Raw genomic sequence first — 53,862 nt, 5'->3', positions numbered from 1 at the left:
TCGGCGCCCAGGCCGGGTTCATCGACCATCTCGTCGCCACCGTGCGCGAGCGCGGTGTGGACGCCGTTGTCGTGTCGGGAGACGTGTACGACCGGGCGGTGCCCCCGCTGGCCGCGGTCGAGCTGTTCGACGACGCCCTGCACCGCCTCGCCGCCCTGGGGGCGCCGACGGTGATGATCTCCGGGAACCATGACTCGGCGCGCCGCCTCGGTGTCGGCGCCGGGCTCATCGGCCGTGCCGGCATCCATCTGCGCACGGAGCCCGCGGCCTGCGGCACACCGGTCGTGCTGTCCGACGCCCACGGGGACGTGGCCCTGTACGGTCTGCCGTATCTCGAACCGGCCCTGGTGAAGGACGAGTTCGTCGTCGAGAAGGCGGGCCACGAGGCGGTGCTCGCGGCCGCCATGGAACGGGTCCGCGCCGATCTCGCCACGCGCGCGCCGGACACCCGTTCTGTCGTCCTGGCCCATGCCTTCGTCACGGGTGGCGAGCCCAGCGACAGCGAGCGGGACATCACCGTCGGCGGGGTCGCCGCGGTACCCGCCGGTGTCTTCGACGGGGTGGACTACGTCGCCCTGGGGCATCTGCACGGCAGCCAGACCATCACCGAGCGCGTGCGCTACTCCGGCTCCCCGTTGCCGTACTCCTTCTCGGAGGCCGCCCACCGCAAGAGCATGTGGCTCGTCGACCTGGGCGCGGACGGCTCCGTCGCGGCGGAGCGCGTCGACTGCCCGGTGCCCCGGCCCCTGGCCCGGATCCGGGGACGGCTGGAGGAACTGCTCGTGGATCCCACGCTGGAGCGCCACGGGGAGGCCTGGGTGGAGGCCACACTCACCGACCCGGTCCGGCCGGCCGAGCCCATGGCCCGGCTGACCGAGCGCTTTCCGCACACGCTCAGCCTTGTCTTCGACCCCGAGCGCGCCCCGGAGGAACCCGGCGTCTCGTATGCGCGGCGGCTGGCGGGCCGCTCCGACCAGCAGATCGCCGAGGACTTCGTGGCCCATGTACGCGGAGCCGGCCCCGACGAGCAGGAACGGTCCGTCCTCCAGGACGCGTTCGACGCGGTGCGCGCCGACCTGGCGCTGCGGGAGGTCGCCGGGTGACCTCCCGCTCGCCGGACCCGGAGGGAGCCCGATGAGGCTGCACCGCCTGGACATCACCGCCTTCGGGCCCTTCGGCGGCACCCAGAAGGTCGACTTCGACGAACTCTCGGCCGCCGGGCTGTTCCTGCTGCACGGACCGACGGGCGCCGGCAAGACGTCCGTCCTGGACGCCGTCTGCTACGCGCTGTACGGGGCCGTTCCCGGCGCCCGGCAGAGCGGCCAGGGCCTGACCCTGCGCAGTGATCACGCCGCGCCGGGCACCCGCACCGAGGTCCGGCTCGAACTCACTGTCGCCGGACGCCGGTTGGAAGTCACCCGGCAGCCGCCCTGGGAGCGCCCGAAGAAGCGCGGCACCGGTACGACGACCGACAAGGCACAGAGCCTGCTGCGTGAGTACGACGCCACGGCAGGCGTCTGGAAGGACCTCAGCCGCTCCCACCAGGAGATAGGAGAGGAGGTCACCCAGCTCCTCGGCATGAGCCGTGAGCAGTTCTGCCAGGTGGTGCTGCTGCCCCAGGGCGACTTCGCCCGGTTCCTGCGCTCCGACGCCGAGGCGCGCGGCAAGCTGCTGGGCCGCCTCTTCGACACCCACCGCTTCGCCGAGGTCGAGAAGCGCCTCGCCGAGCGGCGCCGGGCCACCGAGGCCGAGGTGCGGGAGGGGGACGCGGCGCTGCTCGCCGACGCCCACCGGATGCAGCAGGCGGCGGGTGACTCCCTGCCCGTGCCGGACCTGGCCCCGGGCGACCCCGGGCTCGCCGACGCCGTCATGAGCTGGGCCGCCGTCGCCCGCAGCACGGCCCGTGAGCGGCTCACCATCGCCCACTGCGCCCGTACGGCCGCCGAGTCGGCGCGCGCCGCCGCGGAGCGCCTCCTCGATGGGGTACGTGAACGTGCGCGCCTCCAGCGCAGGTTCGCCGAGGCACGGGAGCGGGCGGCGCGGCTCGAAGAGCGTGCCGACGCCCACCGGGAGGCGCAGGCGCGTATGGAGCGCGGGCGCAAGGCCGAGGCAGTGGGGCCCGCCCTGGATCTGCGGGAGGCCGCCGAGACGGAGCACCGGCGAGCCACCGCCGAGGAGAGGCGCGCGCGTGCCGGGCTCCCCGAGACCTACGCGGATGCGGGTGCTGCCGGGCTCGCCGTCGCCGCGCGACGGGTCGCCGAGGAGCTCGGCGGCCTGGAGTCGGCCCGCCGTGCCGAAGGGCGACTGGCCGAACTCGCCCAGGAACGTGCCGAATCGGACCGTGAGGAGCGGGACGACGAGGCAGTCCTCCAGGATGCCGAGGAGTGGCTCGCCGCATGGGAGCAGACCCGCGCGGACCTGCAGGCCCGGATCGACTCCGCGCAGCAGGACGCCAACCGGGCCGAACAGCTCGCGGTGCAGCGCGAGCCCGCCCGGAACAGGCTGCAGGCGGCCCGTGAGCGCGACCGGCTCGCCCGGGACACCGACGTCGCACAGGCCGACGCCCTCGCCTGGCGCGAACGCGCGGTCAAGGCCCATGAACACTGGCTCGACCTCAAGGAACAGCGCCTCAAGGGCATCGCCGCGGAACTCGCCGCCGGACTCGTCGACGGCGAGCCCTGCGCCGTCTGCGGCGCCCGCGAACACCCCGCCCCCGCCCGGAAGGTCGCCGGACACGTCGACCGGGAGGCGGAGGAACGGGCGCTGGCCGACTACCGGCACGCGGAGAAGAAGCGCGCCCAGGCCGAACGAGGGCTCGGGGCCGTACGCGAGACGCTGGCCGCCGCCACGGCCGAGGCCGGAGACGCATCGGCCGAGCAACTGGCCGAGGCCGTAGAGGAGTTGGAGCGGCTGTACAGCGGCGCACGGACAGGCGCCGCAGGGCTGCACGCCGCCAGGGAGGAGTTGAGGCAGGCCGAGCAGGAGCGGGAACGGCGTGCCGCGGCTCAGCGGGAAGCCGCTCTGAGGGGAGCGGCCCGCCTCTCCCGCCGCGAGGCACTGGACCGTGAACGGGCCACCCTGGAGGAGGAGTTGCGGCGCGCCCGGGGCGACGCCGTGAGTGTCTCGGCGCGCTCGGCGCAGCTGGAGCGCCGGGCCGCCCTGCTCACCGAGGCCGCCGACGCCGTGCGTGCCGCCGAGGATGCGGCGCAGCGCCTCAAGGACGCCGACGCACGCCTCGCCGACGCCGCCTTCCGCGCCGGGTTCGACACTCCGCAGGCGGCGGCCGACGCCGTGCTCGACGACGTGGCCCACCGCGAGCTGCAACGACGGCTGGACGCCTGGCAGCAGGAGGAGGCCGCCGTGCGGGCGGTGCTCGCCGAGACCGACACGACAGCCGCCGCACAGGAGCCGCCCGCCGACCTCCAGGGCGCCGAACAGACCGCCGAGGCCGCGACCCGCCGACTCCAGGAGGCGGTCTCCGCCCAGGACGCGGCGGCCCGGTGCTGCGCCGAGCTGGACCGGCTGTCCGCGCGTGCCACCGCGTCCGTACGACGCCTCGCGCCCCTGCGTGAGGAGTACGACCGGGTGGCCCGCATGGCGTCCCTCGCGGCCGGCACCTCCGCCGACAACGAACGCAAGATGCGCCTGGAGTCGTACGTACTCGCCGCCCGGCTGGAACAGGTGGCGGCCGCCGCGACCGTACGACTGCAGCGCATGTCCTCGGGCCGCTACACCCTCGTGCACTCCGACGACCGCTCGGGGCGCGGTCGCAGTGGCCTCGGACTGCACGTCGTCGACGCGTGGACCGGGCGGGAGCGCGACACGGCGACCCTCTCCGGCGGGGAGACGTTCTTCGCTTCCCTGGCGCTCGCCCTCGGCCTCGCGGACGCGGTCACCGAGGAGGCCGGCGGGGTGCGCCTCGACACCCTCTTCATCGACGAGGGGTTCGGCAGCCTCGACGACCAGACCCTCGACGAGGTCCTCGACGTCCTCGACTCCCTGCGGGAACGGGACCGCAGCGTGGGCATCGTCAGCCATGTCGCGGACCTGCGCAGGCGTATCCACGCGCAGTTGGAGGTCGTGAAGGGCAGAACCGGCTCGGTCGTCCGGCAGCGGGGAGTCGGCTGAGAACGGCCGGACACCGTCAGAAGGGCCCTAGCGGCCGAAGGGGCGGCGGGGCAGGGGCGACGAGTACACGACGCTCGTCGTCACCGAGCCCAGCGCGCCTATCTTGCCGGACACCTCTTCCAGGTGGCGCATCGAGCGCGCCGCGACCTTGATGACGAAGCAGTCGTCGCCGGTGACGTGGTGCGCCTCCAGGATCTCGGGCGTGGCGGCGACGAGGTCGCGGAACGGCTTGTAGTTGCCGTTCGGGTAGCGCAGCCGGACGAACGCCAGGATCGGCAGGCCCAGGCGCTCCGGGTCGACCACCGCCGCGTACCCCTGGATGACACCGGCCTCCTCCAGCCGCCGCACCCGTTCGGTGACCGCACTGGCGGACATGGAGACGGCGCGGGCCAGTTCGGCGTAGCTGGCGCGGCCCTCGTGCTGGAGGACGTCGAGGATGCGCCAGTCGGTGGCGTCCGGGGAATACGCGGTCATCACCGAGGAATAGCAGGGGAATCCCCTGCGCATCAAGGGGTGTGCCGGGGATCGCTCCTTCTGGAAGGTGATCGACGGCCGTAGATTTCCCTCATCGAGATCCGCCACGGATCAAGGGAGAGGCCAGACCATGACCACCAGCCAGACCGCAGTCAACCCCGTCCTGCGCGTGGCCCCCGCGGAGCCGGCCACCGCCGCCGCCCACTTCCGGGCGAGCCTGGCCTTCCACGCCGATGTGTCCGACGTCGCCGCCGCGCTCGCGGCCGGCGAGGACCCCGGCTTCGTCGTCCTCGACTCGCGCTCCACCGAGGCCTGGGACCAGGGCCATGTCCCGGGTGCGGTCCACCTGCCCACCGCCCTCATCGCCGAGCAGGCCGGGCAACTCCTCGATGATTCCGTGCCGGTGGTCACGTACTGCTGGGGCCCCGGCTGCAACGGCGCCGCCCGGGCCGCCCTGGCCCTCGCCGAACTCGGCTTCCAGGTCAAGGAGATGCTCGGCGGCTTCGAGTACTGGGTGCGTGAGGGCTTCGAGTACGAGACGTGGGAGGGGCGTGAACGCCGCGCCGCCGACCCGCTGACAGCGCCCGTGGCGGCGGCGGACTGCGGCTGCTGACCGACCGGAACCAATGCCTCCGTCCGCGGCGCGTACGTGTAGCTTCTGGGGCATGGTCAGATACGCGGACCCAGGTGTGGTCGAGTGGGTGGAGTCGGGCGGCGGGCCGCTCATCGCGGTACCGGAGGTGGTGTTGCCGTTCTGGGCGGGAGCCGACGGCGACGACCTGTCCTCCGACTACGACCGGGCGTGCGAGGTCGACGGGCACATAGGTCTCCTGCCGGTGGGCGACACCCGCGCCCTGGTCCTGGGTGACGAGCCCGCCTCCACCGCCTTCCTGCCGGAGTACGGCACGTTCGTACGGTGGTGTGCCGCGGACTCCGAGGACGCGCTCCTGGCCCGGATCCCCGAGGCGCTCCGGGCGGCGGAGTGGGAGCCGGAGGTGCAGTGGGACGTACCGGGCGCCGTGGTGCTGTTCGACGCCGCCTGGCCCGGAACCGACTCGGCCCGCACCGACCAGCTGCGCGTGGCGCTGGAACCGGGCCGGTACACGGTGCGGGCGGCGTACGTGGAGCCCGGTCCTGAGGTGTGGGTGGGGCTCGTACAGGTGCGCAGGACCGGGGACTGACGGTCGGGCCCACGGCGACGACGTGGGCCCGCCGCTCGTATCCGTCAGAGCCCGGACAGCTCGTCCACCAGGTCGTCCAGGCCCAGCGAGCCCTGCGAGAGCGCGGCCATGTGCCAGGCCCTCGCGTCGAAGGCGTCGCCGTGCCGCTTCCTGGCGTTCTCGCGGCCCAGCAGCCAGGCGCGCTCGCCGAGCTTGTAGCCGATCGCCTGGCCGGGCATCGAGAGGTAACGAACCAGCTCGCTCTCCACGAAGTCCGCCGGACGGCTGCTGTGCGCGCCGAAGAACTCCTGCGCGAGCTCCGGCGTCCAGCGCTCGCCCGGGTGGAACGGCGAGTCCGCCGGGATCTCCAGTTCCAGGTGCATGCCGATGTCGATGATGACCCGGACCGCCCGCATCATCTGGGCGTCCAGATAGCCGAGCCGCCGCTCCGGGTCGGAGAGGAAGCCCAGTTCGTCCATGAGGCGTTCCGCGTACAGCGCCCATCCCTCGACGTTGGCGCTGACACCCCCCACCGTGGCCTGGTACCGCGAGAGGTTCTCCGCCACGTGCACCCACTGGGCGAGCTGGAGGTGGTGGCCGGGCACGCCCTCGTGGTACCAGGTCGAGACCAGGTCGTACACCGGGAAGCGGGTCTGGCCCATGGTCGGCAGCCAGGTGCGGCCCGGGCGGGAGAAGTCGGCGGACGGCGCCGTGTAGTACGGTGCCGCCGCGCTGCCGGGCGGCGCGATGCACGACTCCACCTTCCGCACGTTGTCGGCCAGTTCGAAGTGCGTGCCGTCGAGCGCCTCGATCGCCTCGTCCATCAGGCTCTGGAGCCAGACCCGTACCTCGTCGACCCCTTCGACATGGGTGCCGTGCCGGTCCAGGTGCGCGAGGGCGACCCAAGGGGTCTCGGCGCCGGGTAGGACTTTCTCGGCCTCCGCCTTCATCTCGCCGAGGATGCGGTGGTACTCGGACCAGCCGTACGCGTACGCCTCGTCGAGGTCCAGGTCCGTACCGTTGAAGTAGCGCGCCCAGCGGGCGTAGCGCTCTCGGCCGACCGTGTTCGGCGCGTCCTCGACCGTCGGGGCGTACACGTCGCGCATCCAGTCCCGCAGCTCGACGACGGCCGCGGTGGCCGCCCGGGCCGCCTCGTCCAGCTCCGTACGCAGCGCCTCGGGGCCCTGGGAGGCGAAGTCCTCGAACCAGCCGAGACCCTGGCCGTCCGTGTCCGACCACTCGGTCAGCTGCTGGATGAAGGTCGCGGTCGGGCGCGGGCCCGCGTACAGCTTGCGCTCCAGGCCGAGGGCGATGGACTCGCGGTAGCCGCGCAGGGCCGCCGGTACGGCACGCAGCCGCTCGACGACCGCCGCCCAGTCCTCCTCGGTCGCGGTGGGGGTCAGTGTGAAGACCTCCCGCACCGAGTGCACCGAGGTGTGCATGTTGCCCACTGTCCTGAGGCCCTCGTCGGCGTCGTGCACGGCGAGTTCGGCGGTGAGCCGCTCGCGCAGCAGGCGCGCGCACCGGCGCTCGATGTCACTGTCCGCGCCCGGCCGGCGCTCCGCCTCGTCGAGCCTCGCGAGGGTCTCCCGCGCCAGCTCGGCGAGCGCCTCCTGGCCCGCGGGGGAGGTGTCGGGCAGCTTGCTGGAACTCTCCTTCACACCGAGGTACGTGCCGGTGACCGGGTCGAGGGCGACGAGGGCGTCGACATAGGCGTCGGCGACCTCCCGGGGCAGGGGGCTCCTGGTGGTGTCTGACATGCGGACCATCCTCATACGGCGACGTGGTCCGCGTCACGGGGATTCCGCGCTGGGCTTACGCCTGTTCAGCGGGTTTGGGAAGGGCCTGCCCGGGGGGCAGCAGCGGGCCGCAGTCCCACTGTTGGAAGATCAACCGGGTCTCCACCCGCGCCACCTCGCGCCGCGCCGTGAACTCGTCGAGCACCAGCCGCTGCAGGTCAGCCATGTCCGCGACCGCGACATGCACGAGGTAGTCGTCCGGCCCGGTGAGATGGAAGACGGTACGGGACTCGGGCAGGGCGCGGATCCGCTCCACGAAGGGCCCCACCAGCTCCCGCCGGTGCGGCCTGACCTGCACCGACAGCAGCGCCTCCAGGCCGCGCCCCAGCTTCGCCGGGTCGAGCCGCAGCTGATGGCCGAGAATGACTCCCGAGCGGCGCAGCCTGGTCACCCGGTCGAGACAGGTCGAGGGCGCGACCCCGACCTGTGCCGCGAGATCGCGGTACGTGGTCCGGGCGTCGTTCTGCAACAGCCGCAGAAGGTGGAGATCCACCGGGTCCAGTACGACGGATTCGGCCATGCGCCGAACGTAACACGGGTCTCGCCGCCATGACCCCGGCCGGTGTTCACTCTGCCCTCCATGGCTTCCCGCACTCATGACGCGTACGACGCGCAGGACGGATTCCTCGGTCATCATGTCGGGGATCACGTCAGTGGTCATGTCAGTGGCCACGTCGGGGATCACTCCGCCCGCCGGGCCCTGGCCACCGAGGCCGTGCACGCCGGCCGCGAGGACCTCGCCGCGCTGGGGCTGCACGCCCCGCCCCTCGACCTCTCCACCACCTACCCCTCCCACGACAGCCGTGGTGAGGCGGCTCGTCTCGACGCCTTCGCGGCCGACGGCTCGGAGCTGACGGGCCCACCGGTCTACGGGCGCCTCGGCAACCCGACGGTCACCCGCTTCGAGACCGCGCTCGCCCGGCTGGAGGGCACCGAGAGCGCCGTCGCGTTCGCCACCGGCATGGCCGCGCTGAGCGCCGTCCTGCTCGTACGGAACGCGCTGGGCCTGCGCCACGTGGTCGCCGTACGACCGCTGTACGGCTGCAGTGACCATCTGCTGACCGCCGGGCTGCTGGGCTCCGAGGTGACCTGGACCGACCCGGCGGGCATCGCGGAGGCGCTGCGCCCCGACACCGGTCTGGTCATGGTGGAGTCCCCGGCCAACCCGACCCTCGCGGAGGTGGACCTGAACGCGGTCGCCCATGACTGCGGTTCGGTGCCGCTGCTGGCGGACAACACCTTCGCGACGCCCGTGCTGCAGCGTCCCGCCGAGCAGGGGGCGCGACTGGTGCTGCACAGCGCCACGAAGTACCTCGGCGGCCACGGAGATGTGATGGGCGGGGTGGTGGCCTGCGACGAGGAGCTGGCGCGGCGCCTGCGCCAGGTGCGCTTCGCGACGGGCGCGGTGCTGCATCCGCTCGCCGGCTATCTGTTGCTGCGCGGTCTGTCGACGCTGCCGGTACGGGTCCGGGCCGCGTCCGCCACCGCCGCCGAACTCGCCCGCCGTCTCGCCGCCGACCCCCGGGTCGTCCGCGTCCACTATCCGCGGATCGGTGGCGCGATGATCGCCTTCGAGGTGCAGGGCGATCCGCACTCGGTGATCGCCGGGGTCCGTCTGATCACTCCCGCGGTGAGCCTGGGCAGTGTCGACACCCTGATCCAGCATCCGGCGTCCATCAGCCACCGCATCGTCGACGCGACGGACCGCCGGGGCGCCGGGGTGAGCGACCGGCTGCTGCGGCTGTCGGTGGGCCTGGAGGACGTCGAGGACCTGTGGGCCGACCTGGAGGGGGCCCTGGGGGCGGAGGGGTCGGGGTGCGATCGGAGATGGGAGGAGGCCGCGGGGCGGTAGGGGCGGACGGCGTGCGTCGGCGGCAGGATGCCGTCGGGCGGACGGCGTGCGTCGGCGGCAGGACGGGCGGTCGGGCGGTCGGGCGGTCGGGCGGGCGGTCGGGCCGACGCCATGGCGTGGACCCACCACGCCACCCCCGACCGCCTCCGGCCTCGTACGCCGCGCGGCCCCGGTGGGACACGCCGAACGGCCCGGCGGAGTGCGCCGGGCCGTTCCGTACGTCGTGCGCGCGCCGTGTGCGCGTCGTCAGTCAGTCCCGTGTGCCCCGGGTACCGGCCTGGCCGTACGGCAGGCGCGAGGTCACCGGAGTCGCGTCCAGGCGGGCCGTGATGACCAGGGTGCCCTCCTCGATCTGGTAGTCGAGCGGCAGTCCGAGGCCGCGCATCGCGGCGACCATGCCCGTGTTGGAGGCCTGGGTGACCGCGTAGACGCTCTCGCAGCCCGCCTCGACCGCCATCGTCACCAGACGTCCGAGGAGCTCGTTGCCGATGCCGCGCCGCTGCCAGTCGTCCTCGACGAGCAGCGCGACCTCGGTCTCGTCGCCGTCCCACAGGAGGTGACCGAGGCCGATGATGCGGCCCGAGGCCGTCTGTACCGCCAAGGTGCGGCCGAAGCGCGGGCTGAGCAGGTGGTTGAGGTAGCGGTGCGTGTCGCCGACCGGACCGTGGTAGCGCATGCTCAGCGTGCGCGCCGAGCACCGGTCGTGCATCTCCTTGGCCGCCTCCAGGTCCGAGGTGTCGGCCCGCCGGACGGTGATCGCCTCGCCCTTGGGCAGCGTCAGCACGTCCTGGCTGCCGGGGATCCGCGGACCGAGCCGCGCGTCCAGTTCCACCAGCGCGCGTGCCCGCGCGAACTCCGTGGGCGTGAACGGCAGATACGGCCGCTCCACCGTGATCACTCCACCCTCCGGCGCCCGCAGCCGCATCACCGTGTCCTCCAGTGCCCCCTCGACGGGAGCGCCCTCCTCCGCCCGGCCCGAGCCGGGGGAGAGGGCGGGCAGGGAGCGGATGGTGCAGCGGCCGAGCAACTGCCGCAGGGCGAGCGGCAGCTCCGCCGCGTCCAGCGCGGTGCGCGTGGCCAGGCCCAGCACCCGGGTCGGGGCGTCCACCAGGTCGTGGGCGTCGGCCCGCTCGATCCAGGTCCCCTCGCCCCCGGCCTGCGCCACGGCACGCGTGACCTCGGCCGCGTCCACGTCGGCCGGTGCCCGCAGCAGGAACTCGTCGACCGTGCCCTGCGCCAGCGGGTGCGTCTGCAGGCTCAGGATGTCGATCCGCAGCCCGGCCAGCGCCGTGCACAGCGCGGCCAGCGAGCCCGGCTCGTCCTTCACCGTCGTCCGCATCCGCCACAGTGTGTTCGCCCCGCCTGCCGTGTCGGTCTCGGACGGCCCGGCCTGCTGCCCCTCGGGGAGCGGCCGGGCGCCGGTATCACCCACGGGCGGTGCATGGCCGTGGCGTCGTGACCACCATGTGTGGAAGGCGGCGGTCGCGACCAGCGCCACCGCCGACACCACCAGCAGAGCGGGGCCGTCGGGACCGTGCCCGACCAGGTTGGCCACCCCGTCCGCCACGGCGACCGCCGTGAACAGCGCCGCGAGTTCGACAAGGTCCCGCCGCCAGTGGTGCACTGGGCGACCGTGCTTCGCCCGCGTTACGTCAGACATGTCTGGAGTCATGCAACCACTGTGAAGGAAGGGTGTTGCGTGATCACGAACGGTTTGTGACTGATCGGTTAAGTATCGATCTGTCCTTTTTGTTGTTCTTTTGACAAACCTGTTGCCGTCGCGCCGACCAGGTCAGCAACTCCCTGGTCAGCGCGAACCGGCACGCCTCGCCACGTCGTCAGCCCGGGTGAGTCACTGGCCCACCCGGCCCGGCTGCAGCACCTGTGTGAACAGCACGGTCCCGTCCTGCTCGCGCAGCCGGACCGTCAGCTGCCCGCTGTCCCCGTCGATGTCCACCTCGCCGAAGAACTGGTAGCCACCCGCGGGCGACACGTTCGAGGCCGTGGGAGCCTTCACGAACACCCGCTCCGGACCGAAGGTGTTGTCGAGCGCGTTCGCCGGGAACGCACCGGCGTTGAGCGGCCCCGAGACGAACTCCCAGAACGGCTCGAAGTCGGTGAACGCGGCGCGTGCGGGCTGGTAGTGCTGCGCCGAGGTGTGGTGCACGTCGGCCGTGAGCCACAGCGTGCCCGTGATCTTCCGGTGCTTGATGAACCGCAGCAGCTCCGCGATCTGCAGCTCCCGGCCGAGCGGTGCGCCCGGATCGCCCTGCGCCACCGCCTCGAAGTTGGGCTTGTTCTCCATCGGGTCCGGCACCACCAGACCGAGCGGCATGTCGGCGGCGATCACCTTCCACACCGCACGGGACCGCGCCAGCTCCCGCTTGAGCCACTCCAGCTGTTCGGCGCCGAGGATGCCCTGCGGGTCGACGGTCTGGTTGTCGGGCGAGTTGGCGTTGCGGTAGGTGCGCATGTCGAGGACGAACACGTCCAGCAGCGGACCGTGCCGCATGACCCGGTACACCCGGCCGTTCCGGTCGCCCGGCCGCAGCGTCGAGACCGGGAAGTACTCGCTGAACGCGCGTCGGGCCCGGGCCGCGAGCACATCGATGCTCTTCTCCGTGTAGCGGGTGTCGGAGGAGGCGATCACCTCGCCCGGGTACCAGTTGTTGCGGACCTCGTGGTCGTCCCACTGGATGATCGACGGCACCTGGGCGTTGAACCGCCTGAGGTTCTCGTCCAGGAGGTTGTAGCGGAAGTTGCCGCGGTACTCGGCCAAGGACTCCGCGACCTTGGACTTCTCCTCGGTGGTGATGTTCCGCCAGGTGCTGCCGTCGGGCAGGGCCTGGGTCGCCGAGATCGGTCCGTCGGCGTAGATGTTGTCGCCGCTGCAGAGGAAGAAGTCCGGGTCGAGCTTCGCCATGGCGGCGTAGATCCGGTAACCGCCGAGGTCGGGGTTGATGCCCCAGCCCTGGCCCGCCAGGTCGCCCGACCACAGGAAGCGCACCCCGCGGCGCCGACCGAGCGGCGTGGTGCGGAAGGTGCCGGTCACGGGCTCGCCGGTGCGCCGCGGGTCGTCCGGGTCGGCGAGGAGCACACGGTAGTGGATCTGCTCACCGGCCGGCAGCCCATGCAGCCGCGTGGTACCCGTGAAGTCCGTGTCCGCGCCCAGCAGCGGTCCGTGCCATCTGTGCGGGTCGCGGAACGACTCCGTCGCGGAGGTCTCGACGATCATCCGGGCCGGGCGGTCGGAGCGCACCCAGACGAGACCGGAGTGCGCGCTCACGTCTCCGGCCTGGACGCCCCATCCCGCCTTCGGACGCCCCGACAGGGCGAACGCCGGTGCCGCGCCGAGGCCGGTGGGCAGGGTCAGGGCCGCCGAGGCCGCCAGGGTGCCGCGCAGGACGCTGCGGCGGCCGGGGAAGGGAGGGTGTGACATGGATGTGCCTCCAGGGGACGGTTCCGGCCAGTGGGCACTGCTACAACTACTGGTGCGCCGCAGCGCACACGGAAACCACAAGTGAACAACTGCCCGTGCGGGCAAGGGGCCGGGGGGTCGCGTCGCGCCCCCGGCACGGGGGCTGCGTGTTGCTCGCCGTGCCCGTCCTGCGCCCGCTGGGGCCGAGGCTGCTGTCGGCCACTGTCTGCGGGATCGCCGCGGTCGAGTCGGCGGTGGCCGGGCTGCTCATGGACGGCACGGACCGGCTGCGCACACCGGACCGCACCGAGGCCGTGGCACTGCGGGCCGCGGTCGTCACCGTCGGCGGCTTCGTCTGCTGGTACATGGGCACGCAGCGCAACGGCGCGGAGCGCGCCACGCTCTTCTCCGGCCTCATCCCGGTCGCCGCCGCCTGTACCGCGCCCGCCGTCGGCACCGGCGGGTACGGGGCCGCGCAGGCCGCCGGGCAGCGCGCTGGTCGGCGCCGGAGTGGCCCTGGGCCCGGGTGCGTTGCGGCTCCGTCACCCCACGGACGGGAGGTCGCGCGGGGCGCGCTCGGGACGCTCAGCGGCTGCCGTCCAGGATGACCCGCGCGACCAGCGCCGGATCGTCGTTCATCGGGACGTGTCCGCAGCCGGGCAGCCGGACCAGCCGGGCCCGGGGAATGATCTGCTTGGCGCGGACACCCTGACGGCTGACCAGGAGCCGGTCCCGGGTGCCCCACGCCACGGTGACCGGCAGCCCGGGCACATCCTCCGTGAACTGGACCGACGTACCCGCCCGGAGGGTCTCGGCGAACCCCTCGGCACGGGCCAGCGCGAGCGTCTCGGCGACGACGGCCTCGGGTGAACGGCGGCCGGGACGGGCGTAGATGCTGCTCGTCAGCACCGTACGCCCGGCCGCGGTGCGCGAGAGCCGCTCCACCACCGGCAGCGGCATGGTCCGCGCGGCCTGCCGCATCGCGGCGAGGACCGTGAACGCGTACCGCCGCTCGACGGGGGACCAGAACCCGGCGGGCGACAGCGCGGTGACGGACCGTACGAGCTTCTCGCGGCCCAGCTCCAGGGCCAGCAGACCGCCCAGGGAGTTGCCCGCCACGTGCGGACGGTCGATCCCCAGTGCCTCGCACAGGGAGCCGAGCGCGGGCACCACGGACGACAGGTCGTAGTCGAGTCCGTCCGGCAGGGCGGGGGACGCGCCGAAGCCGGGGAGGTCGACCGCAATCACGTCGCGCTCGGTTGCCAGGATGTCCACCACCGGGTCCCAGGCCTGCCGGTGATGGCCGATGCCGTGCAGCAGCAGGAGCGGTTCGCCGGTGCCCACGCGCGCGTAGGAGACGGTCACGGTCCGCGGGCCGTGCGGAGAGGGGACGCTGAAGGAGACCGTGGCGGCCATGGTGCTGCTCCTCGTCTGGGACACGCTGACGGACATCGATGTAGACAGCTTGTCAGCAACTGCTACCCGCGGGTAGCCCCCGGTCGTCGTGAGCCACGCCCCGCCGTACCTCAACGGGCCCTTGCCACCTCCGGGTTGAGCCGTCGGCGGTCGTGGCCACTGTGCTGCGTCCGACAGCGGTTCCGCCTGGACACGGCCGGGCGTGTCGGATGGGATGGAACCGTGACCACCGACACCGCTACCGAGGTCTTCGAGGAGCATCGTCCCGTTCTGATGGGCGTCGCCTACCGCATGCTCGGCCGAGTCGCCGACGCCGAGGACGTCGTCCAGGAGGCGTGGCTGCGCTGGTCCGGCGCCGATCGCGACGCCGTGCGCGAACCCCGCGCCTATCTGGTGCGCATCACCACCCGGCTGGCCATCGACCGGCTGCGCCAGACGCAGACGCGCAAGGAGGCGTACGTCGGCCCGTGGCTGCCCGAGCCGTATGTCACCGACTTCGGCGACACCGTGCCGGACACGGCGGAGCGGGCCGTGCTCGCCGAGTCCGTCTCGCTCGCCGTCCTCGTCGTCCTTGAGTCCCTGTCGCCCCTGGAGCGCGCGGTGTTCGTGCTCAGAGAGGCCTTCGGGTACCCCTTCGGCGAGATCGCCGCCACCCTGGACCGCAGCGAGGCCGCAGTGCGCCAACTCGCCGGACGGGCCCGCAGGCACGTCGAGGAACGACGGCCGCGCTACGAGGCCGACCCGGCCCAGCGCCGTGAACTGACCGAACGGTTCCTGGCCGCGTCGGTCGAGGGCGACCTCGAAGGCCTGATGGCACTGCTCGCGCCGGACGTCCGGCTGGTCGGCGACAGCGGCGGCCGCGCCAAGGCACCGCTGCGGGTCCTGGAGACCGCCGACAAGGTCGGCCGCTTCATGGTGGGTGTGGCGGGCAAGGGCATCCCGGACGCGTCGTTCCGCTTCCTGGAGCTCAACGCCGGCCCGGCCCTGCTGATCCTGTCCGCCGGCAAGCCCGACACGGTCCTCCAGCTGGAGGTCGCGGACGGGCGCGTCCAGCATGTCTACGTCGTGCGCAACCCGGACAAGCTGGCGTCCCTGCCGGTCCACTAGGGGCCGCCGCGCAGCCTCCGTTCACGCGCGTGCGTGAACGGAGGCTGCGCCGTCATGTCATCCGTGTCGCTCACCGCGAACACCGTGTGAACGCTCTGCGGCACCGCGCCTGTGCGGTCCGTAAGCAAACGAGGATTGGTCTTGACCAAGAATGGGGGCCGCCCTATGGTCGCAGAGAAGTGCAACAACCTTTAATAAACAAGGGCGCTAAAAAGCCGCCGGGCCACGGCGATTGCGGAGGACAGGGTGGGGACCACGCAGCTGGAATCGGTGCCGGAGCCTAAGTACTGGCACCTCAAGACCGTGCTCACCGAAGCACTCGACTCCGAGTTCTCCGTGGGCGAGATCCTGCCCAACGAGCGGGACCTGGCGGCCCGCTTCGGCGTCGCCCGTGCCACGCTCCGTCAGGCGCTCGAACAGCTCGAACTGGAAGGCCGACTGCAGCGCCGCCGCGGGGTCGGCACCACCGTCGCCCCGCCGCGCATGGGCGTGGCGGTCGGCTCCGAGCAGCACACCTGGCCGGGCGCTCCGGGCGACGCCTGGCAGCCCATGGACTGCACGGTCGCGGTGCCTCCCGCCGCGGTGGCCGACCTCCTGGACGCCGACCGGGACGAAGAGGTGCACACCGTGCGCCGCTCCCGCGTGACCCACGGCCAGCCCGTCGCCGCCGAGCTCCTCTACATCCCCGGCTCCTCGGTGCCCGACCTCTCCGCGATCGACGCGCCCTCGGGCGCGGCACGTGCGCGTGCGGTGCTGCGAGAGCTGCAGCGACGGGACCTGGAGGGCCAGGACCAGGCCGTCGAGCTGGGCTCGGTGAGCGCCGAGGACGCCAAGGAACTGGACCGGCTGCCCGGCGCGCCCGTCCTCGTCGTCACCACCCGCTTCTACGCCGAGGGGCGTACCGCGGCCATCTCCGTCGCGACCTACCGCGCCGACACCTGCCGCCTGACCTTCGGTGCCACCGGCGGCGTCGAGATCCACCACGACCCGGAGCGCCGCGCCTCCTGACCACGGCGCCGAACGCCACGGCCGCGCAACGGTCTCACCGCCCACCGCCGCACTCGTCGCGCCCCTGGAATCCGGGGCGCGACGCCTTTGCACGCGCGCGGCGCGACCGCGTTCAGCGCCGCGCCGTCACCGTGCCCTCCACCGCGAACAGCTGCTCCTCCACGTGGTCCAGTGCCAGCCGCAGCGCCCCCGTGGCCACGGCGGCCTCGCCCAGCCGTGACAGGGTCACCTTCGGAGGGCGCAGACAGTAGCGGGCGAGCTTGTGGCGCAGCGGATCCAGCACGCCGTCCAGGCCCGTCGCCCAGCCGCCGATGACGACGAGTTCGGGGTCGAGGGCCAGGACGAGGGCCGCCACGTCGTGCACGAGCCGCTGGATGAAGCGGTCCACGGCGGCGCGGGCCCGCTGGTCGCCCCGGCGGGCGAGCGCGAACACGTCGGCGACCTGTTGTTCGTCCAGCGGCTGCAGTGGCTCGTCCGTGGTCGACAGCAGCGTCTCGGGAGTCGCCTCGCGGCCCAGCAGGTGCAGCGCCCCGATCTCCCCGGCCGCGCCGCCGTAGCCGCGGTGCAGCCGTCCGCCGATCAGCGAGCCGGCACCGGGACTCAGCCCTGCCAGCACGAACACGACGTCGTCGGAGTCGGTGGCGGCGCCCTTCCAGTGCTCGGCGACGGCCGCCGCGTTGGCGTCGTTCTCGACCAGCACCGGGCACTTGAAGGACCGGCCGAGCCGTTCGCCCAGATTCAGACCGGTCCACCCGGGCAGGGCCGTGCCCAGGCGCACGGTGCCGTCCACCTCCACGATCCCGGGGCTGGCCACGCCGACCGCGCGCAGCGAGCCGCGTGCCACACCCGACCGGCGCAGGAGTTCGGCCACCGTGCTCCGCAGCCGCTCGAGGCGGTCGTCGGCCGACGCCGTCTCGGAGACGTCCTTGGACAGGGTGCCCAGCTCGCGGCCGTCGAGATCGGCGAGGAGCGCGGTCACCCGGTGGGCGCCCACGTCCAGGCCCAGCAGATGGCCCGCCTCCGCCCGGAAGCGAAACCTCCGTGCGGGGCGGCCCTGACGCCGGGCGGCGCCCTCCTCGGCTGCCTTCTCCACCACGAGCCCCGCCTCGATCAGGCCCTCGACGACGCCCTCGACGGTCGGCCGGGACAGTCCCGTCACGCGGGTGATCTCGGTGAGCGTCGCGCAGTCCGTGGCGCGCAGAGCGTGCAGCACCACCGCGGAGTTGATCCTTCGAAGCAGAGAGGGGTCCCCGCCGGTCAGCCGCCCCAACGTCCGTCCTCCCAGCTCGTGCGCGTGTTGGCCGGATCGTACTCGTCGCCGCGCACACCCGCGAGGGCCGGGCGTCACCCGAGCGGACCGGCACCGGGCAGCCGGGGACCGCCCGCCGCGGATCGGCCCCGTGCGATCAGGGCGCTTCTGCCCGGCAAAGGCAGTGCCGGCGGTCCCGCACAAGACGCCCGGCGGACTGCTGGGACCCGTTTGACGCCCCGCCAGTTGTCAGTGCCGGCTGGTCTACTGGCTCCATGACCATCGACCAGCTCCTGGCCACGATCGACCTGCTGTGCACGCGTGAGTTCCCCACCAGGCACGGCGGGTCGGACGTGGGCTTCGGTGGACCCGGCTTCCACGTCGCCGAGTTAGAGGTGAGCGTGGGCCTCGCCACCGGCGACGGTGCGGAACGGGAGCGCACGGCGGAGGACTTCGACGCCTGGAAGGAGGCGCTCGCCCTGCGGCTGGACGGCCGGTGGGGACAGGGACAGCGCCGGGGGCTGCTGACCGTCGGCGTACGCATCGCACGCGGCGAGGAGATACCGGAACCCTGGGCGACGCTCAGCGACCTCGTGGACGAGGTGTATCTGTGGCAGGCGAACGGCACCAACCGATGGGTGGCGCTCGGCGTGGCCGAGCGCGACGCGACGGACGAGATACGGCTTCTCGCTGCCGTCACGGACAGGGATCCGCCCTGAGCGGCTGGGCCTCGGTGGCCTTCCGCAACCGGCCGAACTCCTCCGCCATCGTCGCCGCCGTCCAATGCGCGTTCAGTCCGCTCGGATTGGGCAGCACCCACACCCCGGTGGAGCCGATCGTCCGCTGCTGGGGACCGACGGAGGCCCTGCGGTCGTCGAAGGCCGCCCGGTACGCGGTCACACCGACCACCGCGAGCCAAGTGGGCCGCAGCCGTCTCACCTTGGCGCCGAGGATCCGCCCGCCCTCCCGGTACTCCTCGGCGGTGAGCTCGTCGGCCCGCGCGGTCGCCCGCGCCACCACGTTCGTGATCCCGAGCCCGTACGAGAGCAGCTCACCCTGCTCCGACGGCTTGAGCAGCCGGGGTGTGAAGCCGGACAGATGCAGCACCGGCCAGAAGCGATTGCCGGGGCGGGCGAAGTGATGGCCCGTGGCCGCCGTCATCAGCCCCGGATTGATGCCGCAGAAGAGCACCTTGAGGCCGTCCGCGACCACGTCCGGCACCAGACGGTCGCGGGCGGCCTCCAGGTCCGCCGGGGTGAACCGGGTCAGAGGATCGCCCCCGGGGTGTAGCCGGCGGCCTCCGGGTGCTGCTTCACGATCTCCTCGATGCGGCCGGCGACGGTGCCGACCTGGTCGGCCGCGGCGCCCGTGAAGGACAGCTTGTCCGCCATGAGCGCGTCCAGCTCGGCGCGGTCCAGCGGGATGCGTTCGTCGGCGGCCAGCTTGTCGAGCAGCTCGTTGCGCTCGGCGCCCTGCTCGCGCATCGCGAGGGCGCAGGCGACGGCGTTCTCCTTGATCGCCTCGTGTGCGACCTCCCGGCCGACGCCCGCGCGCACCGATGCCATGAGCACCTTGGTGGTGGCGAGGAACGGCAGATAGCGGTCCAGCTCACGAGCGACGACCGCCGGGAAGGCGCCGAACTCGTCGAGCACCGTCAGGAACGTCTCCAGCAGACCGTCCAGTGCGAAGAACGCGTCCGGCAGCGCGACCCGGCGCACCACCGAGCAGGACACATCGCCCTCGTTCCACTGGTCGCCCGCCAGCTCGCCGGTCATCGAGGCGTAGCCGCGCAGGATGACCATCAGGCCGTTGACCCGCTCGCAGGAGCGGGTGTTCATCTTGTGCGGCATCGCGGACGAGCCGACCTGGCCCGGCTTGAAGCCCTCGGTCACCAGCTCGTGCCCGGCCATCAACCGGATCGTCTTCGCCAGCGACGACGGCGCGGCGGCCAGCTGCACCAGCGCGGTGACGACCTCGTAGTCGAGCGAACGTGGGTAGACCTGGCCGACGGAGGTGAACGCCTGACCGAAGCCGAGGTGCCCGGCGATCCGGCGCTCCAGCTCGGCGAGCTTGGCCGTGTCGCCGCCGAGCAGGTCGAGCATGTCCTGTGCCGTGCCGACGGGACCCTTGATACCGCGCAGCGGGTAGCGGCCGAGCAGCTCCTCGAGGCGGGCGTACGCGACCAGCAGCTCGTCGGCGGCGGTGGCGAAACGCTTGCCGAGGGTGGTGGCCTGCGCGGCGACGTTGTGGGAGCGGCCGGCCATGACCAGTTCGCCGTACTCGGCGGCGAGCTTGCCCAGGCGCGCCAGCACGGCCACCGTACGGTCGCGCATGAGTTCGAGGGAGAGCCGGATCTGCAGCTGCTCCACATTCTCGGTCAGGTCGCGGGAGGTCATGCCCTTGTGCACGTGCTCATGCCCGGCGAGATCGTTGAACTCCTCGATCCGCGCCTTCACGTCGTGCCGTGTGACCTTCTCGCGCTCGGCGATCGACGCGAGGTCGACCTGGTCGAGGACGCGCTCGTAGTCGGCGATCGCCTCGTCCGGGACCTCGATCCCCAGGTCCTTCTGGGCCCGCAGCACGGCGAGCCAGAGCTGCCGCTCCAGCCTCACCTTCTGCTCGGGGGACCAGAGCGTGGCGAGCTCGGCGGAGGCGTAGCGTCCGGCCAGGACGTTCGGGATACGGGGCTTTGCGGGCGCAGCAGTCACGTGTACGGAGTTTACCTGGCGTCTGTGAGCCCTCCGGCCAGTCCATACAGTCCAGAGAGCCCACGTCAGGGCGCTGCCATCCCTTGTCTCTCACGCCTGCATCTTGCCCTTACTCGTGACCGTCAGCTGGCTGCCGCAGGCGCGGCACTGCCACCTCGGCTGGCCATCCGCGTCGACCTCCCGGGCGTCCGGGTCGACGTCGTGCCCAAGCGAAGCGAACCACTCGAGGGCGGCCCCTGCACGGAGGGTCGGCCAGTCGGCGGCCGGGGGTCGGTCGGGGGGCCGGGCGCCAGGTCAGCGGAGGTACCAGCGGATGAGGTCGCGGACCACCTCGGGCCGCCGGCCACCGCTGTGGCTCATCGTGCCATCCGCCGCGAGCACCGCGCGACGCGCCGTGCCTTTTGCGCCACCCTCCGCCGCCGTGCCGCCAAGACGCGCCTCGTATCCTCGTGCCGCCGCCGGCCGCGCTCCATCTCCACGGTGGCCATCGCGGCCGGCGTCGACCGCGACACCGCCACGGGTTGCGCCAACGGACTGCGGTCCGTCGCGAAGCGCCTCGGCGTCCCCCCGGCTCTGACCGTGCGTACCCGCCGCACCGCCTGCGGTGGCCGCGCCCGCCAGACCCACACGGTGTACCGCTACACGCTCCGCCAGGTCGCCCAGTTGGTCGCCGCGTACAAGCCCCGCAAGCCGGAGTTCGTCGCCGCTGTCGCCCGCATCGCCGCCTTCGCCACCGCCGCCTGATCGGAGTGCACGCCATGACCAAGACCATCAACACCGCGTCCGCGCAGTCCTCCGAGCAGGCGTCGGCTGTCGAGCCGCGCACGATCACGTATCCGCTGAAGACGGGCGGCTCCATCACCGCCACCTGCCCCGCCTGGTGCACCGCCGACCACAGCGACGACGTGGCCCGGGGCATCGACCCGGCGGGTCTGTTCCACCGGCGACAAGGTCGGGCTGGAGTTCAGCGTGGATGGCCTCGACATGAGCATCCTCGAGGCGCGGATCGAGCTATACGGAGCCCGGCGGAGCCGGCGGACGGTTGACGGGGTTACGAGGCATGGACACTGCCCTCACCGAGTTGCGGTGGAGCGAACGGCTGAACCGTGAACTGCTCGGTGATGGCCCGGATGTTCAGGCCCGAGAGCCAGATCTTGTTGCCGTTGTTCACGTGGGGGATCTCGCGGGCGAAGGCCATGCGCCGCAGCTTGTGGTAGCTGAACGGCAGCCACTGCGCGGCCTCGGCCGGCGTGTAGTGGAAGAGCTCCCCCTCGGGGGCGCTCGTGCCGGGATGTTTTCTCGGATCTTGCGGGTTCGTGCCATATTGGAAGAATGTCCCAAGCGCTCGATGCGCGAAGATCACTCGTTGGAGGGGTTAAAGAACGGGTAGATCACGGTGATGAGCGAACATCCAGCCGTGGCTATGGCCGTCATCGTCGATGGCGGCCGTCTCCTGCTCATCCGCCGCAGCGCGCCCGAGGGCGGTCTCGTCTGGGCACTGCCAGGCGGCACCGTCGAGTCCGCCGAGACAGCGGAGCAGGCAGCTGCGAGGGAGACGCTTGAGGAGACGGGGTTGACCGTGGAAGCGGTCAAGCTGCTCGGCGAGCGCGTCCACCCCGACACGGGTCGGCTCATCGTCTACGTGGCGTGTACGGTCCTCGCGGGTACAGCGCATGCCGCATCGCGGCGCGAAGTCTCCGCGGTCACCTGGGCTGCGCCCGGTGAGATCGCGCAGTACGTACCGCGAGGCTTGCACCCGCCCGTCCAGGCCTACCTGGACCGCCTGTAGCCAAGAAGGCCCTCTGTACGGTCATCACGGCCGTGCAGGGGACCTCTCTTCACGTCTGGCACGTCAGCGCGCTGGTGGTGACGAACCTATGTCGACGGCGCCCGCTGAACGGGAAGATGAGCCATGCCCTCGCGTCGGCCCTCATCCAACGAGCCCAGTCTGCTCGTTGCCCTCTGGTGGATTCTCCTCACGGCCTGCGCCGCCGTGATGTTCCTCGGCGGCATCAACTTCCTGTTCGGCTCCGACGACGAGCCCCGGCCCGCGCCCACCGTCACCGTCACCGAGGTCTTCAGCCCGTCACCGCTGGCGACGAGCATCCCAGACAGTGCCATCGACGACGGACTGAACAGCATCCCCACCCCAAGCGCCTGCACCGATGCGGACGTTCGCGGCGAGATTCCCCGAGACCGCTGGACGCCGTGCGGCCAGATCCTCGGCTACTTCAACGACTGGACAGCGCCGCCGCCCGGTGCGCCGGCCGTGCCGTGAGGGCATGGTCCGCACGTCCGCGCAGGGGGCCATTTCTGCGTTGAGGGGGCGGCCGTTGCTCGCAATCAGCCAAAGGCGTCCCCCCTCAACGAGCAATTCTCCGCAATCCGCCTGCACGGGCCCGCTCTCCGCAGCATTCTGAGGGCTCATCCACCCGGCACGAGAGGGAGACGGCCATGGCCCTACAACTCCGCATGCTCGGCACCACCAGCGAAGACGGCAAGTGCCCCACGCTGTACGAGGACGTCGCGACCGGGGACATCGTCGTGCAGGGCTACACCGTCACGGACCCCGAGGACATCGCGCAGCTGCAGAACGTCCTCGACGGCGAATCGTTCGTGCGAATCCCGCGCGAGCTGCTCACCCGCTTCGCCCCCAAGGAGTAGCCTGCGTGCCAGAGTTCATCGACGACAGCACGTTCGGCACTTACTTCGAGACGTTCGAGCACACCGCTTGGAGGCTGGAAACCCGCCGCGGCTACGGCTCCGACCGGGCCGGCGAGAAGTACCGCCGCTACCTCGACACCGGCACCGTGTCCGACGACTCCGACCGCCCCTGGTGCGTCAACGTCCGCGCGCAGACGTCCCGGGGCAAGCGGTTCGAGCGGGTCCGGATCGTCGACCAGCCGCCCACACCCGAGCAGCTCTACCTGCTCGCGACCGCTGCCACCAACAACAAGGCGGGCGAGGACATCCGCAACCTATGGCGCACGGACGCCGAGAAAGTCGCCCTCCCGACTGAGGACTTCTGGCTGTTCGATGCCCGCCGCGCCCTGGTCCTCCACTTCGACGACGGTGACGGCTACCTCGGCGCCGAGCTCATCGAAGACCCCGTCCGCATCGTCGAGTTCTGCCAGATCCGGGATGCGGCCTGGCACTACGCGATTAGGCGCGAGGAGTTCCTTGCGCAGGTAGCTTCGATTGCGTGAGCACCGACTATCAGCAGGCCCGTGAAGCGCTCGGTGCGCGGCTGCGAGAGCTGCGCACCGAGACCGGCCTGAACGGCAAGGAGTTCGCCGAGCGCCTTGGCTGGCAGCGCTCCAAGGTGTCCCGGCTGGAGAACGGCAAGCAGACCGCCGCCGACACCGACATCGAAGCGTGGACCCGCGCCGCCGAGTCCCCCGGTGCCGTGGACGAGTTGACGCACGCCCTGCGCCGGCTCCGCAGACTGGAAACGGCCTCACGAAGCTGGCGGCGCCAGCTCGCAGCCGGCCACCGAGCCGTACAGGAAGGCCACGCCGTCCAAGAGGCGCAGGCCGAGACTATCCACATCTTCGAGTCCGGCGTCATCCCCGGCATCTTCCAGACGCCCGACTATGCGCGCGGAGTTCTCACCGACGTCTCCAACCGTCTCGACACGCCCCGGGACATCGAGGAAGGCGTCCGGGCCCGCATGAAGCGCCAAGAAGCCGTGTTCGAGCCGGGACACCACTTCCACGTACTTGTCTGGGAAGCCGCCTTGCACGTCGCGCGATGCTCCCCGGAGGCCATGGCCGCACAGCTCAACCGTCTGAGCGGGTTCATCGGCCTCGACACCGTGACCCTCGGCATCATCCCCCTCGGCGCCCGGACGCCGTTCTCACCGAAGCACGGTTTCTGGATCATCGACGAGCGGCTCGTCGTCGCCGACACGTGGAATGCCGAGGTGTGGCTCGACGCGCCTGACGACGTCGCCCTGTACCGGAAGATGTGGGATCTGATGCAGGAGTCCGCGGTCTTCGACCACCAGGCGCACCGCCTGATCGCACGAGCCAGGGCTGCTCTGACCCTCAAATGAGCAACCGGCAGCAACTGTCAGACCTGCTCGCGCAATCCCGCGCAATCGACGCGCACCCTCGCAACTGCCGTGCATAGCGTCCCTCCCATGGCATATCCGATGCGGTTCGCCGCGATGCACGAGGCCGGCGACGCGTGGCTCGCCGACTGCTCCGCGCACCCGGCCCTCGTGCGTGAGGCATGGGAAATGGAAGCCCTCGCCCCCATAGCTTCAGGACCGCACTGGCTCGCCGCCGAGGCGCAGCTCGTCACCGGCATGCAGGCACTCAACCGCATCCGCGACGAGCAGCGAGGCCCCGTCCTCGCCGATCCGCTGCTGGAGAAGGCCTGGTGGCTCGTGCCCTTCACCGCCGGCGCCGACCTGGCCGACCTGCGGCAACTGGTCGTACAACCGGCTGGCTGGACGCTGCACTGTCCGCCGACGGGCTGGCACGCATGCGGGCGCTTCTGGCTGTCCTGCCCCGACGGAACCGGCCAGCTCACCGACCCCACCATGCTCGCCGCCGCGTTCGGCCCTGGCGGGTACCGACGTCCCACTGAGGCTCCCTGATGTCCGAGACGATGAGCCCGCCCATCCACCTGCCCGACCCCACGCGCCCGCCCCGGCCGACGCCCGGCTGCGACGTGTGCGATGCCCTCGACCGGCAGCGCGCCCAAGCCGAGAAGCGGCAGCACTACCGGCGCGCCACCACCTGCGAGATGGAGATCCGGCGGCACCCGCGGCACAAGGCACAGCCGTGAGCGGCATTCAGTGGCAGCCCCGTGACGAGGGCAGCGGCCCCGGACGCATGCAGGCGACCCTGCCCGATGCCCTGTACGTCCCCTACGAGGCGTACATGGGGCACTCCTACGACTGCGCGGACTGCGGGTACGGCCAAGGTCCGGTGCCCGAAGGCGCAGGAGCTGTGGCGGGCGTACCGGGCGGCCGGCCGCGACCGCGCATAGACCCCCGCCCGCCCCTGACGCTCCCCCCTCGGAGGGGCGGGCGGGTCACCAAGCGTCCGTCACCGCCGGAGGAGCGGAAACCTGTCGCGGGACGGGCAAGCAAGACCCCCCCCGGCCCGAACACGACCGGCGAGGCCGGGCCGAACTCATCGACAGGAACCGAACGAGAGGAACTCCCATGTTTGCTCACTCCGATCGACTTCCGACCGGAACGGCTCAGCCGTCCAGCGCCCTCACCCCCGCCCCCTGGGGCGTGCGGCGCATGGCCCCGTACCCGGCAATGGCTCCGGGCTACGCGCACGCCGAACTCGACCCGGCCACCCAGACCACCCGCTACTTCAACCACGAGGGCGCGGTGTTGGAGATGCCGGGACACGGCACCAGCACCGGCACAAACCCGTCCACCGGCACCAGCCCTGACGGCAACGGCAGCACGCAGGACAGCGACACCGGGAACGACACCGACCAGTGAACGACACTGGCCCGGTGCTGGTCGTCACCAACCTGGACGACCCCACGGCCGACGTGGTGATCAGCGAGCTGCACGACCGGGGCGTCCCGGTCGTGCGGTTCGACTCGGGGGACTTCCCCCACGCCCTGTCGGTCGCGGCCACGATCACGTCGAACGGTGTGGAGGGCACGCTGTCCACGCCGACGCGGACCGCCGACTTATCCCGGGTCCGGTCCCTGTACTACCGCCGCCCCTCCGGCTTCACATACCCGCACCTGAACGAGCAGGACGCCCGGTTCGCACTCACCCAGGCCCGCTACGGGCTGGGCGGTGTGCTGGCCTCCCTGCCCGGCTGCGTGTACGTCAACCACCCGCACCGCATCGGCGACGCGGAGTTCAAGCCGTCCGGCCTGGCCGCCGCGGCGTCCGCCGGCTTCCGCATCCCGCCGACGATCGTCACCTCCGAGCCAGATGCGGCGCGCGCCTTCATCAAGCAGCACGGGCCCACCATCTACAAACCGCTGTCGGCGCCGCTGTACCGCATCGACGGCGTGTCCTGCACGGTCAAGGTCGCCGAGGTGGCGGCCGACGACATCGATGAAGCCGTGGCCGGCACGGCGCACCTGTTCCAGCGGCTCGTCGAGAAGACCGCGGACGTGCGGGTCACCGTCGTCGGAGACCAGGTGTTCGCGGTCAGGATCGACTCGGACCTGCTGGACTGGCGCACCGATTACAGCCAGTTGCGCTACTCCGTAGCTGTGCCGCCGCCCGGCATCACCGAGGCCCTCCACGCATACATGGCCCACTTCGGGCTGGTCTTCGGTGCTTTCGACTTCGCCATAGACCGCCAGGGCCGATGGTGGTTCCTGGAGTGCAACCCATCCGGTCAGTGGTACTGGCTCGAGCCCGAGACCGGCCTGCCGATGCTCGCGGCCATGGCCGACCTGCTGGAAAGGAAGACCCGATGACCGACATGGACGACGCCGCCCTGCGTCGCGCGCTCGCCGACCGCCTCACCGAAGGCGGCTACCTGCGTACCGAGCCGTGGCGCGCGGCCGTGGAAGCCGTGCCCCGGCACGAGTTCCTGCGCGGCGGCTTCTTCGAGCCGGTCCAGGGTGCCGGCCCGACCGCCTGGCGGCCGGTGCTCGCCAGCAGCAGGGACTGGCTGGAGCGCTGCTACGGCGATGAGTCGCTGGTCACCCAGATCGCCGGGACGATCGTGCCCGAGGACATCCGCGGCTGGATCCTGCGCGCCCCACCTCCTCGAGCACCATGCCGAACCTCGTGGTGCGGATGCTCGAGGATCTCCAGGTGGAGGACGGCAACCGTGTGCTGGAGATCGGCACGGGCACCGGCTACTCGACAGGGCTGATGTGCCATCGGCTCGGCGACGAGCTGGTGACCTCGATGGAGGTGGACCCGGAGGTGTCCGGCCGTGCCGGCACGGCTCTCGGCGCCTGCGGCTACTTCCCTGAGCTGGTCGTCGGCGACGGCTTGGCCGGGCAAAAGGACAGCGCCCCCTACGACCGGGTCATCGCCACCTGCGGAGTGATGGAGCTGCCCCATACGTGGCTCGAGCAGACGAAGCCGGGCGGGATCGTGCTGGCCACACTGTGCGGCTGGCTGTACTCCTCCGCGCTGGCCCGGCTCACCGTCGACGCGGACAGCGTGGCCCGCGGTCGGCTCCTCGGTGGGCAGGTCTCGTTCATGCTCGCCCGCCCGCAGCTGCCGCCAGCTCTGGGGATCCTCCCCGACCTGGAAAGCGGGGAGGAACGGGCCGCCCGAATCGGCACCGACGTCCTGGACGACTGGACCGCACGGTTCGTCGCCCAGCTTGCAGTCCCGCGGACTCAGCGCCTCAGCCTCTCGGGCTCCGATGGGACCGAGCATGTCCTCATCGACGTGGAGGCCGGCGCCTGGGCTGCGCTCGCTCAGCACGGCAAGGAGTGGACGGTCCGTCAGGGCGGACCCGTGCGCCTGTGGGACGCGGTCGAGGACCACCTGCTGCGATGGCGGGCGGACGGCGCCCCCGCGCTGGACCGCTTCGAGGTCCTGGTGACACCGGAGGCCCAGAGGATCAACTGGCCGAAGGTCTGACCTCCCGCCAGGACAGACGAGCCCCGGCTGATGGGTGCATCCCGGCCGGGGCTCACGCACGCCTGGGGACCGCCCCGCGTATGCCATATGGGTGCCAACCCCCAGCGAAAGCAGCAGGGCACAGCCTCCGAACCGCATGCTCTATGCGGTTAGAGGGTTGTTCGGCGAGGCCTCAACCGTTGCCCTCTGAGCAATGACTGGGCTGGCAACCGTGGGCGTATCCCCACGACTGGCCGCAACTGTGGGGCTCTGCCCCACACCTGCGTGGCCGTCTGGGCAACGCAGGTCCGCCCGCCACTCGCCTCCCAGAAGGAGGCAAGTCGCCGAGGCCTCCGAGCCGCGCCTGCCCTTGTTCACCTTGTCCGAGGCGCACGACCTCCTCGAGGTCCACCAGAACTTCGAGCGCTATGTTCGCCGTCCATACGGAGTAACACAGCAGACGAAGGATTGCGCCCTCCGGGCAGAGTAGGGGGATGGAAGACGCTGCAAAGAAGCCGGCCAAGTCTCGTAGGAGGCGACGATTCCAGGCCGTGCACAAGTGGTCCGCTACGGCTGCTGCGGTCGTCGCCCTGGCCATCTCGCTCTACAACTTCGCTGAACTGCAGCGCAAGCCTCACGTAGAGATGACACTTCCTCACCTCTTTCGCCTGGAAAAGGCAGGCACGGAAGTGCGTTTTAATGTGCAACCTACAGTGGCCACCAGGTTCAAGAGCGAAAATGTCGAAGTAATCCGTGACGCACATTTGCAGCTCATCCCTACCGGCTCCATCTCTTCTTCTAAGAGGCCGGTTTTCTATTGGAGGGAGAGCGATGTGTGGCGTTACGACGCTTCTACGGACTCGGTCAATAGTTACTGGAGTAGCGACCCCGCCCCGTTGATCGTCAGCCAGGACAAGCCTCAACAGCCATCATTCCAGTTCACGGCCAAGGCTGGATGTACCAGGCGGGCCGGTACGAAGGATCTCTTGAGCTGATCCGTTCAACGGATCACGCTCCCCTGGTCAGGAAGTTCTGCCTGATCATTTCACCGGCAGCAATCAATGAACTGCAAAATCCACAGCCGCCGATCCAGGCGATCCGCTTCTTCCGCAACGACCTGCCGAAGTTCACCTCGTCTAGCAACTCTCCAAGTTGCTACCGGAGGGACACGGACGAAAGCCGGGGTAGCCAGTTTGATCACAGGTAGTCCCTCACAGGTCGTATCTCGGTGACGGTGTCTGCACTTCTAAAGACGGCCGCGCCCCGGTTGTGAAGGAGCCGGGGCCCATCCGGGGCCCCGGCAGTCCCGAGCACCCTGACGGCGGGACAGCGCCACCGTAACCGGTCCGGGTCAGCAGGCGGGGCCGACCGCCACCTGTACCTTCTTCAGCCGCTTGGCTGGCGTGGCGTCGGCGTTGTAGCCGGGGTTATCGCTCGCCCACGCCGCTTCGGTGCAGGCCCCGGGCACGTTCGGCGACGTCCGCTGCACCATGTCGAAAGTGGACTCGCAGTTCGGGTAGCCGTTACCACCCAGAACCTGCGCACTGTCTGGAACGCCAGGCACCTTCATCCACAAGATGACGTCCCCTACGGACGGACATTCCTTCGGCGAAGCCGATCGGGACGGGTTCGACTTGGCCGAATGTGATGCGCTGGGCGTGTTCACAGCCGCGGAATGGCTACTCTCCGCGGGCTGCTGGGACGAGGCGTGTGCCGGCGATGGTGTGGCGTTCATGGCGCCGGGCCCGCAGGCGGCGGTCAGCAGGATGGCGGCGATGGGCAGGATGAATCGGCGCACGAGGCCCCCCAAGGCTGTGCAGTAGTTGTGTGGGGACACTGTGGCAGATGTGTGCACGAGGCACGGACTCCCGTTGCCAGACCGTGACGACGCCCTGCAGGGTGGACAGCTTGGGAGCCACCGGACACCACCCAGCCCTGCCCAGTGCGTGCGCGCGGCACTGACCGACAAGAAGACGGACAAGCGGGAGCGGGAGCGGCCGAAGCCGTGGACCGTCGACGAGGTGCAGACGTTCATCAAGGGCATCGAGGACGACCGCCTGTACGCGCCGCTGCTGCTGTCCCTGATGGGCCTGCGACCGGCGGAAGTCTGCGGGCAGCGGTGGACGGACATCGACCTGCAGCTCGGCACGCTCGAGATGACCAACACCCGCACGATGGTCGGCAACAGGACGGTGCTGGAGAAGGACGCCAAGACGGCGGCCGGCGAACGCGTCCTCCCGCTGCCTCGAAGGCGCTGGAGTCGCTGAAGCGGTTCCGCGCCCAGCAGGCCCGCGAGAAGCTGGCAGCGGGGGAGGCGTACACCGGTACGGGCTACGTCGTAGTCGATGAGCTCGGCGTCGCGCTGAACACGCGCCAGCTACGTGAGCACGCCTACCGGCTGATGCGACGGCTCGGGCTACGGCAGGTCCGCCTGTACGACGCCCGGCACTCCTGCCTGACCTATCTCGCCGTGAACGGGGTTCCTGACGTCGTGCTGGCCGCATGGGCGGGGCACACGAACGCGAGCTTCACGAAGAGGAAGTACGTGCACGTTGCGGCAGAGGACATGCGGGCCGCTGCTGCCGCTTGGGACACCTTCCACGGCGGCGACCCGCAGGCTGCACCGTGAGAAATTGTGAGAGATGATCTCTCCGGCCAGCGCCACGGGGCGATTCGGCGGAACCTACGAGACCGCCGTCACGCGGGGCGATGGACCTCCCGGCCGGACGGCGCGTGAACAGCGGATCCGAGGTTACGACCGGTGTCCGGGTTCTTTGGGCCTGTCCGCGATCTCCGCCAGGATGTCCGCGTGGCACAGTTCGGGAGTGCACCAGCACGCCAGGGTCCTGCCGCGCAGTGCGGGCACCAGGGCCAGCAGGTCCGGGCGGTCCATGAGGCGGTCCCGGTACTTGGCCATCACCTGGTTGCGCGTGCCGTCGTGCTTCTTCTTGGCGGTGTCGATCTGGAACGGGTTGTACAGGGGGTGCTGGGGGAGGTCCCAGCCGCCCCTGGTGATGCGGCGGCCGACGTACACCACGTCCTTTGGGGCGTGTTCCAGCCGGGGGCCGAACTCCTGGAGGCGGCCCTTGAGGTTGATCACCTTGGTGGTCACACGAGACTCCCTCCGAAGCGTTCCGTCCTTCCAGGCGGCCGGCTAGGCGGCCGGGCCCTCATACGGCAGCAGGTCCGCGCGCTTGGCCGGGCGGCCGTCGCCGGACGGTGTACCCATGAGGTTAACTAGTCCGGAACGCGGGGGCGACAGCGAGGATCACCGCTCGTGCGGCCTCCGAACAGGCATGTTGCCCGGAATGCGGTGCTGGCTCAGCTCGGATGGATGACCGGTACCGTCGGCGGATCGCCGATCTGGCCGTTGGCGGATTGGGAGTGGCAGAACAGGAGCTGCTTCGGCGAGGTGCTCGTGAACGGGGATTGATCGTAGTCCCCGTAGCGCTGCGCGACGTCGAGACCGGCCAGCCGGCAGAGCGCCAAGAGTTCCTCGGGAAAGAAGCAGCGCATGCTGACTTTCTTGGTGCGTACGCACGCGCCGTCGCGTAGATAGTCCAGCGTGAAGCGCAGCACTTGGGCGGCGGCGTCGTAGCTGGTCGTCGCTCGCACGTCGAGTATCGCCCCGTCCACGTCCGCGACCGACTTGTGGTGGTAGGGCGACTCGGGGACCCGGCACAGCTTGGCCATGTCGGGGTTGAACACGTCCAGGATCAGGGTCCCGCCTGGTCGCAGCACGTTTCGCGCCGAGGCGAGGAACGCGACCACGGAATCCAGGTCGTGCAGGTGCTGCATCGCGTTGGTTGCCGAGAACACCAGGGCGAAGCGCCTGTCAGAGCGGATGTCTCGGCAGTCCTGTTCCAGCCACTCGACTGGCAGTCGCTCGTCCTCGGCCCGCTGACGGGCACGCGCAAGCATCGAGGGCATGATGTCAAGCCCTGTGACCTCGACACCCGCCCGCGCGATCGGCAGGGTGATGCGCCCGGTTCCGCAGGCCACCTCCAGGACCGGACCGCCCGCCCGGACTGCTTGGCCGAGGAAGAACGGGATGTCGTGGGTGCGCGCGGTGAACTCCTGATCGTAGAAGTCCGCATCGTCGTATACGGCCAGGTCCTCCAGTGGCTTCATCGCGCCACCGCCGGCGTCGGGCCGAAAGCGTCAGCAAGGCTGGTCAGGATGGAGCCGGACCAACTGCTCTCCCCGAACACGCTGACCGGCATCGCGAGCACGCCGCACTCACGCTGGAGCGTCTCCGCTGGGATTTCAACCGGGAAGAAATAGTTGCCGGGACACGTCCGGCTCGCCGTGGGAATCGCCCCGAGCACCTCGTCCGGCAACCGTTCGAACAACCGCCCAGCCCGTGCGGCCAGTTCGTCGACGACCTGCCGGGGCACGTCGCTGTGCTCGGTCAGCAGGCGGTCGGCGAGCCTCAGCTGAGTCGACGTCGGCGGATCCGCCCGGAACGCTTCGGCCAATTCGGCTTGCGCCGGACCCAGCAGGACCACGCCGAATGTGCGTGGCCACAGCCATCCCTTGGTGACCGAATGCAGTAGGACCGCGCAACCGGTGTCCAGCAATCGCCGTGTGCCGACAGCGAACGGGGCTCCCAGGTCGTAGACGCTGTCGATCAGCAGGCGGCGGCGTGGTGATTCCCGCAACCACGAAATCACCGCGGCGCACTCGGCATCGGACAGGTACCGGCCGAGCGGCTTGCTGGGGTTGGCGAGCAGCAGGTATTCGGGCCGGTGGTCCGCCGACGACCTCGGCAGGGTCGGCGCCGGCAGCGTCGGGTAGGACGCGGGCGCCAGGCCCGCAGCGCGGGCCAGCTCGAAGTAAACCGGGTAGACGTCGCTGGGCAGCCACAACCGCGCTTGCACGGCGCGCAGCCAGTGGAACACCACACCGAGCCCGTGCCGGACCCCTCGACAGACCATGGCGTGGCCGGACCACTCTTCCGGCAGCTCGAAGCGCCGCAGCCAGGCACGGGCGAGATCGCACCGGTGCACCGTACTCATGTCGGTCGGCGGTTCCGGTCGCATCGGAGCAAGCGCCCGGTACACGTTGGTCTCGGCGGCGTCCAGAAGCGACGAGGAAGCACTGAGCCGGCGCTGCCGGAATTCCTGGAACTCCTCGAACCTCATGCCGCCGCACCTTCCGGCACGATCTCGCTGGCCCGGTCCTCCAGGGAGGCGTAGCAGCGTCCGTCGGCCATGACGTTCCAGCTGCGTGCGATCCCGCTGGTGCGTTCCCAGAGCAGGCTGGGCTCGGTGTATGCGGCGATCCGCATCGGCCGTCCGTCCCAGCTGCCGTGGTAGACCGGCGCGCCCCAGGGCAGGCGGCTCGCCAGTTCGAAGCCACGCTGCTCGACGAACCGGGTGACGATGGACAGCGACACCTGGTGCTCTCGGCTCCAGACGTTCGCGGCGCGGTCGAAGTAGAGCGACTCGGTGCTGGTGGATACGTAGAGCTCTTTGAAGCAGACTTCCTCGACGCCGAGAGCCGCGGCCCACGAAAGGTAGTCGGCGACCCCGGCCGCGTCGTCGACGCCGCCGTGCTGGAGCACGCAGATCAGCCTCATCCGCAGCCCCGGCCAGCGGTGACGTTCCACGCGCCAGGTGTCGATCACGGAGCTCACCGGTGTGCGCAGCATCATCAGCCGCTCGCTGACGGCGTCGTCGTGATGGTGCCGGGAAACCGCCAGCACGCTCAGGCCTGCGGCGCTCAGGGCTGCGAGGCGGTCGGCCCGGCCATCGTGCCGGCCTTTCGCCAGGGTGTGCGCGTTGGTGATCAGGACGACCTTCGGGAAGGCAGCCGAGCAGGCGGACACCAGTCGCAGCTGCTGTTCGAACGGTATGAGCGTGGGCTCCCCGCCGCCGGTGATCACTGCACGCTCGGCACCCGCCGCACGGGCGCGCTCCAGCCACTGGGCGACCGCGTCCCACGGGACCCGTGCCGGCGCTTGGTCGCTGGAGATCGAAGCCGAGGAGAAGCAGAACGAACACCGGGCTTGGCAGGCGGAGGCGACCGGCAGAAGCGAAACCGAGCGCGGTCGCGTGTCGGCGTAGCGACGCTGTGCCGATCCGTGCAGGTGCAGGGAGGCCGCCATCGCATCCTCGACGGTTGTCGGGCGCAGAGTGAACTCGTCGCCTGCTTGGTCGAGCTCGTGGACTGCTGACAACCGGATGCGAGCCTCGTGCAGTTCCATGCCGAGGCCGGTCGACACGTTGGGCACCAGCTTGTCGGGGTCCACCATGGTTTCCAGCACCAGCAGCCGGTCGCCCGGAATGGCCAGCCGGTCCAGCAGGCGTCGCGCCTTGCCGATGCCGATTCCCAAGTCCGCACGGGTCAGCAGGTGGAACCGGTCGGGATAGGTACTCTCCGGAATCCCCGCCTTACCGTAAGCGAACGCGTACTTGTCGAAGCCCCTCGCGAAGTTCGACAGCACGATGACGTGGAAGCGCTGGTCGCTATGGTTCATCCCGTCATCATGCATGAACGGGCCCAGACGACATGGGCCGAACTGCAGGGGAGTTGGCAGCCAGGGAAGCGGCTGGCGAGCCCGGACGTCGTGCAGCGGGACTTCACCGCCGAGGCGCCCGACCTGGTCTGGTGCGGGGAGATGACGGAGATCGAGACCGAGGAGGGCAAGCTGTATCCGGCCACGGTCATCGACCTCTTCTCCCGGCGCCCGCTCGGCTATGCGATGGGAGAGCGCCACGACGCCGGGCTGGTCGTCGCCGCTTGGCCTGAGGCTTGTCCGAACTTTGGGGCCGGTCCGTCCCGTAGCCTCTGATCTGCAGCTCTCTGGAACCGAATCGGTGATGCCAGAGGTATCACGGTGCGATGTTCCGGAGAGCGAGAGCCGCTCCGCCTGCCGCATCAGTACTGTGACTTCGCATGACCGACGCCGAGATCGAGATCACCGCAGACCTGGTCCGCGACCTGCTGCGTGAGCAACATCCAGACCTTGCAGGGCTGGTCATCCGCGAGGTGCCGGGCGGCTGGGGTAACCAGATGTGGCGCGTCGGCGACCAGTTGGCGGTGCGCATGCAGCGCATGGACCCCACCCCGGAGCTCCAGCTCAAGGAGCGGCGGTGGCTACCCGTGCTGGCCCCGCGCCTGCCGCTCCCGGTGCCGACCCCGGTGCGGTTCGGCGAACCGTCCGAGCGTTTTCCCAAGCACTGGACCGTGATGACGTGGGTTCCCGGCGAGCCGCTGGACCACGGCTCGATCAGCCGCGGCGACCACGCGGCCGAGACACTGGCGGGCTTCCTCCGGGCGCTCCATGTGGAGGCGCCCGCCGAGGCGCCGATCGCTACGCACCGCGGTGCCCATCCCAGGAACTGCACGGACGGCTTCGAGAACTTCTTCCAGGCCGTTGCTCCCGATGACGTCGCTGCCGACGTCCGGGCCGTCTGGGACGACGCCGTGGCGGCCCAGGCGTGGGAGGGCCCGCCGGTGTGGGTGCATGGCGACCTCCATCCCGCGAACGTCGTCGTCTCGGACGGAACGCTCTCGGGCATCGTCGACTTCGGTGACATGTTCGCCGGCGATCCGGCGTGGGACCTCGCCGCCGCATGGGTGCTGCTCCCCGCGGGCACGGCCTCACGGTTCTTCGACATGTATGCGCATGCGGACATCGCGGCGATCCGGCGTGCCCGCGGGCTGGCCGCGATGAAGAGCCTCTTCCTGATGCTCATGGGGCAGAACGGAGATCGGGGTCTTCCCGGCGGCAAGCCGAACTGGGGACCTCTAGGCCGGGCGGCACTTGATCGTGTTCTGAAGGGCGTTTGAGGGGAGGCTCCGGGTCAGGGCCCCACCCGTCGCCAGTCCGTCACAGCGCCCGGGTTTGTGTGGTCCGCGGGGGTGACCCAGAAGGCTTTGCCCAGCTCAGCGCTGAAGTGGGCGCCTGTCCGGCCGTCGCCCGAGGAACGGCCGGTCAGCCGCCGTCCTATCCACGGCAGCAGATGCTGCCGGGTGAAACGGACGTCCGCGCTCCGTCGGGCGAGCCATCTAGGCGGCGCGGTCGGGGCCGGCGGCGTACGCCACTCCGTATCCTCCGCCTCGTGCCCGAGCGTCTGCCACACGGCTTCCGCCACCCGGCGGTGCCCCTCGCCCGTGAGGTGCAGCCGGTCCACGTCCCACAGGCGCGGGTCGGCGAGCGACGCCGCCCCGTACAGATCGACCACGAGCGCGCCGTGCCGCTCGGCGAGCTCGTCGACGCATGCGAACAGCTCCTCCATGCGGGGCCGGAAGCGCTCCAGGACCGGCCCCTGACGGCCGGGGCTGCGCATCAGCACGAGCTGCGTGCACGACGGGGCCAGCCGCTCCACGGCCTCGGTCAGCAGTGCCCGTACGCGGCCCATGTCGCACTTGGGTCGCAGGGTGTCGTTGAGACCGCCGACCAGTGTGATCACATCCGGTCGCATGGCGGCGGCGACGTCCACCTGCTCGTCGACGATCTGCTGGATCAGCTTGCCGCGCACGGCGAGGTTGGCATACCGGAATCCGGGTGTCCGTGCGGCCATCCGGCTCGCCAGGACATCGGCCCAGCCGCGGTAGGAGCCGTCGGGCAGCAGGTCCGACATGCCCTCGGTGAAGGAGTCGCCGACCGCGACCAGGCTGCTGTACGTGGGGTTCGTCTGCATGGCGCCGTCGATGGTATCCCGGCGGCATACCCGCCGGTCGGTCGCCCCGCGCACCGCGCGGACTCCCTCCCCGGCCGCGCGCGGCGGCCGGGAGGCGGTCCGCACCGCGCGGACTCCCTTCCCGGCCGCGCGCGGCGGCCGGGAGGCGGTCAGGTCCGCAGGCCGAACAGCTCCCGCAGCACGTCCTCCATCGTCACCAGACCCGCCAGCCGTCCGTCCTCGCCCAGGACCGCCGCCAGGTGCGTACGGCCGGCGCGCATCGCGGTGAGCACGTCGTCCAGCGGTGTGTCCTCGCGCACCCGGGGAATGGGACGCAGGTCCCGCAGCCGGAACGGCCTGTCCCGAGGCGTGGCGTCCAGCGCGTCCTTGACGTGCAGATAGCCGACGATCCGGCGGCCCTCGTCCACGACCGGGAAGCGGGAGAACCCGGACTCGGCCGACAGCCGCTCCAGCTCCTCCGGCGTGATGCCCAGGCGCGCGTAGACGACGCGCTCCAGCGGTACCACCACGTCGCGCACGGGTCTGCGGCCCAGTTCCAGCGCGTCGTGCAGTCGCTCCTGGGCGCGGTTGTCGATGAGTCCGGCCTCGGTGGAGTCCTTGACGAGCAGCGCCAGTTCGTCGTCCGAGAAGGTGGACGTGACCTCGTCCTTCCTCTCCACGCGCAACAGCTTGAGCAGCGTGTTCGCGAAGGCGTTCACGGTGAAGATCACCGGGCGCAGCGTGCGGGCCAGGCCGACCAGCGGAGGGCCGAGCAGCAGCGCGAGGCGCACCGGCTCCGCGAGCGCGATGTTCTTCGGCACCATTTCGCCGAGCAGCATGTGCAGATACGTCGCCAGCGTCAGCGCGATCACGAACGACACCGCGCGGCCCGCGCCGTGCGGGACGCCCACCGCGTGGAACACCGGCTCCAGCAGATGCTCGATGGCGGGCTCGGCGACCACACCGAGGACCAGGGTGCACAGGGTGATGCCGAGCTGCGCGGCCGCCAGCAGCGCCGACACGTGCTCCAGGCCCCACAGCACGCTGCGCGCCCGGCGGTCGCCCGCCTCGGCGTGCGGCTCGATCTGGCTGCGGCGTACGGAGATCAGCGCGAACTCGGCGCCGACGAAGAAGGCGTTCACGACGAGCGTCAGCAGACCGATCAGCAGCTGGACGACGGTCACAGCTCCCCCTCCTGTCCGGCGGGCGGCGCGTGCATCAGCACCCGCGCGGCCCGGTGCCCCGACGCGTCCACCACGTCGAGGCGCCAGCCGTCGACCTCGACGCTGTCGCCCTTGACCGGTATCCGGCCCAGTTTGGTGGCGAGGAGCCCGGCCAGCGTCTCGTACGGGCCCTCGGGCACCCTCAGCCCGATCCGGATGAGCTGGTCGATGCGGGCCGAGCCGTCGGCCGAGAACAGCCCGCGGCCCGCGGTGTCCGTGCCCGCCGGGGCCAGATCGGGCGTCTCGTGCGGGTCGTGCTCGTCGCGCACCTCGCCGACGACCTCCTCCACGATGTCCTCCAGCGTCACGACCCCGGCCGTGCCGCCGTACTCGTCGATGACGACGGCCATGGTGTTCTTGCCGGAGAGCCGGTCCAGCAGTCGGTCGACGGTGAGGGGCGCGGGGACGAACAGCGGTTCGCGCATGATCTCTGTGACCGGACGGTGGGGCCGCTCCTCGTCGGGCACGGCCAAGCAGTCCTTGATGTGCGCGATGCCGACGACCGAGTCGAGGTTGCCGCGGTAGACGGGGAAGCGCGACAGACCCGTCGCGCGCGTCGCGTTCGCCACGTCCTCGCAGGTCGCCTGGACGTCCAGAGCGACGACCTGGACACGCGGGGTCATCACGTTCTCCGCGGTCAGGTCGGCGAGGTTGAGGGTGCGCACGAACAGCTCGGCGGTGTCCGACTCCAGTGCGCCCTCCTTCGCCGAGTGCCGGGCGAGGGCCACCAGTTCCTGGGGGCCGCGTGCGGAGGCCAGTTCCTCCGCCGGTTCGAGACCGAGGCGGCGCACCATGTGGTTGGCCGTGTTGTTGAGATGCGTGATGAACGGGCGGAAGGCGATGCTGAACCAGCGCAACGGCGTGGCCACCCGCTTGGCCACCGCGAGCGGTGAGGAGATCGCCCAGTTCTTGGGCACCAGCTCACCGACCACCATCAGGAACACCGTCGACAGTGCCGTGCCGATGACCAGGGCGACGGACGTGGCGGCGGAGCGCGGCACGCCCAGCGAGCGCAGCGGGCCCGCGATCAGCCTGGCGATCGACGGCTCGGAGAGCATGCCGACCACCAGGTTGGTGACCGTGATGCCGAGCTGGGCGCCGGAGAGCTGGAACGTCAGATTCCGCGCAGCCTTGAGGGCCCCCGCCGCGCCGCGTTCGCCGCGCTCCACGGCGCGCTCCAGCTCGCCTCGCTCGACCGTGGTGAGTGAGAACTCCGCCGCGACGAAGACACCGCAGGCGAGCGAGAGCAGGACCGCCACCAGCAGGAGGAGCACTTCGGTCATCGGGTCACCTCCGTCCCAGGATCGAACAGGGACGCGACGACCGCGCGATGTCGGGTACTGGGAGGTTCGCCCATCGGCGGACGCTCACACCTTTCCATGGTCGGACGAGTTGACCCCTCGGAGGAATGACTTGACTCCTCCATGGTAAAGGATCAGCAAAGTGGATCGGTGGGGCGGTACGCGAGGGGCTTCACCCGGCGGCGCCACTGGTCCTCGGAGGCGTGTCCCGCGGCAGCGCCGGCCGTCGAAGCCCGCGATCACCGTGCCGACGAGCTCACCGTCCCGCTCGGCGAGGATCAGCGCCTCGGGGTCGCGGGAGAGGAGCCGCTCCCCACCGTCCCGGGCGTCGCTGATGCTCGTGCCCTCGGCGGCCGCCTTCCAGAAGGCCGGCACGGTGTCGAGGTCCTCGGGCCCGCAGGGCCTCATCCCCGGATCCGCCGGTGTGGGGGTGGGCGGATTCACGCCGAAGCGGAACGGACGCCGAAGCGGAACGGACGCGGCATGAACTCCCCGCATAGTCAGGCCACTTCAGCGCGCGAGGCGCTTCCATCACTCGTGCGCGATCGCCGCCAGCACATTCATGCGTGACGCACGCAACGCGGGCAGCAGTGCCGCCACCACGCCCACGACCGCCGCCCCCACCACCACGGCGACGATCGTGGTCCACGGGAACACCAGCGCCTTCAAGCCCCGCAGCGCGAGCACCTGCTGGGTGCTCACACCCCACACCAGCCCCAGCGCCAGCCCGAGGACGGCCCCGAACACGGCGATCACCACCGACTCCAGCCGGATCATCCGGCGCAACTGCCGCCGGGCGAGCCCGATCGCGCGCAGCAGCCCGATCTCACGGGTGCGCTCGACGACCGACAGGGCCAGGGTGTTGACCACCCCGAGCACCGCGATGACGATCGCCAGCCCGAGCAGCGCGTACACCAGGTAGAGCAGCACCGCGATCTGGTCGTGCACCAGCTTCTTGTAGTCCGCCTGGTCGCGCACCTGGACCTGGGGGTACTCGGCGAGGGTCTTCTCCAGGTGCGAGCGCAACCGGTCCTTCGGCGTGCCGGACGCGGCGTTCACGTACAGCGCGGAGTCCTGTCCGTCCGGCACGTACTTCTGCAGCGTCGCCATCCCGAAGAACAGTCCGCCCTGCATGCCGAAGCCCTCCGAGCCGCCCTGGTCGGTGAGCGCGCCGACCCTCAGATCCGTGTGGCGCCCGCCCGGGAACTGCACGGGGATCGTGCTGCCGACGTGTACGGCGTGGTCCTTCGCGAACGTCAGGTCCATGGCGATGGCACCGTCCGCGAGCGCGGCCGCCGTGTCACCCCCCGCGTAGGTGATGTGAGCGACGTGGTCGAGCGATGGGTCGTAGCCCGCCGCGGTCGTCTCCGCCCGCGTGCCGTCCGGCAGCCGCACCGCGACGGGCGTGAACCGCTGGCGTACGACGAGCCCGGCGCCGTCCGTGGCCCGGACCCGGTCCGTGATCTCCTGCGGGAAGGGCTGGAACTGGCGGTTCTGCACCACGAAGTCGGCGCCCAGCGTCTTGTCGATCTGCTGGTCGAACGACATGGACATGGAGGCACTCGCCACGGACATCCCGGCCACCAGGGCGAGCCCGACCATCAGCGCGGACGCGGTGGCGCCGGTGCGACGCGGATTGCGCAGGGCGTTGCGCTGGCTCATCCGCCCGATGGAGCCGAACAGGGCGGGGAAGGCGGCACCCAGCACTCGGATCACCGGTCGCACCAGCAGCGGGCCGGCGATCACGGTGGCGACGAGCGTGAGGACCACGCCGACGCCGAGCAGGGAGGCGGCCGGCGCGACCTTCGTGGCCCTGGCGCACCCCACCAGTGCGGCCACGCCCAGCGCGCCGACGATCGCACCGGCCACCGCTCGGACCTTCAGCGGGCGCCCCACACCCGCGACCTCGGCGTCGGCGAGGGCCGCCATGGGGGAGACACCGGCCGCGCGCCGCGCCGGAAGGTAGGCGGCCACGAAGGTGACGCCCACCCCGACGACGTAGGCGGAGACCGGGGTCACCCAGCCGATCACCATCTCGGTGGACTTGATGTTCATGCCGAACGCGCTCATCAGCCGGATGAGCCCGGCCGCCAGCCCGATCCCCGCGGCGAGCCCCAGCGTGGAGCCGACCAGGCCCAGCAGCAGCGCCTCCGTCAGCACCGAACGGCGTACCTGCCGCCGGTCGGCGCCCAGGGCGCGCAGCAGGCCCAGTTCGCGGGTGCGCTGGGCGATGAGCATCGAGAACGTGTTGACGATGAGGAACACGCCCACGAGCACGGCGATGCCGGCGAATCCCAGCATCACGTACTTGATCACGTCGAGGAACGTGCCGAGCTGGTCGGTGTCCGACTTGGCCTGTTCGCTCGCGGTCTTGAAGTCGTAGGCAGAGGAGCGTACTTGCGTGGCGATCTGCTGCTTGAGCAGGGCGTCGCTCACGCCCGGTGCGGCGTCGACCGCTACAGCGGTGGCCAGGCCGGAACGGCCCAGCAGCCTGGTCTGTGCGGTCGGGGTGTCCAGGAAGACCAGGGCGGCGCCCGGGTTGGTGGTCGTGAAGGTGGCGATCCCGACGACCCGCACCTTGAAGGAACCGGGAGGTGCCAGCACGGTCAGCGGGTCGCCGATGCCCAGGTGCCTGTGCCGGGCGGTGTCCGCGTCCAGCAGCGCCTCACCGGGGCCCTGCGGCGCATGGCCGGACGTCAGCCGCACCGGACTGCGCTTGGTGACGTACCAGTTCTTGGCGATGGTGGGAGCGCCGGTGGTCGGTCCCACCGGTTGGTTCGTCCGGTCGACGACCGTGATGCCGTTGACGGCGATGTCCACATGGGTCGCCGCGACGCCGTCGACCTCGGCCACCCGCGCGGCCAGCGAGGCGGGGAGGGTCGGGGTCGCCCCCGAAGGGACCTGGGAGGAGAGGTCCTGCTTGGGGCTCACCGTCACATCGGCCGCAGTGGAGGCGAACAGCCGGTCGAAGGTCCGGGTGACGGTGTCCGAGAAGATGAGGCTGCCCGCGACGAACGCCACGGACAGCAGGACCGCCAGGGCCGAGAGCGCCAGCCGTCCCTTGTGGGCGAGGAAGCTGCGCAGCGTCGCCTTGAGCACGGTCGCCTCAGCTCTCGCGGGCGGGCGTCTCGTCGTAGGTCGCCCGGACCGGGTCGAACCGCTTCAGGCGCTCCAGCACCGCCTCGGCCGTCGGCTGCGCCATCTCATCCACGATCCGCCCGTCCGCCAGGAACAGCACCAGGTCGGAGTGGGCCGCCGCGCCCGGATCGTGGGTGACCATCACGACGGTCTGCCCCAGATCGTCGACCGCCTGGCGCAGGAAGCCCAGCACCTCGAGTCCGGCCCGGGAGTCGAGGTTGCCCGTCGGTTCGTCCGCGAAGATCAGCTCGGGGCGCGAGGCGAGCGCCCGGGCGCAGGCGACGCGCTGTTGCTGTCCGCCGGACAGCTGGGCCGGCCGGTGTCCGAGCCGGTCCCGCAGGCCAAGTGTGTCGATCACCTGGTCCAGCCACTTCCGGTCGGGCTTGTGGCCCGCGATGTCCATCGGAAGTGTGATGTTCTCGGCCGCGTCGAGCGTCGGGATCAGATTGAACGACTGGAACATGAACCCGATGCGGTCCCGGCGCAGCCGGGTCAGCTCGCGGTCCTTGAGCCCCGTGATCTCGGTGTCGCCGAGCCACACCTGACCGGCCGACACCGTGTCGAGTCCCGCCAGGCAGTGCATCAGCGTGGACTTCCCCGAGCCCGAGGGGCCCATGACCGCGGTGAAGCGGCCCCGGGTGATGTCCACGTCGACCGCGTCGAGGGCGACAACCGCCGTCTCGCCCGAGCCGTAGGCCTTCGTCAGCCCCCGGGCGCGGGCGGCGATCCCGTCCGCCTCCGGGCGGCCTGGAGCGTGCTCCGCAGCAGCAGTGGACAAGACAGCCTCCTCGCTCGTGGACGTCCCGACGTCGTAGATGTCCGGCCGTCCTCGTGTTCCCCCGTCCCGGCCGAGCGTAGTGTGATGCGCACCACACCTGGTATCCCCCCGACGTCCAGGCGCGTCTCCGCCGCAGGTCGTGCCCCTGATGCCGGTGTAGGGGGCACTCTCCACCCCTCGGTGGAGCCCGGCGCCCTCTTGCCGGTGCTAGCATCCCGGCGCTAGCTTCGAAGCATGGCGAAGACCCAGCTGAACGTGAGGGTGGACGAGGACACCGCCCGAGCCGCCCGCGAACGAGCCCTGGAGCGCGGCATGAGCGTCAACCGCTACATCGAAGAGCTGGTCAAGCAGGACACGGGGGAGGCGGGCCACACCTTCGTGGAGGCCGCCGCCGACTTCATGAAGCAGTACGAGTCCGTCTTCGCCGAGGAGTTCGGCACCGCTCGCGAGGGCCGGGGCGATGGCTCGGGCCGGCACCGGAGCGAAGGTCGTCGCTGACCGTTGAACAATCTCAGAATCGACCTCGCCTGGCTGCTGATGGTCGCCGAACAGAAGACGCCCGGAGACCCCCAGGTCACCGACTGGGGCGCGCTCGTCGCCGCGGTCAGCCGGCACGACGCGGAGATATTCGGCGTCCCCGTCTACGACACCCCTCACGCCCGCGCCGCCGCCCTGCTCCAGCTCCTGCTGCACGTTCCGGCGCTGGAACGCTCGAACGCGCTGTTCGCGTCCGCGGTCGCCTACGCCTATCTGGTCGCCAGCGGCGTCAAGGTCGTCACCTCCGCCGAACAGGTGCGCGACCTGGCCCGGCTGGTCAAGGACGGTGAGGCCTCGGTGAGCGACATCGCACGGGAACTGCGGCAGTGGAGTCTGTGACTACCCCTCGACGCCAGGCCGTCGCGCGGTGCCCAGCACGCAGTACGACACCGGGAGGCGCGGCCCCTTCGCCGGCATCGACAGCCGCCGGTAGGGGCCCAGTTCGAAGCCGGCCGCACGCAGGGCCGCCACCGGGTCCCGGGAGAGGTGGCAGCCCCCGTTGAGCGCCGGCCACACCGTACGGTCCAGGGTGCGCTGGGCGTAGCGCATCGCCGGGCCGCCACCCGTGCCGTGCTCGTAGAACCGCAGCGTGCCGCCCGGCCGCAGCACTCGCCGCAGCTCGCCGAGCGCACGCGACACATCCCGCACGCTGCACAGCACCAGGGAGACCACCGCCGCGTCGAAGGCCTCGCTCTTGACCGGCAGTGCCTCCGCAGCGCCGGGCACCACGTCCACGGGCACGTCGGCGCGCAGGGCCGCCTCGACCGCCAACTGCCGCAGCAGCCGCTCGGGTTCGATCGCGACGACCTCCGAGACGGTGCGCGGGTAGTGGGTGAAGTTCAGACCGTTTCCCGCACCGATCTCGATCACCCGGCCGGACAACCCGGCCAGCAGCCGGTCGCGTACGTCACCCATGCCGAACCGCCGCTCGGCGGCGACGCTGATCCGGGCGTAGTAGCGGGCGAACAGCGGATGGTGCACGGTCTCCCGTGACACCGTGCGGGAGCGGACGGACCCCAGCGGCATGAGCACCTCCCGGTCAGGACGGGTGTTACCCGGATTGTCCCCCGCGCCCGTCCGCCGCACCCCTGCCATGCGGATCCCGACCGCTTCCGCGTCCCTCGGCGTGCGTGCGCGCCCAGTCCTGTACGCCCTACTCGTGTACGCCCTACTCGGGTACGCCCGACCTCTGTGCGCGCTACGGTGCGTGCGTCGAGGTGAACTCCTCCGCGGACCAGGTCCCGCCCAGCCCGGGTGCCAGCCAGCCGGGTGCCCCTGCGCGGAACTCCGCGGGCGCGTACGCGCCGGCACCCGCGGGCAGCGCACCGAGCAGCGGAGCCCCGGCCACCGCCGGAAGGTCCGCGAGGTTGCACCGCGACGCCAGATCGGCCGACTCGGGCCAGCTGCCGATGACCACGCCCCTCAGATCGAGCCCCAGACGGCGCAGTTCTCGGGCGGTCAGTTCGGTCGCGTTGAGCGTGCCGAGGCCCGCCGGCGCCACCACCAGCACCGGAGCCGCCAGCAGCCGCGCCGCGTCCGCGAGGGTGCCGTCCTCGTCGTCGAACCGTACGAGCAGTCCGCCCGCCCCCTCGACGAGGACGAGGTCGTGCTCGACGGCCAGTTTGGCCGCCGCCTCCGCCACCTCGTGCGGCCGTACGGGCGGCATCCCGGCGCGCCTGGCCGCCGTGGCGGGCGCCAACGGCTCCGGGTACCGGGCGAGTTCACACGTCGTCACGCCACCCGCGAGCCGGGCCACCTCGTCGGCGTCCCCGCGCTCGTCGGCCCGTACGCCCGTCTGCGCGGGTTTGAGCACGGCCACGGACCGCCCGGCCGCCACGGCCACCGCCGCGACGGCGGCCGTCGTGACCGTCTTGCCGATCTCCGTGCCGGTCCCCGTGATCACCAGTGTCGACATGTCACCCTTCCTGTGCCGCCGCGCACACCGCGCGCGCGATCCGTGCCACGTCCGCGTCCCCGGTCACGTACGGCGGCATCGTGTAGACGAGGTCGCGGAACGGCCGCAGCCACACCCCCTCGCGCACCGCGGCGCGTGTCGCCTCCGCCATGTCCACCTCGTGGTCGAGCTGGACCACACCGATGGCCCCGAGGACCCGCACATCGCGCACCCCCGGCAGGGCCGCCGCCTCAGCGAGCCCGTCCCTGAGGCCGGTCTCGATCCGCTTGACCTCCGACTGCCAGTCCTGGCCCAGCAGCAGGCCGACCGAGGCGCAGGCCACGGCGGCCGCCAGCGGGTTGCCCATGAACGTCGGTCCGTGCGCGAGCACCGGAACCTCGCCCCGGGAGATCCCGTCGGCCACGCGCGGGGTGCACAGGGTGGCCGCCATGGTCAGATAGCCGCCGGTCAGCGCCTTGCCCACGCACATCACATCCGGCGTCACCGCCGCGTGGTCCGCGGCGAACAGCGCACCCGTGCGCCCGAACCCCGTGGCGATCTCGTCGAACACGAGCAGCACGTCGTGCGCGTCGCAGGCCTCGCGCAGCACCCGCAGATACGCGGGGGAGTGGAACCGCATCCCGCCCGCGCCCTGCACCACCGGCTCCACGATCACCGCGGCCAGTTCGTCGGCGTGCCGTTCGATCGCCGAGCGCAGATGGTCCGCGTACGACTCCTCGTACGCCACGGGAGGCGCGTCCGCGAACACCTGCCCCGGCAGGACGCCCCGCCACAGCTCGTGCATCCCGCCCTCGGGGTCGCACACGGACATCGGGTGCCAGGTGTCGCCGTGGTAGCCGCCGCGCCAGGTCAGCAGACGCTGTTTGGCGGGGCGGCCGAGCGAACGCCAGTACTGGAGGCACATCTTGACCGCGACCTCGACCGAGACCGAGCCGGAGTCCGCCAGGAAGACGTGCTCCAGTCCTTCGGGCGAGAGGTCGACCAGGAGCTTCGCGAGCCGGACGGCGGGCTCGTGGGTGAGCCCGCCGAACATCACATGGCTCATCCGCGCCAGCTGTTCGCGTGCGGCCTCGTTGAGCACGGGGTGGTTGTAACCGTGGATCGCCGACCACCAGGACGACATACCGTCGACCAACTCGCCGGAGCCGTCGGCCAGGCGCAGTCGCACCCCGCTCGCCGACTCCACGACGAGCGGCCGCCGGCGGCCGGGCATGGGACCGTACGGATGCCAGACGTGCTGCCGGTCCAGGGCCAGCAGCTCCTCCACGGGCAGGTCAGGCATTGGGTGCGAGATCCGTTCCGGCACCCCGGCGGCGTACGGCGACCAGGTCCGTCCGGGGCTCGCCCACCTGCGGGGCGGAAGCGGCACCGGAACCACAGACACCGCCGCCCTCGCGCGATCCGCACCCGGCGTCCCCGTGCGATCCGCATCCCGTGTCCTCGTGCGACCCGCATCCGCCCGCGGCCGCCCGGTGCTCCGGCAGCGTCACCTGGTCCGTGCCCTCCACCTCGAACCCGGCGTCCGCGATCATCTCCAGGTCCGCCTTGCCCGCCTGGCCCTCGCTGGTCAGATAGTCGCCCAGGAAGATGGAGTTGGCCAGGTGCAGGGCCAGCGGCTGCAGGGTGCGGAGATGGACCTCACGGCCGCCCGCGATGCGCACCTCGACATCCGGGCACACGAACCGCACCATCGCCAGGATCCGCAGACATCGCTGCGGGGTGAGGCTCCACTCCTTGGCGAGCGGAGTGCCCTCGAACGGGATGAGGAAGTTGACCGGGACCGAGTCCGGGTCCAGCTCCCGCAGCGAGAAGACGACGTCGACCAGGTCCTCGTCGCTCTCGCCCATGCCCGCGATCAGGCCCGAGCAGGCCGACAGGCCGGCGGCGTGCGCCTTGTGGACCGTGTCCACCCGATCGGCGTAGGTGTGCGTGGTGGTGATGTCTCCGTAGGTCGCCTCGGAGGTGTTCAGGTTGTGGTTGTAGGCGTCGGCGCCCGCCTCGCGCAGCCGTTCGGCCTGGCCGTCGGAGAGCAGACCGAGGCAGGCGCACACCTCGACGCCCTCGTTCCGCTCCTTGATCGTCCTGATGGTGTCGGAGACCCGGTCCACGTCCCGGTCGGTCGGTCCCCGGCCGCTCGCCACCAGGCAGACCCGCTTGGCCCCGCCCGCGACTCCGGCGGCCGCAGCCTTCGAGGCATCGTCCGGTTTGAGCCACGTGTACTTCAGGATGTCGGCCTTCGAGCCGAGCCGCTGGGAGCAGTAGGAACAGTCCTCGGGGCACAGCCCGGACTTCAGGTTGACGAGGTAGTTGAGTTTCACCCGTCGGCCGAACCAGTGGCGGCGCACCTTGCCGGCCGCGGCCACCACATCGAGCACGTCGTCGTCGGAAGTGGCGAGGACGGCCAGAGCTTCCTCGCGGGTCGGCAGCTCGCGCCGCAGCCCCTTGTCCACCAGCGTGTTCAGCAGGTCCATGAGAGCCGATCCTGTCCTACCGGACCGCCCCGGGCCAAGGAGAGTTTGCACAACAGACACCGTTCGACGTGTGGGTATTGCCACATCCTGGGCGGCTGATCATCCCGCTAGTGTCTGTTCACTGCCTACAAAAGCCCCCGGAGGACCCATGGCGTTCGGCTGGATCGACGAGCAGGCGCGGGCGCGCCGCCGGGCCGGACTCGTCCGCACCCTGCGCCCCCGCGCGGCCGGCTCCCCGCTCCTCGACCTCGCGAGCAATGACTACCTGGGCCTGGCCCGCCACCCCGAGGTCATCGAGGGTGCCGCCCGGGCGGCTCGGCTGTGGGGCGGCGGCTCGACCGGCTCCCGGCTCGTCACCGGCACCACGGAGCTGCACGGCGAACTGGAGCGCGAGCTGGCCGGATTCTGCGGCTTCGAGGCCGCGCTCGTCTTCTCCTCCGGGTACGCGGCCAACCTCGCCGCGGTGACCGCGCTCGCGCCGCACGGGTCCCTGATCGTCTCCGACACCGGCAACCACGCCTCGCTCATCGACGGATGCAGGCTCGCGCGCGGCACCACCCAGGTCGTCGCCCACGCCGATCCGGAGGCGGTCCGCAAGGCGCTCGACACCCATCGAGGCCCCGCCGTCGTCGTCTCCGACGCGGTCTTCTCGGTGGACGGCGACGCGGCGCCGCTGGCCCGACTGGCGGAGGCATCCCGGGAGTTCGGCGCCGGGCTGATCATCGACGACGCGCACGGGCTCGGTGTGCTGGGGGCCGGTGGCCGGGGCGCCCCGCACGCGGCGGGGCTCGCGGGCGCACCGGACGTGGTGGTGACGGTGACGCTGTCGAAGTCGCTGGGCAGCCAGGGCGGCGCGGTCCTCGGCCCGGCGCAGGTGATCGACCATCTGGTCAACGCGGCCCGGACCTTCATCTTCGACACCGGCCTCGCCCCGGCCGCGGCGGGCGCGGCACTCGCGGCGCTGCGTCTGCTGCGCCGCGAGCCGCAACGCGCCGCACGGGCCCGCGCCGTGGCGACGGCCCTGCACACCCGTCTCACGGCCGAGGGCCATGAGACGGTACGGCCGGACGCCGCCGTGGTCTCGGTGCGGGCCCCCTCTCCCGAGCAGGCCGCACGGTGGGCGGCGGACTGCCGGGCTGCGGGGCTGGCCGTCGGCTGCTTCCGTCCGCCGTCCGTGCCGGACGGCATCTCACGGCTGCGTCTGACCGCCCGTGCGGACCTCACCGACGGGCAGGTCGAGCACGCCGTACGTGTGATCGGCGAGACGCGACCGTGAGTCGGCGAAACGGCCGTGCATCGCGCGTCATAGGGAAGTGACTGGGAAATCGGCCCGAAATTGACTCAAAGAGGACCGAGTCGCGCGGGGGCGATCAGTGCAGCCCGGACAGGAAATCCTCCCAGGCGTCGGGGGCGAACAGCAGAGCGGGTCCGGTCACGTTCTTGGAGTCGCGCACGGCCACCAGTCCCTTCCAGGGGCCGGGGCCGGGGCGGGCGGTCTCGACGCAGTTGTTGCATCCCGTACTGCGGCTGCTGCGCAGCCACCGCACGCCGTGCAGGGACGAACTGGCGGGGATGTGCCGAGGCGGTGCTGACATGGGGGGTGCCTCCTTATGCGTCGCCGGCCAGAGCGGCGATGCAATCCAACGAGTCCTGCGGTGAAAGGGCGTGGATCTGCAGGGAGTCGAAGGCCTCACTGTAGGCCTGAAGGTCTTCTTTCCGTTCCAGGTAGAGGCTACTCGTCAAATGGTCGAGAACAACCACATCCAGATCAGATCTGCTCGGAAATGAGAAGATTACGAAAGGCCCGGTGATGCCGATGTGCGCCCCGGCGGCGAACGGCAGGACCTGGAGCCGCACCTGGGGCAGCCTGGCCGCCTCCAGGAGCCGTTGCAGCTGGCGCGCCATGACCTGCGGTCCGCCGACCTCCCGGCGCAGCACCGCCTCGTCCAGGACGGCGCTCAGTCTCAGCGGGCGAGTCGAGCGCAGCACGTCCTGGCGGGCCAGCCGCACCTCCACCAGGGCGTCCAGCTTGGCGTCCTCCAGGCCGCCGACCGCCGCCCGGGTCACGGCCCGGGCGTACTCGGGTGTCTGCAACAGACCCGGCACCACGGAGGTCTCCAGGGTGCGCATCCCGCTCGCCTGCGACTCCAGGCTGATGAAGTCACGGTAGGCCGGCGGCAGCACTCCCCGGTACGCGTGCCACCAGTTCTGCCGGCCCCCGCCGTCCTCCGAGCCCGCCAAGGCCAGGAGCAGTTCCCGCAGTTCCGGATCCTGCGCCTCGTACGCGTCCAACAGCAGCCGTACGTCGGCCGGTTTGACCCCGCTGGCGCCCGTCTCGATCCGGCTCACCTTCGACTGGTGCCAGCCGAGGAGGGCGGCCGCATCGCCGCTCGTGAGACCGGCCCGGGCGCGCAGGGCACGCAATTCGGCGCCGAGTTTGCGGCGGCGCACCGCTGGTCCGTACTGCATGGCCGACTCCTTCCGCACGGCGCGCGGTTTCACGGCGACGGTAGAGGATGGGCCCGAAGCGTGCCCAAATACGGTCGGTCGTCGGAGAGTTCACCGCTTCGGGCGACAGATATATGCATATCTCGGGGGAACGCGCCCGACCGAGCCCGGGTGATGGCAGTCTGGCGCGCAGCACCAAGTCCGGGACCGTTACTCGAACCAACCGCTCCTGTCGGACTCCGGTCCCGTGGGAAAGGGACGACCTCGCCATGGCAGACCATCAGGAAGCATCCGTCACTCTGCCGAGCGATCCCGCCTCGGTCTCCGCCGCGCGAAATTACGTATCGGGCGTGCTCATCGAATGGGGCCTGCCCAACGACGCCGAAGTCGCCGAAACCGTCCGCCTGATCGTGTCGGAACTCGCCACCAACGCCGTGCAGCACACCCTCGGGGAGTCACCCACGTTCACGGTGGATGTGGCGCTCGACCGGGACGAGTTGCTGCGCATCGGCGTCACCGACAGCCATCCGCGCTTTCCCAAACGGCTGCCCGCGGCCCTCCAGCAGGACAACGGCCGCGGGATAGTGATCATCCGCTGGCTGACCGCGGAGTGCGGCGGCACGATGAGCGTGCGGCCCACCCGTGAGGGAGGCAAGACGGTGGCCATCGAACTGCCGTGGACCGCGCCGGTACGGAAGGTCACGACAGCGGTACGGCAAGAGCCTTGAAGTTGGGGGCTGCGCCCGGCTTGACCGGTGGGGCCGGGCCGGGCCCGGCACCGTGAGGCTCGGCGGGTCATCCGCGGCCGGGCTCCTCCCCGGAGCTGCCCGGGCTCTTCGTCAGGCGTGCGGCGCCGCCCGCAGCCGCGCTCCGCGCGGATGGCGCACGGGCAGTGCGGAGCCCGTCGGCGGCCGTTGAGGTTCGTGACCAACCCGCTCAATCCGAAGGAGACCCCTCTCTGTCTTGACCTCCCTGTGGAGCCCCTGGTGGTCTGACCAGCGTACGACGCACCAGCCAGGGCAGTACGCGCCACAGACCGGAGCACACCAGAAGGGTCGACGCACCGGCGCAGACGCCCGCCGCGCGGCCGAGCGACACGTCCACCACCAGCAGGACCGAACCGGTGAACGCCAGCATCAGCACCATCAACCCGAGTGTCGCGAGGCGGGAGGAGATCGCCACGATGGCGGGCTTGGCGTGCTGCTGGAAGAGCGAGCGGTGCAACGCGGCGGGCGCCGTGAACAGGGCCGCGGCCAGCATGGCGAGCATGAGCGTCGTGACGTACGTGGTGCGCTGGACCGTGTCGAGGGACGGGAAGCGCTGGGTGAAGGCCAGCGTCAGCAGGAACGCGAAGAGGATCTGCACTCCGGTCTGCGTGACCCGCAGCTCCTGCAGCAGTTCGGCGAAGTTGCGGTCGGCGCGCTCCAGTGGCGTTTCGTGCCGCATCGGACGGGGAGGGTGGTCGGACATGATGAACGAGTAACCGTTCGGGGGCCCGCTCACGCCTTGGGGGTGACGGCCGCACCGGGCCGTCACCCCGCAGGCCCCGGGTCAGCTGACCCGGCCGTACCACACGCTCTTCGTCCAGATCCTCTCCAGCCTGACCACGTCCCCGGTCTTCGGGGAGTGCCAGACGCTTCCCTTCCCGGCGTAGATGCCGACGTGGTAGATGTTCCGGCCCGAGTGGAAGAACACCAGGTCTCCCGCCCTGCGCTGCGAGGCGGAGACGTGGTGGGTCTCGTTGTACTGTGCCGCGGCCGTGCGGGGCAGTGTCTTGCCCGCCTTCTTGTACGCGTAGAGGGTCAGGCCGGAGCAGTCGAAGCGGCGCGGTCCGGTGGCGCCCCACTGGTAGGGGGCCCCCTTCTTGGACGCCGCGATCTGGAGCGCCTTCGTCGCGGGAGTCGCGGCGGCCGCGTCGGCCGTGGCGCCGGGAACCGCGAGGCCGCCGCCGACGGCGGCGATGGTCAGAGCCGAGGCCGTACCGGCCCGGGTCAGCAGCGACGGGACACGATTGAGCGCAGTCATGCGCAACCCTTCGTCAGCCGCCTGTGAAGGATGACCTGTCGGATTCGGGCTGGCGAAGTTGCCCGGCCGCTTGCGCGGCTTCACCCCAAGGACCGCCCGGATCTCTCCGGCGGCCCGCCTTGCTGGGTCCTCCACTCCTGCCGATCCACTCCTGTCGACCGGTCATCCGGGCGGCGGCAGGACTCGGCGTCCGCCCGGACCGCCCCGCCGCGGTGGCGGGGGCTTGTCGTCAGGAAGGGATCTTCACCTAACGATGTGGGAAAATCACAATGGAATCGGGGGTTTGTGGCATTACTCACCACTCACCCGTTCGGCTGGACAACCCTTTGTTCGGGGCCTGTTGAGGGGGAGGACGAGGCCCGGACCTGCGGCGGAGCCTCTCATCGCGCCCTGGGGCCACGCGCGTTGGGCAACTCATCCGGCCTCCCGGATGGAGGTGTGTCTACTCCGGCCGGGGGTACGTCGTTCGGCTCGTTTGTGTCGCGCTCCGACGTTGTGCGCCCCGATACCTGCCGTGTACCGGTCGGTTCGCGTCACCTGTCGGGCATGGGCGGAGCGGTCGCTCTGCGTCAGCCCGCGTCTGTCGGCTCCGAGGTGATCCCCTCATTCCGGCCCCGGCGGCACCGTGACACGGGCCGCGCGGCGTTCGCCGTCGAGCACGCGAAGGGCCCGGGCCAGGGTGGGGCCGTGCAGTTCGTTCTCGCCGCGCTGGTGCATGAGCGTCAGTGCCTCGCGCAGGGCCACGGCCTTGCTCACCAGGGCCTGGGCGGCGCGCAGTCCGCGGTAGGTGTCCCCGGGGTGTGCGGGGTTGATACGGCCGAGCAGGTCGACCACGTCGAGGTAACGATCGATCAACTCCGCCTCGGCACGGGTCAGCGCGGGCAGCGGAGGGGGTTCGGGAGGCAGCATCGGCGGGTCACCTCGCGCCGGACGCGGTGCGCGACGCCCTGCGGCTCGGGATGATGCGGTCGACCAGGCCGTACTCCACCGCCGCCGGCGCGTCGAGGATCTTGTCCCGCTCGATGTCGGCGGCGACCCGCTGAGGGCTCTGGCCGGTGTGCCGTACGAGCAGCTCCTCCAGTCGCTCGCGCGTGCGCCTCAACTCCTCGGCTCGGATGACGAGATCGCCGACCTGCCCCTGCTCCGGCTCCGACAGGGAGGGCTGCTGGATCAGGACCCGGGCGCCGGGCAGCGCGAACCGCTTGCCCGGGGTGCCCCCGGCGAGCAGTACGGCCGCGGGGGAGGCCGCCTGGCCGAGGCAGATCGTCTCCACGTCGCAGCTGACGTACTGCATGGTGTCGTAGACGGCGGTCATCGCGCTGAACGAGCCGCCGGGGGAGTTGATGTACAGCGAGATGTCCCGGTCCGGATCCAGGTACTCCAGGTGCATGAACTGCGCCATGACGTCGTTGGCCGAGGTGTCGTCGATCGGCGTCCCCAGGAACACGATCCGCTCGTCCAGCAGCTTCGCGTAGGGGTCCAGGGTCCGGTGTCCATAGCCGGTGCGCTCGGTGAACTCGGGCAGGACATGACGGGCCGACGGTTGGTTCAT

62 protein-coding genes and 1 riboswitch (1 of these 63 only partly in view) are annotated in these 53,862 nt (G+C 71.0%); of the genes, 31 read left to right on the top strand and 31 right to left on the bottom strand.

Translation table 11 applies throughout. From position 1 onward, the window contains the following. Both ASC56_RS12625 and ASC56_RS12620 read left to right on the top strand, forming a co-directional pair. Window positions 1–1,103, top strand: the 3' portion of a protein-coding gene (locus ASC56_RS12625; protein ID WP_055491409.1) for an exonuclease SbcCD subunit D. It extends 61 nt beyond the left edge of the window; only the last 1,103 of its 1,164 coding nucleotides appear in the window; the start codon falls outside the window, past its left edge; the stop codon is at window positions 1,101–1,103. Between the two features lie 31 nt (window positions 1,104–1,134). Next, window positions 1,135–4,128, top strand: a complete 2,994-nt coding sequence (locus ASC56_RS12620; RefSeq protein WP_055491408.1) for an AAA family ATPase — start codon at window positions 1,135–1,137, stop codon at window positions 4,126–4,128. Window positions 4,129–4,155: 27 nt separating this feature from the next. On the opposite strand, the gene ASC56_RS12615 is transcribed toward ASC56_RS12620, so the two are convergent. Next, window positions 4,156–4,602 carry an Lrp/AsnC family transcriptional regulator gene (locus ASC56_RS12615; protein ID WP_055491407.1) on the bottom strand — a complete coding sequence of 149 codons (447 nt, stop codon included), beginning with the start codon at window positions 4,600–4,602 and terminating at the stop codon, window positions 4,156–4,158. Window positions 4,603–4,732: 130 nt separating this feature from the next. Between ASC56_RS12615 and ASC56_RS12610 the strand changes: the two genes are divergently transcribed. Together ASC56_RS12610 and ASC56_RS12605 are read left to right on the top strand one after the other, a co-directional pair. Beyond that, the gene (locus ASC56_RS12610) at window positions 4,733–5,215 is read left to right on the top strand and encodes a rhodanese-like domain-containing protein (protein ID WP_055491406.1); all 483 of its coding nucleotides are present in this window, start codon (window positions 4,733–4,735) and stop codon (window positions 5,213–5,215) included. A 52-nt stretch (window positions 5,216–5,267) separates the two neighbouring features. Next, a complete protein-coding gene (locus ASC56_RS12605; protein WP_055491405.1) occupies window positions 5,268–5,783 on the top strand; it encodes an immunity 21 family protein in 516 nt (171 codons plus the stop codon). 44 nt (window positions 5,784–5,827) lie between these two features. Here the strand turns inward: ASC56_RS12605 and ASC56_RS12600 are convergent, their stop codons facing one another. After that, entirely contained in the window at window positions 5,828–7,522 is a 1,695-nt protein-coding gene (locus ASC56_RS12600) for a DUF885 domain-containing protein (RefSeq protein ID WP_055491404.1), read from the bottom strand. A gap of 55 nt (window positions 7,523–7,577) precedes the next feature. Beyond that, a complete protein-coding gene (locus tag ASC56_RS12595) occupies window positions 7,578–8,081 on the bottom strand; it encodes an Lrp/AsnC family transcriptional regulator (protein WP_055491403.1) in 504 nt (167 codons plus the stop codon). Between the two features lie 60 nt (window positions 8,082–8,141). Here ASC56_RS12595 and ASC56_RS12590 point away from each other — a divergent pair, with 60 nt between their 5' ends. Beyond that, entirely contained in the window at window positions 8,142–9,413 is a 1,272-nt protein-coding gene (locus tag ASC56_RS12590; protein WP_234376944.1) for a PLP-dependent aspartate aminotransferase family protein, read from the top strand. A gap of 250 nt (window positions 9,414–9,663) precedes the next feature. Here ASC56_RS12590 and ASC56_RS12585 read toward each other — a convergent pair whose 3' ends face one another. Both ASC56_RS12585 and ASC56_RS12580 read right to left on the bottom strand, forming a co-directional pair. Then, window positions 9,664–11,085, bottom strand: coding sequence for a GNAT family N-acetyltransferase (locus tag ASC56_RS12585; protein WP_079102458.1), 1,422 nt, complete (start codon window positions 11,083–11,085; stop codon window positions 9,664–9,666). A gap of 180 nt (window positions 11,086–11,265) precedes the next feature. Continuing rightward, window positions 11,266–12,852 (bottom strand): alkaline phosphatase, encoded by a 1,587-nt coding sequence (locus ASC56_RS12580; protein ID WP_055491401.1) that lies wholly within the window; start codon window positions 12,850–12,852, stop codon window positions 11,266–11,268. Window positions 12,853–12,998: 146 nt separating this feature from the next. Here ASC56_RS12580 and ASC56_RS12575 point away from each other — a divergent pair, with 146 nt between their 5' ends. Then, window positions 12,999–13,439, top strand: a complete 441-nt coding sequence (locus tag ASC56_RS12575) for a hypothetical protein (protein WP_371330062.1) — start codon at window positions 12,999–13,001, stop codon at window positions 13,437–13,439. Here ASC56_RS12575 and ASC56_RS12570 read toward each other — a convergent pair. Continuing rightward, entirely contained in the window at window positions 13,417–14,247 is an 831-nt protein-coding gene (locus ASC56_RS12570; RefSeq protein WP_055491400.1) for an alpha/beta fold hydrolase, read from the bottom strand. The genes ASC56_RS12575 and ASC56_RS12570 overlap by 23 nt on opposite strands. 222 nt (window positions 14,248–14,469) lie before the next feature. Between ASC56_RS12570 and ASC56_RS12565 the strand changes: the two genes are divergently transcribed. Together ASC56_RS12565 and ASC56_RS12560 are read left to right on the top strand one after the other, a co-directional pair. After that, window positions 14,470–15,354 carry an RNA polymerase sigma-70 factor gene (locus ASC56_RS12565; protein ID WP_055491399.1) on the top strand — a complete coding sequence of 295 codons (885 nt, stop codon included), beginning with the start codon at window positions 14,470–14,472 and terminating at the stop codon, window positions 15,352–15,354. A 246-nt stretch (window positions 15,355–15,600) separates the two neighbouring features. Next, window positions 15,601–16,362, top strand: coding sequence for a GntR family transcriptional regulator (locus tag ASC56_RS12560; protein WP_055491398.1), 762 nt, complete (start codon window positions 15,601–15,603; stop codon window positions 16,360–16,362). 112 nt (window positions 16,363–16,474) lie between these two features. On the opposite strand, the gene ASC56_RS12555 is transcribed toward ASC56_RS12560, so the two are convergent. Then, window positions 16,475–17,632 (bottom strand): ROK family transcriptional regulator, encoded by a 1,158-nt coding sequence (locus tag ASC56_RS12555; RefSeq protein ID WP_079102457.1) that lies wholly within the window; start codon window positions 17,630–17,632, stop codon window positions 16,475–16,477. Window positions 17,633–17,886: 254 nt separating this feature from the next. Between ASC56_RS12555 and ASC56_RS12550 the strand changes: the two genes are divergently transcribed. Next, entirely contained in the window at window positions 17,887–18,330 is a 444-nt protein-coding gene (locus ASC56_RS12550) for a hypothetical protein (protein ID WP_055491396.1), read from the top strand. Here ASC56_RS12550 and mug read toward each other — a convergent pair. Continuing rightward, window positions 18,308–18,880, bottom strand: a complete 573-nt coding sequence (gene mug, locus ASC56_RS12545; protein ID WP_079102456.1) for a G/U mismatch-specific DNA glycosylase — start codon at window positions 18,878–18,880, stop codon at window positions 18,308–18,310. The genes ASC56_RS12550 and mug overlap by 23 nt on opposite strands. After that, a complete protein-coding gene (gene purB, locus ASC56_RS12540; RefSeq protein ID WP_055491394.1) occupies window positions 18,877–20,319 on the bottom strand; it encodes an adenylosuccinate lyase in 1,443 nt (480 codons plus the stop codon). The genes mug and purB overlap by 4 nt, the downstream gene beginning before the upstream one ends. Before the next feature lie 480 nt (window positions 20,320–20,799). Here purB and ASC56_RS12535 point away from each other — a divergent pair, with 480 nt between their 5' ends. Further along, on the top strand, window positions 20,800–21,063 hold the full coding sequence (locus ASC56_RS12535; RefSeq protein WP_234376943.1) for a hypothetical protein: 264 nt from the start codon (window positions 20,800–20,802) through the stop codon (window positions 21,061–21,063). 14 nt (window positions 21,064–21,077) lie between these two features. After that, entirely contained in the window at window positions 21,078–21,365 is a 288-nt protein-coding gene (locus ASC56_RS43085) for a hypothetical protein (protein WP_371330061.1), read from the top strand. Between the two features lie 5 nt (window positions 21,366–21,370). Here the strand turns inward: ASC56_RS43085 and ASC56_RS12530 are convergent, their stop codons facing one another. Then, window positions 21,371–21,682: a helix-turn-helix domain-containing protein gene (locus tag ASC56_RS12530; protein ID WP_055491392.1), complete on the bottom strand. Its 312-nt coding sequence runs from the start codon at window positions 21,680–21,682 to the stop codon at window positions 21,371–21,373. Between the two features lie 36 nt (window positions 21,683–21,718). Here ASC56_RS12530 and ASC56_RS12525 point away from each other — a divergent pair, with 36 nt between their 5' ends. The 12 genes from ASC56_RS12525 (at window position 21,719) to ASC56_RS37895 (ending at window position 28,839) form a co-directional block, all read left to right on the top strand. After that, the gene (locus tag ASC56_RS12525) at window positions 21,719–22,108 is read left to right on the top strand and encodes an NUDIX hydrolase (RefSeq protein WP_055491519.1); all 390 of its coding nucleotides are present in this window, start codon (window positions 21,719–21,721) and stop codon (window positions 22,106–22,108) included. 123 nt (window positions 22,109–22,231) lie between these two features. Further along, the gene (locus ASC56_RS12520) at window positions 22,232–22,597 is read left to right on the top strand and encodes a hypothetical protein (protein ID WP_055491391.1); all 366 of its coding nucleotides are present in this window, start codon (window positions 22,232–22,234) and stop codon (window positions 22,595–22,597) included. A gap of 176 nt (window positions 22,598–22,773) precedes the next feature. Then, window positions 22,774–22,983 carry a hypothetical protein gene (locus ASC56_RS12515; RefSeq protein ID WP_055491390.1) on the top strand — a complete coding sequence of 70 codons (210 nt, stop codon included), beginning with the start codon at window positions 22,774–22,776 and terminating at the stop codon, window positions 22,981–22,983. Between the two features lie 5 nt (window positions 22,984–22,988). Beyond that, a complete protein-coding gene (locus tag ASC56_RS12510; RefSeq protein ID WP_055491389.1) occupies window positions 22,989–23,525 on the top strand; it encodes a DUF6879 family protein in 537 nt (178 codons plus the stop codon). Then, window positions 23,522–24,373 carry a helix-turn-helix transcriptional regulator gene (locus ASC56_RS12505; RefSeq protein WP_055491388.1) on the top strand — a complete coding sequence of 284 codons (852 nt, stop codon included), beginning with the start codon at window positions 23,522–23,524 and terminating at the stop codon, window positions 24,371–24,373. Before ASC56_RS12510 ends, ASC56_RS12505 begins: the two co-directional genes overlap by 4 nt. Before the next feature lie 87 nt (window positions 24,374–24,460). Beyond that, window positions 24,461–24,922 (top strand): hypothetical protein, encoded by a 462-nt coding sequence (locus tag ASC56_RS12500; protein ID WP_055491387.1) that lies wholly within the window; start codon window positions 24,461–24,463, stop codon window positions 24,920–24,922. Further along, window positions 24,922–25,113 carry a hypothetical protein gene (locus ASC56_RS12495; RefSeq protein WP_055491386.1) on the top strand — a complete coding sequence of 64 codons (192 nt, stop codon included), beginning with the start codon at window positions 24,922–24,924 and terminating at the stop codon, window positions 25,111–25,113. Before ASC56_RS12500 ends, ASC56_RS12495 begins: the two co-directional genes overlap by 1 nt. Before the next feature lie 382 nt (window positions 25,114–25,495). Next, entirely contained in the window at window positions 25,496–25,789 is a 294-nt protein-coding gene (tgmA, locus tag ASC56_RS12490; protein WP_055491385.1) for a putative ATP-grasp-modified RiPP, read from the top strand. Beyond that, window positions 25,786–26,736: an ATP-grasp ribosomal peptide maturase gene (gene tgmB / locus ASC56_RS12485; protein ID WP_055491384.1), complete on the top strand. Its 951-nt coding sequence runs from the start codon at window positions 25,786–25,788 to the stop codon at window positions 26,734–26,736. Before tgmA ends, tgmB begins: the two co-directional genes overlap by 4 nt. Beyond that, complete coding sequence (locus tag ASC56_RS43080; protein ID WP_371330060.1) at window positions 26,733–27,140, top strand: hypothetical protein; 408 nt, start codon at window positions 26,733–26,735, stop codon at window positions 27,138–27,140. Before tgmB ends, ASC56_RS43080 begins: the two co-directional genes overlap by 4 nt. Next, a complete protein-coding gene (locus ASC56_RS12480; protein ID WP_371330059.1) occupies window positions 27,062–27,865 on the top strand; it encodes a protein-L-isoaspartate(D-aspartate) O-methyltransferase in 804 nt (267 codons plus the stop codon). The genes ASC56_RS43080 and ASC56_RS12480 overlap by 79 nt, the downstream gene beginning before the upstream one ends. Before the next feature lie 473 nt (window positions 27,866–28,338). Next, a complete protein-coding gene (locus ASC56_RS37895) occupies window positions 28,339–28,839 on the top strand; it encodes a hypothetical protein (protein ID WP_234376942.1) in 501 nt (166 codons plus the stop codon). 356 nt (window positions 28,840–29,195) lie between these two features. Here the strand turns inward: ASC56_RS37895 and ASC56_RS40570 are convergent, their stop codons facing one another. Further along, a complete protein-coding gene (locus tag ASC56_RS40570) occupies window positions 29,196–29,642 on the bottom strand; it encodes a hypothetical protein (RefSeq protein WP_159039637.1) in 447 nt (148 codons plus the stop codon). Window positions 29,643–29,715: 73 nt separating this feature from the next. On the opposite strand from ASC56_RS40570, the gene ASC56_RS41850 reads away from it, so the two are divergent. Next, window positions 29,716–30,111, top strand: a complete 396-nt coding sequence (locus tag ASC56_RS41850) for a hypothetical protein (RefSeq protein ID WP_234376941.1) — start codon at window positions 29,716–29,718, stop codon at window positions 30,109–30,111. After that, the gene (locus tag ASC56_RS41845) at window positions 30,099–30,473 is read left to right on the top strand and encodes a tyrosine-type recombinase/integrase (protein WP_234376949.1); all 375 of its coding nucleotides are present in this window, start codon (window positions 30,099–30,101) and stop codon (window positions 30,471–30,473) included. Before ASC56_RS41850 ends, ASC56_RS41845 begins: the two co-directional genes overlap by 13 nt. A 123-nt stretch (window positions 30,474–30,596) precedes the next feature. Here the strand turns inward: ASC56_RS41845 and ASC56_RS12465 are convergent, their stop codons facing one another. The 4 genes from ASC56_RS12465 to ASC56_RS12450 form a co-directional block, all read right to left on the bottom strand. Then, window positions 30,597–30,956: a DUF4326 domain-containing protein gene (locus ASC56_RS12465; RefSeq protein WP_055491382.1), complete on the bottom strand. Its 360-nt coding sequence runs from the start codon at window positions 30,954–30,956 to the stop codon at window positions 30,597–30,599. A gap of 209 nt (window positions 30,957–31,165) precedes the next feature. After that, the gene (locus ASC56_RS12460) at window positions 31,166–31,975 is read right to left on the bottom strand and encodes a class I SAM-dependent methyltransferase (RefSeq protein WP_055491381.1); all 810 of its coding nucleotides are present in this window, start codon (window positions 31,973–31,975) and stop codon (window positions 31,166–31,168) included. After that, on the bottom strand, window positions 31,972–32,988 hold the full coding sequence (locus ASC56_RS12455) for an aminotransferase class I/II-fold pyridoxal phosphate-dependent enzyme (RefSeq protein WP_055491380.1): 1,017 nt from the start codon (window positions 32,986–32,988) through the stop codon (window positions 31,972–31,974). Before ASC56_RS12455 ends, ASC56_RS12460 begins: the two co-directional genes overlap by 4 nt. Next, window positions 32,985–34,340: a radical SAM protein gene (locus tag ASC56_RS12450; RefSeq protein ID WP_055491379.1), complete on the bottom strand. Its 1,356-nt coding sequence runs from the start codon at window positions 34,338–34,340 to the stop codon at window positions 32,985–32,987. The genes ASC56_RS12455 and ASC56_RS12450 overlap by 4 nt, the downstream gene beginning before the upstream one ends. Here ASC56_RS12450 and ASC56_RS12445 point away from each other — a divergent pair. After that, window positions 34,335–34,640: a DDE-type integrase/transposase/recombinase gene (locus ASC56_RS12445; protein WP_055491378.1), complete on the top strand. Its 306-nt coding sequence runs from the start codon at window positions 34,335–34,337 to the stop codon at window positions 34,638–34,640. The genes ASC56_RS12450 and ASC56_RS12445 overlap by 6 nt on opposite strands. A 104-nt stretch (window positions 34,641–34,744) precedes the next feature. After that, on the top strand, window positions 34,745–35,641 hold the full coding sequence (locus ASC56_RS12440; RefSeq protein ID WP_055491377.1) for an aminoglycoside phosphotransferase family protein: 897 nt from the start codon (window positions 34,745–34,747) through the stop codon (window positions 35,639–35,641). Window positions 35,642–35,655: 14 nt separating this feature from the next. Here ASC56_RS12440 and ASC56_RS12435 read toward each other — a convergent pair whose 3' ends face one another. The 6 genes from ASC56_RS12435 to ASC56_RS12410 form a co-directional block, all read right to left on the bottom strand. Beyond that, complete coding sequence (locus ASC56_RS12435) at window positions 35,656–36,495, bottom strand: SGNH/GDSL hydrolase family protein (RefSeq protein ID WP_055491518.1); 840 nt, start codon at window positions 36,493–36,495, stop codon at window positions 35,656–35,658. Between the two features lie 149 nt (window positions 36,496–36,644). Continuing rightward, on the bottom strand, window positions 36,645–37,658 hold the full coding sequence (locus ASC56_RS12430; protein WP_055491376.1) for a hemolysin family protein: 1,014 nt from the start codon (window positions 37,656–37,658) through the stop codon (window positions 36,645–36,647). Further along, window positions 37,655–38,980 carry a hemolysin family protein gene (locus ASC56_RS12425; RefSeq protein WP_055491375.1) on the bottom strand — a complete coding sequence of 442 codons (1,326 nt, stop codon included), beginning with the start codon at window positions 38,978–38,980 and terminating at the stop codon, window positions 37,655–37,657. The genes ASC56_RS12430 and ASC56_RS12425 overlap by 4 nt, the downstream gene beginning before the upstream one ends. Before the next feature lie 84 nt (window positions 38,981–39,064). Continuing rightward, window positions 39,065–39,406 (bottom strand): hypothetical protein, encoded by a 342-nt coding sequence (locus tag ASC56_RS41840; RefSeq protein ID WP_234376940.1) that lies wholly within the window; start codon window positions 39,404–39,406, stop codon window positions 39,065–39,067. Between the two features lie 123 nt (window positions 39,407–39,529). Next, on the bottom strand, window positions 39,530–42,097 hold the full coding sequence (locus ASC56_RS12415; protein WP_055491374.1) for an ABC transporter permease: 2,568 nt from the start codon (window positions 42,095–42,097) through the stop codon (window positions 39,530–39,532). A 7-nt stretch (window positions 42,098–42,104) separates the two neighbouring features. Then, a complete protein-coding gene (locus ASC56_RS12410) occupies window positions 42,105–42,914 on the bottom strand; it encodes an ABC transporter ATP-binding protein (protein ID WP_055491373.1) in 810 nt (269 codons plus the stop codon). Between the two features lie 234 nt (window positions 42,915–43,148). Here ASC56_RS12410 and ASC56_RS12405 point away from each other — a divergent pair, with 234 nt between their 5' ends. Continuing rightward, the gene (locus tag ASC56_RS12405; protein ID WP_055491372.1) at window positions 43,149–43,412 is read left to right on the top strand and encodes a toxin-antitoxin system HicB family antitoxin; all 264 of its coding nucleotides are present in this window, start codon (window positions 43,149–43,151) and stop codon (window positions 43,410–43,412) included. A gap of 3 nt (window positions 43,413–43,415) precedes the next feature. Further along, window positions 43,416–43,790, top strand: a complete 375-nt coding sequence (locus ASC56_RS12400; RefSeq protein WP_055491371.1) for a hypothetical protein — start codon at window positions 43,416–43,418, stop codon at window positions 43,788–43,790. On the opposite strand, the gene ASC56_RS12395 is transcribed toward ASC56_RS12400, so the two are convergent. From ASC56_RS12395 to bioB, 4 genes are all read right to left on the bottom strand, one after another. Continuing rightward, entirely contained in the window at window positions 43,791–44,477 is a 687-nt protein-coding gene (locus ASC56_RS12395; RefSeq protein WP_055491370.1) for a class I SAM-dependent methyltransferase, read from the bottom strand. 172 nt (window positions 44,478–44,649) lie between these two features. Next, window positions 44,650–45,366 carry a dethiobiotin synthase gene (bioD, locus tag ASC56_RS12390; protein WP_055491369.1) on the bottom strand — a complete coding sequence of 239 codons (717 nt, stop codon included), beginning with the start codon at window positions 45,364–45,366 and terminating at the stop codon, window positions 44,650–44,652. Between the two features lies 1 nt (window position 45,367). Further along, entirely contained in the window at window positions 45,368–46,648 is a 1,281-nt protein-coding gene (locus tag ASC56_RS12385; RefSeq protein ID WP_055491368.1) for an adenosylmethionine--8-amino-7-oxononanoate transaminase, read from the bottom strand. Further along, window positions 46,641–47,837 carry a biotin synthase BioB gene (gene bioB / locus ASC56_RS12380; RefSeq protein WP_055491367.1) on the bottom strand — a complete coding sequence of 399 codons (1,197 nt, stop codon included), beginning with the start codon at window positions 47,835–47,837 and terminating at the stop codon, window positions 46,641–46,643. The genes ASC56_RS12385 and bioB overlap by 8 nt, the downstream gene beginning before the upstream one ends. 148 nt (window positions 47,838–47,985) lie before the next feature. Here bioB and ASC56_RS12375 point away from each other — a divergent pair, with 148 nt between their 5' ends. Next, window positions 47,986–49,113, top strand: coding sequence for an 8-amino-7-oxononanoate synthase (locus ASC56_RS12375; protein WP_055491366.1), 1,128 nt, complete (start codon window positions 47,986–47,988; stop codon window positions 49,111–49,113). Window positions 49,114–49,207: 94 nt separating this feature from the next. Here the strand turns inward: ASC56_RS12375 and ASC56_RS12370 are convergent, their stop codons facing one another. Together ASC56_RS12370 and ASC56_RS12365 are read right to left on the bottom strand one after the other, a co-directional pair. Beyond that, complete coding sequence (locus tag ASC56_RS12370; RefSeq protein WP_055491365.1) at window positions 49,208–49,432, bottom strand: DUF397 domain-containing protein; 225 nt, start codon at window positions 49,430–49,432, stop codon at window positions 49,208–49,210. A 13-nt stretch (window positions 49,433–49,445) separates the two neighbouring features. Further along, entirely contained in the window at window positions 49,446–50,306 is an 861-nt protein-coding gene (locus ASC56_RS12365; RefSeq protein WP_055491364.1) for a helix-turn-helix transcriptional regulator, read from the bottom strand. A 248-nt stretch (window positions 50,307–50,554) separates the two neighbouring features. On the opposite strand from ASC56_RS12365, the gene ASC56_RS12360 reads away from it, so the two are divergent. After that, complete coding sequence (locus ASC56_RS12360; protein ID WP_055491363.1) at window positions 50,555–51,013, top strand: ATP-binding protein; 459 nt, start codon at window positions 50,555–50,557, stop codon at window positions 51,011–51,013. Window positions 51,014–51,221: 208 nt separating this feature from the next. On the opposite strand, the gene ASC56_RS12355 is transcribed toward ASC56_RS12360, so the two are convergent. From ASC56_RS12355 to ASC56_RS12340, 4 genes are all read right to left on the bottom strand, one after another. Continuing rightward, window positions 51,222–51,755: a DUF6328 family protein gene (locus ASC56_RS12355; protein WP_055491517.1), complete on the bottom strand. Its 534-nt coding sequence runs from the start codon at window positions 51,753–51,755 to the stop codon at window positions 51,222–51,224. Between the two features lie 81 nt (window positions 51,756–51,836). Then, window positions 51,837–52,310 (bottom strand): C40 family peptidase, encoded by a 474-nt coding sequence (locus ASC56_RS12350; RefSeq protein ID WP_055491362.1) that lies wholly within the window; start codon window positions 52,308–52,310, stop codon window positions 51,837–51,839. Between the two features lie 3 nt (window positions 52,311–52,313). Beyond that, a riboswitch (cyclic di-AMP (ydaO/yuaA leader) is annotated at window positions 52,314–52,509 on the bottom strand. Between the two features lie 404 nt (window positions 52,510–52,913). Next, window positions 52,914–53,219: a hypothetical protein gene (locus ASC56_RS12345; RefSeq protein ID WP_055491361.1), complete on the bottom strand. Its 306-nt coding sequence runs from the start codon at window positions 53,217–53,219 to the stop codon at window positions 52,914–52,916. Window positions 53,220–53,226: 7 nt separating this feature from the next. Further along, the gene (locus tag ASC56_RS12340) at window positions 53,227–53,862 is read right to left on the bottom strand and encodes an ATP-dependent Clp protease proteolytic subunit (RefSeq protein ID WP_055491360.1); all 636 of its coding nucleotides are present in this window, start codon (window positions 53,860–53,862) and stop codon (window positions 53,227–53,229) included.

Source organism: Streptomyces sp. TP-A0356, assembly GCF_001417775.1.
GTDB lineage: Bacteria > Actinomycetota > Actinomycetes > Streptomycetales > Streptomycetaceae > Streptomyces.
This window is presented reverse-complemented; position numbering and strand designations above follow the sequence as displayed.

Excerpts from the sequence above, each read along its gene's own strand:
- ASC56_RS12615 (WP_055491407.1), bottom strand. The coding sequence starts at position 4,602 with ATGACCGCGTATTCCCCGGACGCCACCGACTGGCGCATCCTCGACGTC.
- ASC56_RS12525 (WP_055491519.1), top strand. The coding sequence starts at position 21,719 with ATGAGCGAACATCCAGCCGTGGCTATGGCCGTCATCGTCGATGGCGGC.
- ASC56_RS12590 (WP_234376944.1), top strand. The coding sequence starts at position 8,142 with ATGGCTTCCCGCACTCATGACGCGTACGACGCGCAGGACGGATTCCTC.
- ASC56_RS43085 (WP_371330061.1), top strand. The coding sequence starts at position 21,078 with ATGACCAAGACCATCAACACCGCGTCCGCGCAGTCCTCCGAGCAGGCG.
- ASC56_RS12610 (WP_055491406.1), top strand. The coding sequence starts at position 4,733 with ATGACCACCAGCCAGACCGCAGTCAACCCCGTCCTGCGCGTGGCCCCC.
- ASC56_RS12340 (WP_055491360.1), bottom strand. The coding sequence starts at position 53,862 with ATGAACCAACCGTCGGCCCGTCATGTCCTGCCCGAGTTCACCGAGCGC.
- ASC56_RS12385 (WP_055491368.1), bottom strand. The coding sequence starts at position 46,648 with ATGCCTGACCTGCCCGTGGAGGAGCTGCTGGCCCTGGACCGGCAGCAC.
- ASC56_RS12360 (WP_055491363.1), top strand. The coding sequence starts at position 50,555 with ATGGCAGACCATCAGGAAGCATCCGTCACTCTGCCGAGCGATCCCGCC.
- ASC56_RS12440 (WP_055491377.1), top strand. The coding sequence starts at position 34,745 with ATGACCGACGCCGAGATCGAGATCACCGCAGACCTGGTCCGCGACCTG.
- ASC56_RS12450 (WP_055491379.1), bottom strand. The coding sequence starts at position 34,340 with ATGCATGATGACGGGATGAACCATAGCGACCAGCGCTTCCACGTCATC.
- tgmA (WP_055491385.1), top strand. The coding sequence starts at position 25,496 with ATGTTTGCTCACTCCGATCGACTTCCGACCGGAACGGCTCAGCCGTCC.
- ASC56_RS12375 (WP_055491366.1), top strand. The coding sequence starts at position 47,986 with ATGGCGTTCGGCTGGATCGACGAGCAGGCGCGGGCGCGCCGCCGGGCC.
- bioD (WP_055491369.1), bottom strand. The coding sequence starts at position 45,366 with ATGTCGACACTGGTGATCACGGGGACCGGCACGGAGATCGGCAAGACG.
- ASC56_RS12520 (WP_055491391.1), top strand. The coding sequence starts at position 22,232 with ATGCCCTCGCGTCGGCCCTCATCCAACGAGCCCAGTCTGCTCGTTGCC.
- ASC56_RS41840 (WP_234376940.1), bottom strand. The coding sequence starts at position 39,406 with ATGAGGCCCTGCGGGCCCGAGGACCTCGACACCGTGCCGGCCTTCTGG.
- ASC56_RS12395 (WP_055491370.1), bottom strand. The coding sequence starts at position 44,477 with ATGCCGCTGGGGTCCGTCCGCTCCCGCACGGTGTCACGGGAGACCGTG.
- ASC56_RS12405 (WP_055491372.1), top strand. The coding sequence starts at position 43,149 with ATGGCGAAGACCCAGCTGAACGTGAGGGTGGACGAGGACACCGCCCGA.
- ASC56_RS12425 (WP_055491375.1), bottom strand. The coding sequence starts at position 38,980 with ATGACCGAAGTGCTCCTCCTGCTGGTGGCGGTCCTGCTCTCGCTCGCC.
- ASC56_RS12595 (WP_055491403.1), bottom strand. The coding sequence starts at position 8,081 with ATGGCCGAATCCGTCGTACTGGACCCGGTGGATCTCCACCTTCTGCGG.
- ASC56_RS12515 (WP_055491390.1), top strand. The coding sequence starts at position 22,774 with ATGGCCCTACAACTCCGCATGCTCGGCACCACCAGCGAAGACGGCAAG.
- ASC56_RS12445 (WP_055491378.1), top strand. The coding sequence starts at position 34,335 with ATGCATGAACGGGCCCAGACGACATGGGCCGAACTGCAGGGGAGTTGG.
- ASC56_RS12455 (WP_055491380.1), bottom strand. The coding sequence starts at position 32,988 with ATGAGGTTCGAGGAGTTCCAGGAATTCCGGCAGCGCCGGCTCAGTGCT.
- ASC56_RS12355 (WP_055491517.1), bottom strand. The coding sequence starts at position 51,755 with ATGTCCGACCACCCTCCCCGTCCGATGCGGCACGAAACGCCACTGGAG.
- ASC56_RS12345 (WP_055491361.1), bottom strand. The coding sequence starts at position 53,219 with ATGCTGCCTCCCGAACCCCCTCCGCTGCCCGCGCTGACCCGTGCCGAG.
- ASC56_RS12605 (WP_055491405.1), top strand. The coding sequence starts at position 5,268 with ATGGTCAGATACGCGGACCCAGGTGTGGTCGAGTGGGTGGAGTCGGGC.
- ASC56_RS12435 (WP_055491518.1), bottom strand. The coding sequence starts at position 36,495 with ATGCAGACGAACCCCACGTACAGCAGCCTGGTCGCGGTCGGCGACTCC.
- ASC56_RS43080 (WP_371330060.1), top strand. The coding sequence starts at position 26,733 with ATGACCGACATGGACGACGCCGCCCTGCGTCGCGCGCTCGCCGACCGC.
- ASC56_RS12480 (WP_371330059.1), top strand. The coding sequence starts at position 27,062 with ATGCTCGAGGATCTCCAGGTGGAGGACGGCAACCGTGTGCTGGAGATC.
- ASC56_RS12350 (WP_055491362.1), bottom strand. The coding sequence starts at position 52,310 with ATGACTGCGCTCAATCGTGTCCCGTCGCTGCTGACCCGGGCCGGTACG.
- ASC56_RS12460 (WP_055491381.1), bottom strand. The coding sequence starts at position 31,975 with ATGAAGCCACTGGAGGACCTGGCCGTATACGACGATGCGGACTTCTAC.
- bioB (WP_055491367.1), bottom strand. The coding sequence starts at position 47,837 with ATGGACCTGCTGAACACGCTGGTGGACAAGGGGCTGCGGCGCGAGCTG.
- ASC56_RS12550 (WP_055491396.1), top strand. The coding sequence starts at position 17,887 with ATGACCATCGACCAGCTCCTGGCCACGATCGACCTGCTGTGCACGCGT.
- ASC56_RS12570 (WP_055491400.1), bottom strand. The coding sequence starts at position 14,247 with ATGGCCGCCACGGTCTCCTTCAGCGTCCCCTCTCCGCACGGCCCGCGG.
- ASC56_RS12600 (WP_055491404.1), bottom strand. The coding sequence starts at position 7,522 with ATGTCAGACACCACCAGGAGCCCCCTGCCCCGGGAGGTCGCCGACGCC.
- ASC56_RS37895 (WP_234376942.1), top strand. The coding sequence starts at position 28,339 with ATGGAAGACGCTGCAAAGAAGCCGGCCAAGTCTCGTAGGAGGCGACGA.
- ASC56_RS12580 (WP_055491401.1), bottom strand. The coding sequence starts at position 12,852 with ATGTCACACCCTCCCTTCCCCGGCCGCCGCAGCGTCCTGCGCGGCACC.
- ASC56_RS12365 (WP_055491364.1), bottom strand. The coding sequence starts at position 50,306 with ATGCAGTACGGACCAGCGGTGCGCCGCCGCAAACTCGGCGCCGAATTG.
- ASC56_RS12585 (WP_079102458.1), bottom strand. The coding sequence starts at position 11,085 with ATGACTCCAGACATGTCTGACGTAACGCGGGCGAAGCACGGTCGCCCA.
- ASC56_RS12370 (WP_055491365.1), bottom strand. The coding sequence starts at position 49,432 with ATGTCAGCACCGCCTCGGCACATCCCCGCCAGTTCGTCCCTGCACGGC.
- ASC56_RS12495 (WP_055491386.1), top strand. The coding sequence starts at position 24,922 with ATGTCCGAGACGATGAGCCCGCCCATCCACCTGCCCGACCCCACGCGC.
- ASC56_RS12620 (WP_055491408.1), top strand. The coding sequence starts at position 1,135 with ATGAGGCTGCACCGCCTGGACATCACCGCCTTCGGGCCCTTCGGCGGC.
- ASC56_RS12500 (WP_055491387.1), top strand. The coding sequence starts at position 24,461 with ATGGCATATCCGATGCGGTTCGCCGCGATGCACGAGGCCGGCGACGCG.